Here is a 57,671-nt window from a genome sequence, read left to right as displayed (position 1 = left end):
AACAACAGACGACTGAACCGTTTGGACTTTGAGAAAACAATCCTTATCCCAGAAACCGGAGATGAACTGGACGAGTATCGAGAGGAATACAACAAAATGCTGCTTGATAAGGCAACGGGAGCAAATTCAACGGTGCAGGATAAGTATGTGACCATCTCCATCAATAAAAAGAATGTGGATGACGCAAGAACCTATTTTGCCCGTGTAGGTGCAGATTTGATTTCACACTTTTCACGACTTGGCAGTAAGTGTGTGGAACTTGAAACGGATGAGCGACTTCGCATTATTCACGACTTCTTCCGTGTGGGGGAAGAAACTTCATATCATTTTGATATTAAGGAAACCCGAAAGAAAGGACACGATTTTAAGGACTATATCTGCCCGGACTCTTTAGAATTTGAAAGTGATTATTTCAAAATCGGCAATCGTTATGGCAGAGTTATCTTTCTTCGTGAATATGCGTCCTATATCAAAGACAGTATGGTGGCGGAACTTACGGATATGAACCGAAATCTGATGATGTCCATTGATATTGTACCTGTTCCTACCGATGAAGCAGTCAGAGAAGCCGAAAACAGATTGCTCGGTGTAGAAACCAATATCACGAACTGGCAGAGAAAGCAGAATCAGAACAACAATTTTTCGGCTACCGTTCCATACGATATGGAACAGCAGAAAAAAGAAATGAAAGAGTTCCTTGACGACCTTACCACCCGTGACCAGAGAATGATGTTTGCAGTGCTTACGATGGTGCATACCGCAGATACCAAAGAACAGCTCGATAACGATACGGAAGCGTTGCTCACAACAGCGAGAAAACATCTTTGTCAGTTTGCCATTCTTAAATTTCAGCAGATGGACGGACTCAATACCGTTATGCCATACGGTACAAGGAAAATTGACACATTCAGAACCCTTACAACAGAGAGCCTTGCAGTGTTCATTCCGTTCAGGGTTCAGGATATTTACCACGAGAACGGTATTTACTACGGTCAGAATGTTATCAGCAAAAATATGATAATTGCCGACCGAAAACAGCTTCTTAACGGTAATTCCTTTATCCTCGGTGTATCCGGCGGCGGTAAGTCCTTTGCGGCAAAGGGAGAGATTGAAAATATTATCCTTTCTTCCGATGCCGATGTAATCATCATCGACCCGGAGAGAGAGTATTCCCACCTTGTAAATGCACTTGGTGGAGAGATTATCAATATATCCGCAACATCGAAAAACCATATCAATGCAATGGATATGAACAAGGACTATGGCGACGGAGCAAATCCTGTCATCTTGAAATCTGAGTTTATTATGTCCCTTTGCGAACAACTTATCGGCGGTACAAATCTTGGAGCAAAGCAGAAGTCCATCATTGACCGTTGTACTGCAAGCGTTTACCGCACCTATCAGCAGAACGATTACACCGGTCAGGTTCCGACCTTGCAGGATTTCAGAGATGAACTTCTCAAACAGGATGAGCCGGAAGCAAAGGAAATTGCTCTTGCTATTGAGTTGTTTACCCACGGTTCGCTGAATACTTTTGCAAAGCAGACAAATGTAGATACTCACAATCGACTTATCTGTTATGACATTCTCGACCTCGGCAAGCAGCTTATGCCTATCGGTATGCTTGTCGTCCTTGACAGTATTTTTAATCGAATCACACAGAACCGAGCAAAGGGTAAGCATACCTTTATCTTCATTGATGAAATTTACCTCTTGTTCCAGCACGAGTATTCTGCAAACTTCCTCTTTACACTCTGGAAGCGTGTAAGAAAGTACGGTGCATACGCAACAGGTATCACTCAGAATGTGGACGACCTTTTGCAGAGCCATACTGCAAGAACAATGCTTGCGAACAGCGAGTTTATCATTATGCTCAATCAGGCTTCTACCGACAGACTGGAACTTGCAAAACTTCTGAATATCTCCGACCTTCAGCTTTCGTATATCACAAATGTTGACGCAGGACACGGACTTATCAAGGTGGGCAGTTCTCTTGTACCGTTTGCAAACAAGTTCCCGAAGAATACGAAGTTGTACCGCTTGATGACGACGAAGCCCGGTGAAGGCGTGTAAGGAGGTGTTTTCTATGGCAAAAATTCAATTCAAAAACAAAGCACACAGAGATTTTGTCTTTGAAAATCTCGAAAAATGCAGGCACAATGACTGCTATCATCAGGCATTTTTCTATGTGATGGGCATTTCAGAAGAAACCAGAATGAATATAGGAAGAATGTTTGATTTTAAGAACGATTGCATTGTGCCGGAGGGGATATATGGTGGCTGGCAGACCAGTGGAACAGTCAAGGTCTGCCACCTTGCCTTTAATCTTTGGAACGGCTTCACGGAGGAGGGAAAAGAAAATCTTTTCACACCGGATGAATTGTTCTGTTGCGGATATGCTCCTTACTTTATGGAAGGTATCAAACTCAGATATCCCGAATATTGTAGAGATTTGACTCCACCTAAAAGAAAAGATATGGAAAGGTAAAGGTACAAAACGATGAATAAGAAAATGAGAATTACGGTTATATCGCTGTTAAGCGTTGTGTTTGCTGTGAGCGTTGGCTTCTTGGTCAAAGACTACTGCGACTCTAAAATGCAGGCAGAACTCTATGATAACTTGATTGAAACCGTTGAGGATACAGACGATACGGAGGATACGATGTTATATTCCGAAGATAAGAACTTTTTGCCAGACTATCAGGAACTGTATATGCAGAACAACGATATGGTAGGCTGGATAAAAGTTGAGGATACCAAAATCAACTATCCGGTTATGCAGTCAAAAGATAATCCGAATTTCTATCTAAGACACGGATTTGATAAAGGTTATACAATTTATGGTTGTCCGTATGTGCAGGAAAACTGCGATGTGGACGCTCCGTCAGATAACCTTGTTATCTACGGTCATCATATGAACGACAATTCGATGTTCGCCGGACTGATGAAATATGCGGATAAATCTTTTTGGAAAAAGCATAAAACCATTCAGTATGATACGCTGACCGAGAAAGGCAAATACGAAGTAGTGGCTGCTTTTAAGACAGAGGTATATACAGATAGACCAAACAGTTTCAGATACTATGATTTTGTTAATGCAGATACAGAAGATGATTTCAATGCGTATATTGCCAAGTGCAAGGAATTTGCTATCTATGATACAGGAGTAAATGCACAATATGGAGATAAATTGATTACGCTTTCTACCTGCGAGTATTCTCGTAACAACGGAAGAATGGTTGTCGTGGCAAAGAAAGTGGCTGAGTAAGGAGGAATAAGCCTTGTATGATTAGTTTGATAAATTTAGTGGTATTGTTCGCAGCGAAAGTTGCGGACAACGCACTTAGTACAACAAAAACAATATTGGTACAGAGAAGTCGGTGGATACTTGCAGGCATTGCGGTTATCATATCCGACTTTATTTATTTTTGGATAACGAAAAGAGTTGTTTCTGCGAATAACGAGATTGCAATGCTCGTTGTTGCCGTTGCAGGTGGTGTCGGTTGTTCTCTCGCCTGCTTTATCAATGAGAAAATGTCAAAAGACAGAACCTATGTGAATGTGATTATGTCCGATGACCTTGAAGAAATGAAGCGTTTACGAGATTTTCTCGCACAGCACCACATCACAAATGTTGCAAGCGACAGCTACACTCTTGACTGGAATGCAAAGACAATCTCTATTACCGCTTATCCCGAAACAAAAGCAGAAAGCCGATTGATTAACGAGTATATTGCCGACAGCTCGACAAAATTCAAGAGGGTGATTCAACCGACATAAAAATCTGAAATTATTCGCAATGCAACTAAATTTAACATTAAAATTATTAGTATGACAAGTTTGTATGGTGGAAACTTTAACTTCACGAAGGTATAATGTATATACAGGTGGGAGGTGAGTAAATGCTTGCTGATAATTTGGTAATGCTTCGTAATTTGAAAGGCTTGACGCAGGAACAGGTTGCCGAAGTAATCGGAATATCAAGACAATCCTATGCAAAGTGGGAACAGGGCGAAACTATTCCCGATATAGAAAAGTGCGACAAGTTGGCGAAATTTTATGGGATTTCCATAGATGCGTTAATTCATCAAAACAACACAGTCGGTCAAACAAGAATTGCCCCTGCACCAATCGGAAAACATCTTTGGGGTATGGTTACAATCGGAACTAAAGGTCAGATTGTGATTCCGAAAGCCGCAAGAGATACTTTTAATCTTAAAGAGGGAGACAGTTTAGTTGTTTTGGGAGATGATACAGAGGGTATCGCACTTATCAAATCGGTTGACTTTGAAAATAAAATACAAGAGGCTATGCGTTTAAGCCAGCAAAAAGCTGAAGAAAAAGAGTGAATGGAGGTGGAATTTATGAAGTGTCCGAATTGCGGAAAGGAAATGCGAGATGGGTATCTGTTTTGTAGTAAGGACGGTGCTTTCAGTTTTGCAAATGAAGTACCGGGTGTTTTTGAAAACGCAAAGAATGCAGATGGATTTGTTAAAATTACAGAACTGAAACCGAGTCACAGAACGAAAATCAAAGCTTCCATCTGTGAGGAATGCAGGAAGGTTGTTTTTGATTATTAAAAATTGAATAGAACACAAATTGGCAGTCTTGTAGAGATACAAGGCTGCTTTCTTTTTGTGGGGAAGGAGGTTTGATGTGGCTGATATTAAAACAAGAGATACGGTCAAAGGCACGATAAAGACCTTGGATAAAGCTGCCATTGCCGGTCAGAAAATGAAACAGGCATATATCGCCACAAAGGATAAAGCAGAACATTCGGTAAATGCAAATGAGAATACAGCAGAAGAATATGCTGCCGATAAGACGGAAGCCGGAATTGATGAAATCGCACATAAAGGAGCGTATGCTTTTGATAAAGCAGGGCGAAATAGCGTTCAAGAAACGAAGAAGAATATCAAATCTGCCAAAGACGGTATTCAACGCTTCAAACAGCAGAGAGCAGAAAAGGCGATGAATGCTCAGAAAACGCAAGGCAGACCTACAACGGTGGGTAGTTCTTCAGCACAGACTCAAACAACATCGGCAATCAGGACGCTTGAAAAGCCGGAGAAAATGGTTAAGCAGTCTGTTACTTCCACAGGTAAGAAGAATATTAAACTTGCAGGCAAGGAAGCGGCGAAAACGACACAGAGGTCTGTCAAGACTGCCGAGCATACTGCAAAGGCAAGCATTAAGACCAGTCAACAGACTGCAAAAGCCGCACAGAAAACCGCACAGGCGACGGTTAAGGCTTCACAGAAAGCGACACAGGCTGCAAAGGCGACCGCCAAAGCAACTGCAAATGCTGTGAAAGCCGCAGCTAAAGCAACGGTTGCCGCAGTAAAAGCAATCATAGCCAGTACAAAAGCATTGATTGCCGCTATCGCCGCAGGCGGTTGGATTGCGGTTGTGGTAATTCTGATTGTTGTACTGCTTGGAAGTGCTGTTGCAATGCTTGGTGGTGGAAGTGAAAGCAATACTTATACGCAGGTCAGTGCAGAGGTAGAAGCCTACGACCCATTGATACGACAGTATGCCAAGCAATACGGTATTCCTGAATATGTGAAACTGATTAAGGCAGTTATGATGCAGGAAAGTGGTGGTCGGGGACTTGACCCTATGCAGGCAGCAGAAGGCAGTTTTAACACAAGGTATCCGCATACGCCAAACGGAATCCAAGACCCGGAATATTCCATACAGTGCGGTATTCAGGAATTGAAAGCGGCACTTGATTCGGCAGAAGTTGAAAGTCCGATTGATATGGAGCGTATCAAACTTGCCTTGCAAGGCTACAACTTCGGTAACGGATATATCTCTTGGGCAAAATCAAAGTATGGAGGTTATTCTTATGCCAATGCAGTGGAGTTTTCCACTGAACAGGCACAAAGGCTTGGTTGGGATAGTTACGGAGATACTCAATATCCGGCTCACGTTCTGAGATATTATCCATACGGACGAGCATTTACTGCCGGAAGCAATCAGGCGATTGTGGAGGTTGCTCTGACTCAGCTTGGCAATGAGGGCGGACAACCTTATTGGAGTTGGTACGGTTTTGACAGTCGAGTGGAATGGTGTGCCTGCTTTGTATCTTGGTGTGCCGACCAGTGCGGTTATATCGACAGTGGACTCATTCCAAAATTCTCAGGCTGTGTTGACGGAGCAAATTGGTTCAAGTCGAACAACGGATGGTACGACCGAAACTATGAACCAAAAGCCGGAGATATTATCTTCTTTGACTGGGAGGGCGACGGAACAACCGACCACGTTGGTATTGTTGAGAAATGCGAAAACGGTACGGTTTACACCGTTGAAGGTAATTCAAGCGACGCTTGTAAGCAAAGACAATACACAGTCGGAAGTAGTAGCATTTACGGTTACGGTGTTCCGGCATATTAAAAAGATGGCTGCTCGTTTGAGTAGCCATCGGGTACATTTTTTTCAATATAATACAGAGGTGTTAAAAAATATCGACACATAACCGATTACAGAGTGCGAATAGTTACGTTCATCTTGAAAATATGAATTGTTTGTGGTATAATGAAATGAGTATAACTGTAACAATGAAAATCGGTAGAATAAAGGAGAGTTACAGATGAAAATCAGCTATAACAAACTTCAGAAACTTATGATTGATAATCAGATGAAAAGGCAGGATTTAATGCGTGCGGCAGAGATTTCTTCATCTGTTGCAACAAAGTTAAATAAGAATGAGACAGTCTCTCTCGATGTTTTGATGAGAATATGTAAGGTGTTCCATTGTGATATCGGGGATATTTGTCAAATTATAGAGGATTGATATGACAGTTCGGATAGGATGGGACGAGTATGAAGTAGCATTGTTGATAGATGCTTGTAACAGAATTCGTGACAATAAAATTGATAAAGCAGAGTGCGTACATAAATTATCAAATTTGCTTAGACAACGTGCAAAAGCAAATGGGATTAACATAGATGAAGTGTTTCGCAATGAAAACGGAATTGCGCTTCAGATGACAAAAATGGAGTATCTCTTGACAGATGGGAAAAAAGGCTTACCGGGAGCTAGTAAATTATATATTGAAATGGCAAAAATGAGCAAATTAAATTCAGATGAATTTGAGAAAATACTCATACTTGCAAAAGAACAAATAGGATACAAGGAGGCTATGAATAATATGAATACAAGGGAAAAATTTATTCAATGGCTTTCATCTAATCCAATAAGCAAATATAGTTCTAATACAATAGTTAATGCACTTGATGAAGGTTCGGAGTATTGCTGCTCTCGTAGCTTGAGCAAAGTGAGCTTTTGGAATATGAATAATAAAAATGAATTTATAACCGTTGCATCAAAGCTCCTTGGAATGAAAATATATAGGTTGATGCATAAAAAGACAGCAATTGTTCTTGATAAAGCAGTACCTTTATATAAGCAATTTTTGCAGCAAAGCGAAAAGAGGTCTGGCATAAAGCTTTCTGATGTAGAAATCTCAACAGAGGATTCAGGCGACAATGTTGAAGCTAAAGATAACCAAAGTTCGGACAGTAAATATTCCAAAATCTATCAGAAACTTTATTATATTTCCAAGGTATACGATGACCCCAATGGAATGACTTTAGAAAAAATAATGTCCATGTTAGGCAATGGTACGGATGAGAAATTGGTAATAAGTATTCTAAATAATGTATCTTGGGCAACAAAATTGGCGGATGATATTTATTCGTTTGGGAAAAATGCCAATTCAGTTTTACGGGAGCAGGTACAACTATATAAGATAGAAGAAAAGGACATAGTTACAGATGGTCAATTTTTCGACTTTTTGTATAATTATGAGAAAATGGCAGAAGCTTCGTGCCGAAGTTATGTTTCAGCAATAAGAACAGCCGAGGAATATGCAAAAAATCATAATTATGCCTCGCACATGATTTATGATTGTGGTTTTGAAGACGCATCAACGCTGATTCGAGAGCTCATGGGAGATAATGAGTTTCTGGAGTTTAATGTTAAGCAGCATAACCGATTTAGAGCAGCATTTAAGAAATACTTAAAAATGGGAGGTCAACTTCCTGCAAAAGAAAGAAAATCTTTATCAGTGAAAAAAGCATCACTTCCGGTTGCTAATGAGATTGAAAAAGTACAGCCGAAAGATTTTGATAAGTCAAAATTTGAAATCACTCTTTTAAGACGATACCGCAACGGAATGCAATTTGATTCTATTGATTTTGAGAATTTCAGAGAAATGTATGATGCACTTTTTGACGAAACTCTCACTTTTGATGATGAAGCCTTGGAAGAAAGATTGCGTTATTGTGGAGTGCTATATAAAGACAGACTTTTTCCTGCTGAGGGAATAATTGATAACAACACAAAGGAAACTTTGTTCGCATACATTGATAACTGCTTCTCCACTGGGAAGTCGGTGCTTTATTATAAGGCAATTTATCAGGATTTATCAGATGCTTTTGCAAGTTGCTTTACACTGGCAGACGAAAAAATGTTGAAAGCTTATATTGAGTATTCGGCTGAGAAAGATAAATATTATTATTTTTCAGATTATATGTCGGTTGATAGAAATGTAAAAATTGACCACACAGAGGAAATTGAAGAATATTTTCTTTCCGCCGGTAAACCAATGAGACTTGATGATGTTTTTAGCACATTATCACATATCCCACAAGAACGAGTTGACAGAATCATTAAAACGGATTCTCGATTTTTACGAAATTCTAAGGGCGAGTATTTTCATACAGATATTTTTGAAATCACTGATGATGAACTGGAGAATATTGCAGAGATTATTGAGGGTTTTATCAGTGAGGACGAATATGCAATTTGGACGAATGTCTGGAATATGATTCAAGATAAATTTCCATTATTTGTTGAAAATAATCTGTACCTTTCAGGTCTTGGAATTAGAAATGCAATCGAACAACGATTTAGCGGAAGGTTTCGTTTTGAAGGTGCTGTTATCAGCCTGCCAAAAGACAGTTTTTCTATGAGAGATGTATATCAGTTGTATGCTAAACATCATGCAGAGTTTACAGCAGACGAAATATATATACTTTCAAAAGAATTAGATACTGTAATTTATTTCGACGCTTTATCAGAAGTTTCAGTGCGAGTCAGTCACGATTTATTTGTCTCAAAAAAACGGATAAATTTTGATGTGGATTCAGTCGATAAAGTTATTGAGAGCTTTATGTCAAAGGATTACATCAGAATTCGTGAGATAGACTCTTTCCTTGCATTCCCATCTGTTGGATATGAATGGAATGAGTATATGTTAGAGAGCTTTTTGATTTCATATAGCAAAAAGTTTGTACTTTTGAATAATGGACAATCCCTGCACAATGTGGCAGGAGCTATTGTTAAAAAAGATGGAAAAATTAAAGAATTTGAGGATGCTTGTGCAGCAGTGCTTTCTGAAAGCCGAATTGAATTAAAGAAAAGCGAAGCACTGAATTATCTTGCAGATGTTAATATGATTACAAGGCGTAGTTATAAGGACTTAGATACTGCTATGCGGAAAGCAACACAAATTCGGAACAGGAAGGAATAAACAGGATGTATGCATACGAATGGGATAGTTCTACCGGTGGTTATATATTAACCCCAATGCCACTGGCATTTTCAAAGGAACCCAGACCCGTTTATTATAAAGAACTTGATATTTTAGGGTTTGATAAATATTGGGATTATGATAAAAATGACAGTTTCCCATATATGTGGGCAGAAGCCAATAATTATTATTATCGAGGAAGACTCGTTGCAAAAACCAAGGGAGGCTCTCTTTATACACCTCCGGAATTAGTTCTTATTGAAGACCCGGAGCCGGAAGGTTATCCTCTTCGATTTGTTGATATACCTGCTATGGTCGATAAGAATCGACAGTTAATGGAGCAGCTTGTACAGGAAACTATAAAGAAAATATATAATACTTTTATTGAGTATCAAGACAAGGTGGATGTTTTTTATGTAGCTTTTTCTGGTGGTAAGGACAGTGTCGTTGCCTTGGATTTGGTTCAAAGAGCACTTCCTCATAACTGCTTTAAGGTGTTATTTGGGGATACTGGAATGGAATTCCCCGATACATATGAGACTGTTGAAAAAATAAAACAAATTTGTGCTGAAGAAAAAATTGAGTTTTTGCAGGCAAAATCAAAATTAAAACCTGAGAATACATGGCAAATCTTTGGACCGCCAGCTGTAACAATACGTTGGTGTTGTAGTGTGCATAAAACTACGCCGCAGATAATGCAACTTAGAGAAGTTTTACAAAAACCTGATTTTACTGGTATGGCATTCACTGGTGTTCGTGGAGATGAAAGCTTATCTAGAAGTGAGTATGATGCAATCAGTTATGGAGGTAAGCATTCTGGGCAATATAGCTGTCATCCTATTCTGGAATGGAACACGGCAGAACTTTTTCTATACATATATGAAAATGGCTTGACCTTTAATAATGCATATAAAAAAGGTAATACAAGAGCTGGCTGCCTTGTTTGCCCTATGTCTCAAGGGAAACATGATTACATGAAGTATAAAAATTATCCCGATGATACAGACTTGTTTATCAATAAAATAATAACTACTAGTGGAAAAAACTTCTCAAAGGAAAATTATGATAGGTTTGTCGAACAAGGATACTGGCGTACCAGAAAAAGTGGCAGAGAATTAAATTTCGGTCATGATAAGCATGTGTTTGAAATAGTCAAGGGACAAAATGTTATAACTGTACAGAAAAAGAATGAATACTGGAAAGAATGGGCAAAGACTATTGGTCAGGTTACTAGTTTGGGGGATGGTGAATTTAGCATAGCATATGAGGGAAAATCTTATGCAATTCGTACTATAAGTACTCAAGAAGGTGGAGAGCAATTTACGTTTCCTAATATTGAAAATAGTAAATCAGATATAAAATTTTTGTCGCTTTTTAAGAGTGTGATTATAAAGAGCGTTTATTGTGTTAATTGTGGGTATTGTGCAGCCGAATGTAAAAGTGGTTGTATTGATATGGCAAATGGAGTGCATATTTCAAATCAGTGTAAGCATTGCTTTAGCTGCCACGATATATATTCTCATTGTTTGAGATATAACTCTATAAAAAATAGAATAGGAGCAAAGGTCATGACTGGACTTGATAGATATTATAGCTTTGGTATTAAAGAAAATTGGTTGAGAGTGTACTTTGACTATGAGGGAACGTCATCGTTTTGGAAATCAGATGGAGATGGCGAAGTGCCAAATAAGAAAAAGGATGCATTTTTAAATTTTGTTAAAGATGCGGGATTGGTAGACGAAGATAAATCCTTGAAAGGAAAAGAGTATAAGTATATAAAATATAAACCGAACAAGTTCGCAGAAAAAATGTTTTCTCTTGGAGTAGATGATGAGAGTATGTGGGCTTATCTAATGTGTAACCTAGTATATGCAGAGGATTCAGAAGAGTTTAGATGGTTTATAAAGAATATACCTTTCAGTGAGACATCAACACCAGAGTCTATAAAACTTAGATTAGACGAAGTCATGGAAAATGATAAATCTGGTTTAGGAAAGAGAAATATTTGTGATGCACTTAAATCGTTTTTGATTAAGACACCGTTTGGAAAGCAACTTGGTCTTGGTAGTGTTATAGATTATGAAGAGAAAGTATCCTCAAACGGAAGAGAAACTATTACATTGAATTATTTTGTTAGAGGTTCATGGAAAAATCCAGACGAAAAAGTGATACTATATGCACTTTATAAATTTGCTGAGGCATGCGGAAATTATAGACAGTTCACATTAACCAGATTACTTGATACATCTGTTGAAAGTGCTGGAATTAGTCCAACACAGATTTTTGGATTGAACCGAGAAACAATGGAGAAAATCCTGAATGGTCTTACATTTAATTATCCTGATTTGATTGAAGCAAGATTTACGCTTGGTTTGGATAATATTACACTCAAAAGTGATAAGACGGCGAATGAAATTTTAAACGAGCTGTTCTGAGGAGGAAAAGAGAATGAGTTACAGAGAGTATTTTGATATCGACCCGGAGTATTTTCCACAGGTAGATAAGAAAATAATAGAGGAACAGCCGGATTTGTGGAAAAAATTCTACCCACATCCTACGTTCATTAAGCTATTGAAGTCAATGGTAGATGTTCTATCACGCAAGCAGAAATTATCGGTATGGGTTGACGGTGCATATGGTACGGGTAAATCTCATGCTGTTCTGACATTAAAGAAACTCACTGAGGCTTCAGACGAGGAAACAAATGCATACTTTGAACGTTATAATCTTGATAATTTTCTTTGTCAAAAACTGATTGCACAGAAAAAAGAAGGTAAAATTCTTGTTTGTCATCGTTATGGCTCATCTGATATTCAAAGTGATACGGATTTGGTTGTTGCTATTCAGGAGGGTGTAGAGAAAGCATTGGCTGATGCGGGAATTGAAAATGTAGCCAGTACTTCTTTGAAGAATTCGCTTATTAGATATTTTGAAGATGAAGAAAATAAGCAGAGTTTTGACATTTATGCTAAGGGTAAATATCAGACAGTGTTGAACGGAGATACTGCGGATAGTATTCTTGAAAAATTAAGAAATTTCAAGGAAGAAGCTTTGAATACTTTGGTTAAAAAAGTGTTTAAAGTTCCGGTTGTAAAGGGAAGCTTTTCCATGACTACAGGGGAACTTTGCGATTGGATACGTGAAATTATCGAAAAGAATAACCTTAAGGAACTTGTATTCATTTGGGATGAATTTTCAGAGTATTTTGAGAATAACATGCATCATCTTACTGGTTTTCAGCAGGTTGCAGAGCTTGCTGCTACGGCACCGTTCTGTCTTTTGATTGTTACACATAAAGCTGAAGGCTATTTTTCTGATGGAGACCCAGATAAGCGAAAAATCCTCGACAGATTTGTTTCGCCAATTCACATTTCATTGCCTGAAAATATAGCTTTTGAATTGATGCATGAGGCATTGAAGGTAACAGATGATGTTGATAAAGCTGCGAAATGGGAGAAGCACAGGAAAAGTTTAGAAGACCGTACTATGCAGAGCCGTTCTGCTGTAAGTAAAAAAATTGGTTTAACGGACAAGGATTTAAGTAATGTTTTGCCGATTCATCCTTATGCAGCCCTTATATTGCAGCATATTTCAATTTACTACACATCTACAGCCCGTAGTATGTTCAATTTTATTAAAAATGATGAAGGCGAAGATGTTAAAGCATTTCAGTGGTTTATTGACAGATATGATTTTAGTTCTCAAAATCCATTTGTCACGATTGATATGTTATGGAATTTCTTTTATGAAACAGGTAGTCAGAAATTGGCTGATGGCATAAGAGAGGTTTTAAGCTGTTATACTCAGAAAATGGATAAGGAGCTTATGGAAGATGAAAAGCGTGTACTCAAGGTTATCTTGTTACTTCAGGCTATATCTGAAAGAATGAGTGGTAACCGTGATATTTTTCTTCCAAATAACAAAAATTTGACACTTGCGTTCGAGGGCACTGACCTTGAATTTACGGCACAAAATATTGCAAAGAAACTTTTGAACGACCATGTAGTAACTAGAACGCCTTTGACTGGCGATGTATTCTCGTATTGCTGCAAAAACATGGGACCGAGTGTAGACCCGGGTCCATTCATTGCTCAAGCTAAAGGTAAATCTACAAAAGATATGTCATTTATGGCAGGTAGTAATTTGCGTACTACTATTGAATTTACGGGCGCATTAAAGCTCCGTTATTCATTGGTATATGCTACACTTTCTGATTTTGATAGTGAAATTAAAAAGGCAAACAATCCAAGTGTAACTAATAACAAACTTTATGCCGTTGCAACTATTGGCAGAGATTCGTCTGAAAGCGGTGCATTAAAGAAAAAGATAGAGAATTTCTTTGTGAATAATCCTGAATCAAATGCAATTGTAATCGATAGTTCAACATGTGTTCTCGGTGAAGGCGAGTATAATGAGTTTGTTGAAAACTATGCCATGTCTCTTGCAATCGGAAACAGCGATTTAGACCAGAGAAAGACATACGAGGGATACGCTATCGAGGTGCTTTCAAATTGGGCGAAGAGAATTAAAGGCGGCGATTTCTATGTCTACTCTCGCTATGCAACAAATGGAGAACGAGTGACGAATATCCAGGATTTGTTTATCTATCTGCTTGATATAGATAAATTCCATTACCCACAATGTCTTGAGGGTGCTTATACATGTGTTCTGAATACAATGTATGATGCCAATTCATTGGGAAATGGTGCAACATGTGGTATTAACGAAGAAACAAAAGGGACATTCCGTTCCGGTAATGAAGCAACTAAACTTGAAAATGCTCTGAAGGGTGCATGGAAAGTTCCAGAATATTGGAATAACTCTCATTCTTATATTGCAGATTTGAAGAAAACGGTAGATGAGTTTATTAACGAAACTTTTAATAAAAGTGACCGTATTTCTATTGCTTCAATATATGAGATGCTGAAAGCAGAACCATACGGATTTATGCCTTGTAACCTGACGGCTTTTATTCTTGGATTTATTTTAAAGGAATACACGAAAGGCGTTTATTCTTACAGTGACAATTTAACAACCGTACCGTTAGATGCGGAAAAGCTTGCCAGTATGATTTCTGAAATTATTAAGCAGGACAATACGCCGGAAAAACGTTATAAAGATAAGTTTATCGTAACATTGACGGAAGAAGAACGTGCCTTTAACAAGGCTACATCAGTTGCTTTCGATATTCCAGAAATGTATTGTGTTTCTGTTACGGAAACAAGGTCACGAATCCGAGAGCAGATGAAAGGTTTTTCCTTCCCTATTTGGGTAATCAAGTATGTGCTTGACGATAAGACTTTTAAGACAGATAAAGATGTTGTTTCAAAACTTATTGACAACTATTGTGGCATTGCGAATAACAAGAACATGGAAGGCGAGAAGTCTGATAATGACATTGCTCTTACCATTGGAAAATTATGCTTAGATAATGATGGCGTTGTAGATGACTTGAAGAGTATACTCACAAAAGACAATTGCAAATCTGGTATGCTTGAGTATTTAAAATTATACGATGGAGGAAAACTTCCTGCTGTTGCTGAAAAAATCAATGACGGCGGTCAGTATATCAATCAGTTGCAATACAAATTCAGCTCAGATGCTGCCAATTGGGTATGGAATACAGATACAGTCAATGCAAAAATAGATGAGCTTATTTGTGAATATGAAATTATTGAAATAAGCAATGGTGTTTTATCTAAAAATGCAACCTATATGGAAGCGATTCGTGCATGGGTTGATAAGATTGGTCAGATTCGATTAGCTTATTCAATGATTAAAAATGAGCTTGGCGATAGCAAAGCTTTTTATGAGATGCTTTACAACTTGTATAAGCAAAGAAATCTTCTTGATTCACAAAAGAAGCCATTCCTTGATTTACTTCGTGAGAATATAGAAAACTTTAAATATTTTATGGGCTCACAGAGCAGCTTATTTATTAAAGCGTGTAGTTTCTATTTAGACGACCTTTCAGAAGAAGATGTTAAATCCATTCTTGATGATGATACATATGGATTTGGAGGTTCTTATTTACTTGAGCGAGATAAGTATACCGACAAGGTTCAAAAAGCAGTTGATTTATATAAGAATGCTCAGTTGTATACTCAACTCAAAAAGAAATGGAACGATTTGACCGGTACTGATTCACCATATATGTGGTCGAATAAGTATCATATGCCTATCCTTGCCATGGTTCCCGATGATGAAGTCTCAACAGCAAGAAAGGTATTTGGAGCTATAAATTCTAAAACTAAAGATGAGCGTACCATTACAACAGCACTAGACTATCTCGATAAAATGATCTATGTACAGAAATTGAATAATAAAGAAGATAGAGATAAAGCATTTAGAGATGTTTTCCTTGAAGAGTTCTCTGAATTGTTTGATGATGTTGATGAAGTTAGAACTTACCTTCAGAACCATATCTCAGATTCGCCGTATCATTGGCTTGGAAATAAAGCGGTTACAGCAAAGATTAAGACGATGGCTAATGCAAAATATAATGAGTCAGGGTATGGAAAAGCAAAAAAAGTAATAGACGAAATGCCAGCTGAACAGGTAAAAGAATATCTGAAGAAAATGATTGAAGATAATTTTGTTGTTGGGTTGGAAATCATAAAGAAACAAAAGTGATTCGGAGGATAAAACATATGAATCTGGATGACACAAAAAAGAGAGTTCAAAAATATCTGAACTCTAATAAAAGATATCCTTTGATTGTTGATGTTCAAACAAGGGAAGATTTAGCAAATATAGCAGAATATTTTAAGGTGGGTAGTAATAAGTTCCCGTCTATAGAGGAGTTTTGCAATCAAGATGAGGCAATAAAACTGGATGAGTTATACGCATCTGTATCAAGTAACAGTGGTAATACATTTATAACCGGATTGTCTGGATTCCTTATGCTATTTGGAGAAAATGTGGCAAAGCAGGCTTTAAAAACACTGATTACAACAAGCATTTCTGGTCATGTTGTAATTATTACCTATCAATGTGAGAAATATCTCAGATTTACAGATCCTAGAATATCTGAGAGCGGAAGATTGGTTATCGTTGATGGAAATCCTGACAATATTTGCAATATAAATTTCATTTCTCCGACACTCTCCGATATTTTTACGGATTCATATAGTGGGATACAGAACATTGGAACAGCCATAGATAGTTGCTTCAACAGAGATGCATATATTGCAACAGCAATAGATAAAAGCTCTTTTGCTGAATCAGTCTTTCATATTTCACAAGTAAATAATAGTTATGATATTCTCCGAAATAAAGATTCAAGAACAGGAATTGTTCCTCAAGCATGTGGATTGCCGGAACAATGGGATTACGTGCTCCATCAAATGGGAAAATCAGGAACGTGGACTACGGTTATTGTAGACAATTTTGGGTCAGAAAATAATCTTTTACATGTAATGAGCGAATATCCGAAATTTGACGTTGAAAAGAGATGGCTTTATTATGTTGCACTTTTGATTTGCGGTGTTAAGAATAATGATTACCTTAAACTTGCGTTAAATAAGACGTCAAAATCTAGTGAATTGATAAAGAATATTTTTCGGTCTGTACTTGATATTGATTGGAAGAGTGAAAACTATCAGAAATTGTATAGGCAAAGAAAATGTTTAATTAGTGAGCTGAAAAAGCCATTGCCTGAGACTATAGATTTTTGTAAAATTTTATCAACCAAAGGAGAAGATGAAATTTACTATCTGACAGATTTAACACAACCGGAAAAAGAAAAAATCATCAAATGGCTTAGCAATTATGGTGTGAAGTATTCAAAGGATGAATTGATTTCTATTTTGATGAATGTCTATCCCGATTTAGCGTATTATTTGTCAAGTTATAGATATAGAAATGAATTTTTGAATACCTATTTTGAGAATTACAAATATCAAAAGATAACAAATCGTATTCTGCCATCTTTTGATAAAGTTGTTGAAGAGCAGGCGATAAAAATGGATTTTGTTACAATCTTAAAACCACGTACAGCCTATGTAGATAAACTTGATACACAAAATGCACAAGTATTTTTTGTTGATGCAATGGGAGTTGAATACTTAAGCTTTATTCAACAGAAGTGTAGCGAATACGGACTTTCAGCAAATATATCTTGTGCAAGATGCGAGTTGCCCTCATTAACTGTATTTAACAAGGAATTTATAGATGTGTTAAAAGATAAAGGATGTCCAATATCAGATATAAAGGATTTAGATGATATTAAGCATCATGGCAAAGATAGCTTCGACTATGAGAAAGAAAAAACACCAATTTACCTCATAAAAGAGCTCGAAATAATAGATGATTTATTGACGAAAATTAAAGCAAGCATACTTGCTGGGTCATATAATAAAGCAATTATTATTTCTGACCATGGTGCCAGCCGACTTGCTGTTCTTCATGAAACTGAAAATATATGGAATATGGAGACAAAAGGCGAGCATTCAGGAAGATGTTGCAAGATAAGTGAAATTGACGATAAACCAGATTTTGCAATTGAAGAGTCTGGATACTGGATTCTGGCGAATTATGACAGATTTAGGGGAAGCCGACGTGCAAATGTAGAAGTACACGGTGGAGCTTCTATGGAGGAAGTTGCGGTTCCAATTATTGAAATTACACAAAAAGCATCTAATATAGAAGCCTTTATTGTCGATGAATCAAGAGTTTTAACATTAGGTGCAAAGGAATACGCAATCATTAAAATTTATGTTGGAATTAGAAGTGATAATATTTCCATTAAATTGGATGGTAATTATTACAATGCTGAAGAAACTGCTGAACCTTATATATACAGCGTAGAACTGAAAAATTACAGCAAAAAAGGCAAGTTTTCTATTGATATCCTTGATGGTGCTAGTGTTCTCGCATCTGGACAGCAGTTTGAAATTGAGAAAAAGGGAATGTCACAGAATAATATGTTCGATTTTTAGAGGTAAAAATAAATGACTGATAAACTTAGAGACTATTTTGATGAAATGGTTGTTTATAAAGATTTAAAAAATAATAATTTCTTTTCTTCTCTTGGACTTCCTGCATTTTTAAGAGATTATCTTTTGAAAATGTTCAGCGATGATTTTGGAAATTTTGATGTAGATGAAGTTTCTGCATTTGTTAAGAAGTTCATACCCAAAAAAGAGGATTGGATGAGTATAAAAAATAAAATCATCTATGAGAATGAAAGTGTTCAAATCCTGACAAAAATTTCCGTAGATATCAATATAAAGACCGGAGAAATATCATTTGCTATTCCTGATTTTGGAGTTACTGAAAAAGAAACTTTGATTGAACCGGCTATTTGGGATGTCTATAAAGAAGATTTGATAAATACAGGAGAAACTTGGGGGATTATAAAATTAGGATATCGTCCACCTGACGATACAGTAAAGCCAAAGATTCCGGGAAAAATAAAGTTGACTGGTTTCAAGAATTTCCGCCCTTATACGGTAGATGTTGAGTATTTTAAAGAAATGAGGTCAAACTTTGAAACGGATGAATGGATAGATATCTTATTAGGAGCTATCGACTATAATGCTGACGGATATGAAACGAAACTTCAAAAGCTGACGATGCTTACTAGATTATTGCCGTTTGTAGAGAAAAGAATAAACCTTATTGAACTAGCTCCTAAGGGAACTGGAAAAAGCTATGTTTTTGGTCATATCAGTAAAAACGGCTTGCTGACAGACGGTGGAAAAGTTACCCGTTCGAAAATGTTTTATGATGCTAACAGAAGAAAACCGGGTTATATTTGTGGTCCGGATTATGTAGCGATTGATGAAGTAAAGCTTGTAAATTTCGGCGATGAAAATGAAATGCGTTCCATACTTCAAGGATATCTTGAGTACGGTACATTTAATTCCAATGGCTATAATGGAGAATCGGATGCTGGTGTGGTATTCCTTGGCAATATAAAAGAAGAAAACATGGATGAGTATGGCTATATGTTAGGAGAATTACCTACGTTGTTTCAGGAAACGGCACTTCTTGACCGTATTCACGGATTCGTTAAAGGGTGGGATATACCTAGAATGAATGATGGTCTTAAACTGACCGGATGGGCACTTAACTCTGAATATTTCTGCTCTATTCTTCATGAACTCAGAAATGATATGAGTTATCGTGCCATTGTGGAAAAGATTGTAGAAGTTCCCGAGCATGCGGATACTCGGGATACAGAGGCAATTAAGAGATTGGCAACTGCATATTTAAAGCTGCTGTTTCCAAATGTTAGAAATGAGTTTGATGTTGACAAGATGGAATTTAGAGACTACTGTTTAACGCCAGCTATGAAAATGCGAAGAATTATCAAACTTCAGCAAGGCATGATTGACAGTGAATATAAAAATAAAGATGTTCCATGTTTAATGGTGAGAGAATAATGAGTAAAGAGTGCATTGCTTGTGGAAAAAAGCAATTGGATAAAGATACTGTAGGCATAAACAAAAAGCTTCTTGGAAAAGACATTGCCAATTTTTATTGTATGGACTGTTTGGCTGATTTTTTAGGATGTACTGTTGATGATTTGCTGGACAAAATAGAAGAATTTAAGGATGAAGGGTGTACACTTTTTAAGTGAGGAATAGCTATGAAGCATTTTATATACGCTGATAATGCAGCAACAACAAAATTGGATAAAGATGCATTTAATGCAATGCTCCCATGGCTTCAAGAAGAATATGGCAATGCGTCACAACCATATTCATTTGCACGTAAACCGAAAAAAGCCTTGATAGAAGCTAGAACTTTAATTGCAGAATGCATCGGTGCTCAACCAGATGAAATTTATTTTACATCGGGAGGCACGGAAAGTGATAACTGGGCAATCAAGGGGATTGCTGAGAAGGGGAAAAAACATCATACAATTGCAACGCAGATTGAGCATCATGCAATCCTGAATGCCTGTAGAAGATTAGAACACTTTGGATTTCAAGTGGATTATCTTCCAGTTGACAAACAAGGTGTTGTATCATGCGAAGATTTAGTGAAATTTATTAAAGGTAATACTGAGCTGATTTCTGTAATGATGGTTAATAATGAAATTGGAACGATTGAACCAATAAAAGAGTTAGCAACCATAGCTCATGATAACGGTATTTTATTTCATACAGATGCAGTTCAGGCAGTTGGGCATATTCCAATTGATGTCAGTGACTTATGTGTGGATATGCTTTCTGCCTCGGCACACAAATTTAACGGACCAAAGGGAATTGGCTTTTTGTACGTTAAGAGAGGTACAAAAATATCTTCATTTGTAGATGGTGGTGCTCAGGAATTCCATAAGCGTGCAGGAACTGAAAATATTGCTTCGATTGTAGGAATGTCTATTGCATTGAAAAAAAGTTGCGATGAAATGGAAAAAGTGAATGAAAAACTACTTGCTTTAGATGAAGCGTTTAACAATGTTCTTCTGAAGTCTAAGATAGATTTTATTAGAAATGGTTCTAATAATCATGTTCCGGGGAATATAAATTTGTCTATCTGCAGAACGAGTGGGGAAATGTTACTGCATCGTTTGGATTTGATGGGGATTTGTATATCAACTGGTTCGGCTTGTGATTCTGTAAATACAGAAGTTTCGCATGTTATTAAGGCAATCGGAGTACCATCTGAGTATTCAGAAGGCACTATTCGTATTTCGTTTGGTAGAGACAATACCGAAGAAGACGCAATTATGATTGCAAAGGCGCTAGTTAAAGTCATTAAAGGATAAGATGGCTTAGGTAGAAGCGTTTAGAGATATGTAGGAGCTTCCTGTATAATATAAAAAGTGGATGTTGAAAATTGTAAATACCTCAGAGTACAATAAGACTACTGACTGGCTAGGTTGGTAAAATCTTATTGAACAGAGAGGTATCTACAATGAAGTCTAACACACAAAACGCAAAAATTAAAGCCATTACAGAAAAAACTTTGGTACTTGGAATTGATATCGGAAGCGAAACACACTATGCCAGAGCTTTTGATTACAGAGGTATTGAGTATTCGAAGAAACCATTTAAATTTAGTAACACAGAGACAGGATTCGAAGCATTTAAGGAATGGATCCTGGATTTGAAAGAGAAGCATGAAAAGGATAATGTTGTTCCAGGTATGGAGCCAACAGGTCACTATTGGTTCAATCTAGGGAAATTTCTTCAGGATAATGAAATGAAACCTGTTCTTGTGAATCCTCATCATGTGAAAAAATCGAAAGAACTCGACGACAATAACCCAACAAAAAACGACCGTAAGGATCCAAAAGTCATTGCAGGACTAGTTAGAGAGGGACGCTATATGATCCCATACCTACCAGATGGTGTTTATGCTGACCTTAGAACAGCATCAAACATAAGATTTCAATTACAGGCGGAGCTTACAAGAATACAAAACAGGATTAGTCGTTGGTTCAACATATATTTTCCTGAATACAAGACAGTATACGGAAAGCCGGATGCCAAAAGCGGAATGTTGATTCTCAAGAAGGCACCACTCCCAGAGGATATCTTGACGTTGGGTATTGAAGGAGTGAACCAAATTTGGCGAGACGCAAAGATGAGAGCAGTGGGAAAAGCGAGGGCAAAGACCCTGATTGAAGCTGCAGAGCATAGCGTTGGAAGTAAAGAAGGAGCAATATCTGCAAGACTGGAAATCCGAATGCTTCTGGAGGACTACGAATCTAAAAGCATGCGTCTTCAGGAAGTAATGACTCTGATTGAAGAGTTAGTGGGAAAGATTCCTATGGCTGAGAAGCTGTTGGAAATTAAAGGTGTGGGAATCAAGACAGTGTCTGGATTCCTCGCAGAAGTGGGTGATATTAGTCGCTTCACTAATCCGAAAGAGCTACAGAAGCTAGCAGGATTAGCACTAGTTGAAAATAGTTCTGGAAAACATAAGGGTGATACAAGAATAAGCAGACGAGGACGAAAGAGACTCAGATATCTTCTCTTTGAGGCTGCAATGTCGCTCGTATCGAAGAACTCTGAGTTCAGGAAACTCCATGAATACTATACAACTAGAAGGCTGAACCCATTGAAAAAAATGCAGTCACTTATGGCGATTGCCGCCAAGCTGATACGTGTCTTTTATGCCATACTGACCAAGGGAGTGATTTATGATCCAATGAAGATGGTCAGTGACATCAAGAGACCGGCAGTATATTTGCAGGCTGCATAAGAAAGAAAAGTAACTATAGTGGAGACTGTCACAATGGCAGCCACTAAATAAAGCGGACTGTAACAGATAACGTCCACTAATCATAGTGCTGGAACAGGAAGCAAGTCAGTAATCAGAAAAACAAAGAATGAGCTAGTAGTCGGCAGGAATAGACACCATGGGGCATGACCCCGTAAAGGAGCATAGCTGACACCCTGGTTATGGGCAGGCAGGACGAAGGAAGTTAGGACCTCTGGAGACAGAGATGATCCTGGTGGATATAGGAGGTTAGCTGCCATAGAGGGATGGGTATACACAAGGCCAGTAAAGCGGAAATCAATGACGTTTTATTTAGTATACCTAAAAACCGCTATTTCGGTACACGATACCTTGAAACGCTCGTAGCTGAGGCTTATTCACTGAGATATGAAAGATTGAAAAATCTTGAAATTTCAATAAAAAACACTTGATTATATGAGGAGTAGTTCAGAAAAGAAACAATGGAAACAAAGCCAAGAATATTATACTTAAAGAAAATATTAGAGGAGCGAACGGACGAGGAACATCCGCTTTCTACAACACAGTTAATCAATATACTGGCTGATGAATATGGAATATCTGCACACAGGACGACTGTAGCAAAGGATATTGCCGCACTTCAGGAGTTTGGTATAGATATTGTGGTAATCCATTCCACACAGAGCAAATACTTCGTGGCAAGTCGAAGGTTTGAACTGCCGGAGCTGAAGCTGTTGATAGACGCAGTGGAATCCTCAAAGTTTATTACCACAAAGAAAAGTGACGCTCTGATTGAGAAAATACATACAATGACAAGTCCTGGTCAGGTGTCGAAGTTGAAGCGTAATAACTATGTGGTCAATCGTATTAAGCCGGATAATGAGCAGATATATTACATTATTGACGCTATAAACGACGCCATCAACGCAGGCAAGCAGATTTCTTTTCAGTATTATGATTATACGGGATTAAAAAAGAAAGTGCTGAAGAACAAGGGCGAGGTATATAAGCTTAGCCCATATAAACTTCTCTGGTGTGGGGACTATTATTATGTTCTCGGATATTCTGAGAAGAAAAACAAGGTTATCAATTTCAGGGTAGACCGTATTGCTTCCAAGCCGGAGATACTGGATAAGGATATTATTCCTATGCCTGATGATTTTGATATTGAGAATTACACAAAGGAAGTTTTTTTTATGTTCTCAGGCGAGAAAGTCCTTGTGGATTTACGGTGTGATAACAGTCTGATGAAAACAATGGTTGACCGTTTCGGCGAGGAAGTGACAACGCTTGCCTATGATATGACATCGTTCAGAATACAGACCGAAGTGTCTGCAAGTCCGACTTTCTTCGGTTGGGTGTTCGGGTTCGGTGGAAAAGTGCAGATACTCGGACCGGAAAGTGTGAAAGAACAGTATCAACAGATGATTGCAAAAGCTGATGAGGATATGCAACAAGGCGAATAGAGAAAAATCTAAGGAGTGACGGCTATGGAGAGTAAATTGCAAAATGTCGGACAGAATAGCATTATGGGTAATTTTGTTAAAACGGACGACATCTTAAAAGATATGTGTGGGATTATTGAATCCTCACAAAAATCTGCATATCAGGCAGTCAATACATTGCTTGTACAAAGAAACTGGCTTATTGGTTATCGTATTGCAGAAGAAGAACTCGGCGGAGAAGAACGCTCAGAATATGGCTTGAAAATAATAAAAAAGATTTCTAAAGAATTGACTCAGTTATATGGAAAAGGATATGACAGAAGTAATTTATATCATTGCCTGAAATTCTATAAAACATTTCCTCAGATTGTCGACACGGTGTGTAGACAATCTGGTAACCTTTTGTCTTGGTCACATTACCGAGCTTTATTACAGGTTGAAGATAAAGCGGCTCGTGACTGGTATGAGAAGGAAGCGTCAGAACAGACGTGGAGCGTTCGTACTTTGCAGAGAAACATTTCGTCACAGTATTATTACCGTATGTTGAAAACACAGAAGAAAGAATTAGTGGAAGATGAAATGAAAAAACTGACAGCATCATATCAGAATGATAAGCTGGAGTTTATTAAAAATCCGCTAGTTGCTGAGTTCTTAGGAATTTCTCAAAACACTGATTTTTCCGAGAGTGACCTTGAGAAAAGCATTCTCTCCAATTTGCAGAAGTTTTTGATGGAACTTGGAAAAGGTTATGCTTTTGTGGCAAGACAACAGCATATTCGTACTGAAAAACAGGACTACTTCATCGACCTCGTTTTTTATAACTATATACTGAAATGTTTTGTTCTCATTGATTTGAAAACAGAAAAGATAACACATCAGGATGTAGGACAGATGGATATGTATATTCGTATGTATGATGAGTTAAAACGAAGCGAGGGAGACAATCCGACAATAGGTATTGTTCTTTGCTCTGATACCGATGATGATATTGCCCGTTATTCTGTTATGCACGGAAATGAACAGCTATTTGCTTCAAAGTACAAATTGTATCTGCCTACAGAAGAAGAACTGAAAGCAGAGATTGAAACGCAAAAAGCGATGTTTTATCTGCAACAAAAAGAAAGCGAGGGACAGGAATTAGAGTAAAATGAGTCCGCTTTGCGAAAAGTAAAAGGTTAGCGAAAGAGGCTATATGCTCGGTTATCAAAATCTTGATGTAGCCGTGAACGAAAAAGCCGAGTAATAAGGACAGCAACTGCGAGTTGCTTGTTTGAGATAATGCGTGAGACTATAATAAAAGTGTAAGGGAGGTACTGCATAATGGATACAAAACAGGTTATACTTGAACTTCGCACCCAAAAGGGAATGTCGCAGGACGAGCTTGCAGAAAAAGTTTTTGTAAGTCGTCAGGCAGTTTCACGTTGGGAAAACGGAGATACGGTTCCGAATACGGAAACATTGAAATTGCTGTCCAAAGTATTTGATGTTTCCATAAATACACTTTTAGGCTCACCGAGAAAGCTTATCTGCCAATGCTGCGGAATGCCACTTGAAGATGATGATATTATCGGACACAATCACGACGGTTCTTTCAACGAGGACTATTGTAAGTGGTGTTATGCCGACGGAACATATACTTACAATGATATGGACGATTTGATTGAGGTCTGCGTTAAGAATATGGTAAGCGAGAATTTCACGGAGGAACAAGCCCGTTCTTATATGAAAGAACTGCTTCCTACTTTGGATTACTGGAAGAAATATGATGAGCTTAGTGATAATGGTCAGTTTGAAGAATTTAAGCAAAAGCTAATCAGCGAGATTAACGAATTGAATGTTGACGGAATGCCAAAGGCGGAAAAACTGAATGCCCTTGTGGGAAAGTATGTGAATCTTGAGTACCGGCTTCCGAACGGGCAAGTAGCTAAGTTTTTGAATGACGCAAAGACATATCTGGGCAATCAACTTGAATGTGAATACGGCGGCGACAGATGTTTCGGTGTTGTTGCAGATATGGATTTTATTCTTATTTGCACCTATGAAAAAGACGGCAACAATCCGGAACTTGTATTGTATAAGAAAAGATAAGAATAGAGAAAAATAGCAAGCCATTGGAGTTAATGATTTCAGTGCAAGCAACGAAATTTTGAGGTGTTAGCAATTTGCGACACCTCTTTCTTTTTGCAAAAAAATCTATTGATATTTTTTGTGGATTGAGTATAATTAAAGTATCGAAAGCAGTCTGCTTCCGATAGAGAAAAAAGAGAGGTGCAGGTATGAGAAGTAAGAGACCCGAATTGATGAAACAGATAAAAGATTATATTGAAGAATACTACCTGCAAAAAAGAGAGTCTCCATCTACAACAAAGATTGCAGAAGCAGTAGGTATTGCAAGAGGTACTGCATATAAATATTTGGTTGAGATGGCTGAGAAGAATATGATAGAGTACGACGGGCAGGAGATTCGCACCAATGTGACCCGTAAGTACAGTGGCGAACAGACACAGACACCGATTGTAGGTTCTATTCCTTGTGGCAGTCCTCAGTATGAGGAAGAAAATATTGAAGAATATGTATCACTTCCTACTGCTATTTTCGGCAAAGGAGATTTCTTCATATTAAGAGCAAGCGGTCAGTCTATGATTGAAGCAGGGATTGATGACGGCGACCTTGTGGTTGTCAAAAAGCAGGTAGAAGCCAAAGAGGGCGATATAGTAGTTGCCCTTGTGGATAATCAGAATACATTGAAACGTTACTTCCGAGATGATGAGAATAAGAAAATCATTCTCCACCCGGAAAATAAAAAGATGAAAGACATCATTGTAGATGAGTGCTGCATTCAGGGTGTGGCTCGTCACATCATCAAAGAACTATAACAGAGGACAGACGAATGAGAACACTTGAAGGAATTCGCTATCTAATCAATTTGGATAGTGCGGAAATACAACAGAACTTTGCCGGAGGAGTTGCACCGCCGGACAAGGTGGAGTCGGAGGTGGACACAACTTGAGTATTTATATGTCAAGAGCCGAGTTGGAAGAAATCAGCGAAGGCTTGATAACAGCTTATGCTAATAAGTTTAGCAATCGAGTGATTCAATCCATCGACATAGAACATTTCATTACAGAATTTCTTATGTTACGAATTGAATACGCTTCTTTCGCAGAAGATGATGCAGGTAGGATTGGTTTTCTGGCAGATGGAGCAACACCACTGCTGGTACATCAGGACGGAAAAATTATTCCCTTTGTTTTCCCGAAAGATACCATCGTACTTGATAAATTTCTTCTTGCTGAAAAGGAGCAGGGACGTCGCAGGTTTACAATGGCACACGAAGCGTCACATCATATCTTGAGTAAGATGTATGCAATGCCGAGTGAAGGACGCTTTCATACAGAGTATGACAGTGAGCGTAGTTATTCCAAAGAGGAACTGGCTCAGATGTTTGCGTCTGTTGAGTGGCAGGCAGATACAATGGGAGCTTCGCTTCTTATGCCGAGAAGAATTATTGAAAATGCCTTGGCGAAATATAATCAGTCAAATCCGATAAAAGTTTATGGCGATAATACCATTACTTCAAAGGAAAAAGCAGTTATTCGTAGAATGGCAGCTTATATCGGAGTATCTTATACAGCCTTGGTTATCAGATTGAGAGATATGGGACTATTTGAGTATCACAATATCCTTGAATACATTTCCAATGAATTAAATCTGGGAGGTGTTTCGTAATGAGGTTACAGACTCAGGTAGCACCTGAAATACAAAAGAGATTGCTTCTGTCAAGAGTAGAAGCAGAAAGCCTGAAAGAGCGTGATATTCTCTGCCCGATTTGTGGGTTCAGGATACAGAGAGTTTTTTCAGACGCAACCGGACATTTGAGTGTGAAGTGTCAGAAATGCAAGAATGTCCACATCTTAAATCTCGCTTACTTCCGCAGAATCCGTAGGAATGGATATGGCAGGAATTGCAGGCGATGAAGATTACAAGTAAATATCGAAACGATTTCTAATCGAGTAAGCGGAGATAAGCAATTTATTTGCTAAACTACCAAGCACCGTACGAAGCCGGATAAGTGAAGAATAGAAGTATTCTTTGCTGTCCAGATTCGACGGTGCTTTTTTTGTTGCTGTTTTATTCGATTATGCTTCGTGCAGTATTAGGTCTTTTCCCTTACTTGGGAAAGGACTTTTATGTTTTATACCGTATGGCAGTGCCAGATAGCTAAATACCCGTAATCTCCGAATTTTTGATTTCAAACCAAATTCAAAAATTCAGATTTTAAGGAGATTACGGAAATGACAAAGAACAACAAATTAAATAATCAGGAAGAACTTTTTATAAGAGACTGTAAACTTATGAACCTCAAATATGAATATGACGGATATACCGGCACAGAAAAATGGGCAGTTGTTACCGAACTTACCGAAGAAGAACTGTGGGATAAATATCCTGATGTTATCGGCAGATACATTCCTTTTGTTTTGCTTTCTGTCGCACAGGGAAAAGTGATTATTGATGATAACAGAGAAACCCATAGGTGTGAAATGCGAGATGCAAGACATTTAGATGCATTTTGTTATGAAGATGATTTATTTGAGCAATTCCATAATGAAGCATTCTTGGATTTTGTTGACCCATTTGAACTCAGAGAAGCAGAAGAAATTGCAGAGAAGAAAGAATTACAGCGTCTGCGTGAAATTGAGAAAGTTAGAATAGTGCTTTCAATGATGAAACCAGCTCAGGAACGAAGATTGTATAAGTTTGTCATTGAGGGTAAAAGTTGTCGTGAAATAGCAGCAGAAGAAGGAACTTATCACAGTTCTGTCAGCAAGTCTATTGAAGCGGCAAAGAAAAATTTTAAGAAAATTTATAAGAACCTCTGATTTTGGGTGTCCAAAATGAACCCTTTTGTGCAATGAGTGAAGGGGTTATTTCATTCCGGATACGAATGACACTTCAAAATATTTAGAAATGTGAGGTTTTACATATGAAAGAAAAAACAATTTGCCGTGGGGATTTATTCTACTACGACTTCGGAACACGAACAGGTTCGGTACAAAGCGGAACACGACCGGTGCTTGTAATTCAGGCAGATGATTATAACAGAAGCGCACCAACAATTATTGTGGCTGCTGTAACAGGCGTTATCAAGAAAAGATACCTGCCGTCACATATCCTGCTCGGTCAGGAGTTTGGACTCAAGAAGCCGTCAATGGTTCTACTGGAGCAACTTCAGACAGTAAATAAAGATGAACTCAGAGATTACATCGGAACGATTGAAGATGAGCAGCTTTTAAGGCGAATAAATATAACGCTTAAAAAGACTTTCGGACTTTGGATTTATAAGGAAGAAAAGAAAGAAAATATCCGTTGCCTTTGCCCAAAGTGCCTGAATGATTATATTCACAATCCAGATTATATCGTGCGTCGGCTTGACCCGTTTGCAAAGGTCAAAGACCACTGCGATAAATGCAATCAAACCGGTTGGGATTATGTGATTAGCGAAAGACAGTGCAATGCAAGAGAAAAGGGGTGTCAGAATGTCTAAGAAAAGATATGAAATTGTAAGTTATGACATCCCGCTTTGGTTAAAACCTGTTTTATCGGTAACGGAAACTTCAATTTACACAGGGATAAGTGCCAATAAGATATATGAGATGTCAGAATCGGAGGACTGCCCTTTTGTGATATGGATAGGAAGTCGCAGGGTAATCAAGAGAAAATCCTTTGAGGAATACCTCGAAAGGCAGTATTCAATATAGTAAAAAGTCAAATCTGCGATGAGTCCGATTGCATAATGGGCTTATCGCAGAAAAATGAATATACTGATGCTATCAATACAAGGAGGACGAAATGCAAAGCAAAAAAGAAATGCCATTAGAGCATAAGCCTATATTAACCATTAGAGAAGCGTCTTTTTATACAGGAATCAGTGAGAAAAAACTGATTGAAATAACAAATCTATATGCCTGTCCATTTGTGTTGTGGATGGGTAATCGCAGATTTATCAAGAGAAAAACATTCGATAAATTTATTCAGGCATCGGAATTTAAGGGAGGTGCAGATGATGAACAGATTGAGTGATGAGTGGTTTACCAGTAAAAGCGAAAAAGTTCCGTTGTGGCATAAGATAGCACTTTCTATTGATGAGATGTATGTATATACGGGTATTGGTAGAGAAACAATACGAGAACTTACAAAGCAACCGGAAGCAAAACAATTTACATTGAAAATTGGGAAAAGGACTCTGATTAAACGCAAACAATTTGAAGAATATATAGACCAGATGTGTTCTATTTGAGGGGAGGAATGTAGATGTACAAAATAGATGGTTCTGAACTTTATGAATATCAGAAACAGCTATTGCAACCACCGGAGGATATACCGATTTGGGAAAAGAAATGTCTTACGGTCGAGGAAGCGGCTGCTTATTCAGGTATTGGAGAGCGAAGATTAAAGGCACTATTGATGGATAAGGATTGCAGTTTCAGAATTGCAAGAAGCGACAGGCTTTTAATTATACGAGAGAAGTTAGAGGAGTTTATTGACTCAAGCACAGAATTGTAGGAGGTAACACAATGGCAAATACTAAAAGAAAAGATAAATCAAGAAAGGTTCTCCGCAAAGGGGAATCGCAACGTCCGGACGGTACTTATCAATTCCGATGGACAGATGAGAACCGTAAAAGACATTGTATTTATGCAAGAAACTTGGATGATTTAAGATATAAGGAAGATGAAATTGACAAGGACAAGAAAGACGGTATCAAGGCAGAAGCTCGCTATACATCACTTAACGATATGTATGAACTTTGGAGAGATTTGAAACGTGGAATAAAGAATAATACTTTTGAGAATTACAAATATATGTACGAGACATTCGTGCGTAATCAGATTGGGTCTCAATTCATAATGTCTATAAAAAAGACAGATATAAAAAGATATTACAACAGTCTTGTTGATGAAAGACATCTGAAACCCGCAACGATTGATAGCATACATACCGTTCTACATCAGGTCTTTGAAATGGCAGTAGATGATGATTATATCAGAAGCAATCCAACGGACAATGTTTTGCGTGAATTGAAAAAATCACATTGTTTTAAGACTGAAAAACGCAGGGCATTAACCAAACCGGAGCAGGAACTTTTTCTTAACTATCTGAAGAACACACCGGAAGCACAGTATTGGTATCCAATATTTGCGGTTATGGTCGGAACTGGATTGCGTGTGGGCGAATTGACCGGACTTAGGTGGTGTGACATAGATTTAGAGGAAGGGATTATAGATGTGAATCATACACTGGTTTATTATGACCACAGAACTGAAGGAAGCAAGAAAGGCTGCTATTTTAATGTGAATACAACCAAAACTCCGGCAGGTATGCGACAAGTTCCTATGCTTGAATTTGTGAAAGAAGCATTTTTAATGGAAAAAGAAAGGCAGGAACTTCTCGGACTGCATTGTGAAGCTGCGGTTGACGGATACACTGATTTTGTTTTTGTAAATCGTTTTGGTCAGCCGCAACATCAAGCAACCCTCAATAAAGCAATCCGTCGTATCATAAGAAATTGTAATGATAAGCAGTTTCTGGAAAGTGAAAATCCAGAGGTTTTACTTCCTCACTTTAGCTGTCATTCCCTTAGACATACATTTACTACAAGAATGTGCGAAGCCGGTGTAAATGTTAAAGTTATTCAGGACGCACTAGGACACAAAGACGTATCCACGACATTGAACATTTACACAGATGTAACAAAGGAATTAAGAAAGTCAGAGTTTGAGGGATTAGAATTACAATTTAATCAGTAAATAGTTATAGAAAATCAGAAAGAGAGCATATGCCGTAGAGATATGGTGTGTGCTTTCTTTACTTTATGACGAGAAAGTGGTAAAATGAAACACAGGGCTGATGGCAATGCTATAAAACCCAAAACTAAATAAGGATATACACCATTTACACCAATTTTTACACCAAACCTCATTTTTACCTTCACGAAACAAGTGGGAATGGTGTAAAGAGGTTGAATAAAAGCCCATTCATAGGCGATAAAATTTACAAAATGGAATTAAGTCGTGAGTGGACGATTTCGTCCCTACGATGAAGACGTTGGAATAAACATAGTAAGATAATTTGTAGAATTAATGGGCAATTCCAAGCGGGATTGCCCATTTTCAGAAAGAAAAAGATAAATCGGAATTTATAAAGGAGAATATTGATGAAACTATTTTTATGTTCGCACTTTTCAAGTGTAGGAAGTCTGATAAAGGAAGAAATTGAAAATAAGAAAGTCGCATTTATTCCAACAGCTTCACTGCGTGAAGGCTACACCGGTTATGTCGGCTCGGCTCGAAAATTATTCAAAAAGTTGGGAGCAATCGTAACTGAAATTGATATTTCAACGGAGGCTTATTCAACGATACAGTCTGTTTTTGAAGAAGCAGATGTGATATATTTTACCGGCGGAAATTCTTTCTTTCTTATGGACCAGCTCCGTAAAACGGGAACTGATGGACTGCTGAAAAAGGAATTGGCAAATGGAAAATTGATGATCGGTGAGTCGGCAGGCGCAATTATATGCGCTCCAAGCATCCAATATATCGAGCAAATGGATGAAAAGCCGGAGGACTACTCACAAGAAGATAATGCAGGGCTTGATTTGATTGATTTCTATGTTCTTCCGCATTATCTTACAGCACCATTTAAGAGAGTTACCGAGAAAATAATGACTGAGTTTTCGGATTTGAATCTATGCCCGATTAACAACCGTCAGGGAATTGTAATTGATGGTGAAGGTTCAAAGGTTATTTGCAAAGACTAATTTGAAAATTCCCATTTATCAAGCCCTTTGAGAGAGGAGAAATCTTTTCTCAAAAGCTTGTTCGATACTGAATGTTATGTTAAGATAGCAAGTATAGCGAGTGGGCAATTCCAATCGGGATTGCCCATTTTCTAAAATGAATGGAAATACAAATCGGAATTTAGAAGTGTGAAAGGAATGGAAATGGATAAATACCTTGAACTAAAAGAAAAATTTGAAGCAAATAGAGATGATGAAAATGCTGTAAAAATGGCGGCGTATATGAGGAATTTGTTTTCATTTTATGGTTTACCAACACCTAAAAGAAAAGCAATTTACAAGGATTTTCTGAAATTTGAGAAAGGCAAAAAAATTATTGACTGGGATTTGCTTGACAGATGTTATGCAGATGAACATAGGGAATTCCATTATTTTGTGATGGATTATCTTGTAGCGATGCAGAAATTCTTAACATATGATGATGTTCCACACATAAAAAAGTATATTAAAACAAATCAATGGTGGGACACAATAGACGGACTTGATAGAATTGTCGGGAATATAGCTTTTGCAGATGAACGAATAAATGACCTAATGTTGGAGTGGTCAACAGATGAAGACTTTTGGGTGCGCCGAATTGCTATTGACCACCAGCTTTGTAGGAAAGAGCGAACAAATACGGAATTGCTTGAAAAAATATTAGTGAATAACTTTGGCAGTTCAGAGTTCTTTATCAACAAAGCCATCGGTTGGAGTCTGAGAGATTATTCTAAGACAAATCAGGATTGGGTAAGAAATTTTGTTGAAACTCATAAAGACAAGATGGATAAATTGAGTATCAGAGAAGCAAGCAAATATTTATAAGTCAAATGGGAAACACAAAATTCCAGTTTGCCAACCTGCCCTTTGAGAGAGGAGAAATCCCTTTCTCAAAGGGTCTTTTTATATTGTGCAGTTTTGTATGAGGTTTCTTGTGTTTCATATTATCACATAAGAAACCACAAAGACATCACCGCTCTTACTTCTCCTCAAACATCCACTTGACCGCCTTTTCAGCATACTCACTCCAAAAAATCATATCGTGGTTGCCTTTGCTTTCCAAATACTCGTGAGAAACGTTTCTGCTTTCAAGAAATTTGTGAAGATCACGGTTGTTTTCAAGCAGGAAATCTTCCGTACCGCAGCACATAAATATATCTGGGATATTTTTGCCCTCTCGCTGAAGTTCGTCTATAAGAAATTCGGGATTGTTCCTGCTGTTCAGCACCTCAGACGTTTCGCCGAAACATTCTCTGTAATATTCATAATTCGCTGTGGCATTGCCTTGCCCCTCTGACATTCCTGCGACTTCGTGTACGATAAGAGCCGAAGATAATGCAGCAACCTTGCCAAAGGTTTCCGGATATGCAAATGCTGTATGAAGCGCACCAAATCCGCCCATTGAAAGACCCATAATGTATGTTTCACTGCCGTCTTTCGCAAGTCTGAAAACTCGTCTTACATAGTCCACAAGCTCCTCGCCGACGAATTTGCAGAACTGATGACCGGTCGAGCGTCCGTCCAGCCAAAAAGAATTTTCGCCCGAGGGGATAACTACCGCAAAATTATACTTGTCTGAAAGATATTCAGGCACCCAGTTTTCTGCGTCGCCTGTAAAACCGTGCAGCAAGAAAAGCGTTTTGGTGCTGTTTTCCGAGTATTTCGTATCTGTCTGCCCCCAGTCCTGCCTTATGTCACATGGCAGGTACATTTTAAACGTGGTATACCTCCGCAGGCAATTTGAATAAAATCTGATCGTTAAGTTTGACATAGTTTTTCCTCCTGTTTTTTATATAATTATACTACATAAAATAAGGTTTGTTCAAGGGGGCAGCGAAAAAATTTTTCAATTTTCCTCACAAAATCATTTATCCCTATAAAAATAAAAAATCACATCTGTCAAAGCCTCGTCCCAACGTACCTTGCCGCTTTTTCATAATATTTTTTTGTCGATCATAATTCTACGCTCCCCCACATTTACAAGGTGTCTATCTACCCCGTCTGCAACTATTTTATTCATTATATCAAACTCAATGCCGCCGCTACAGAGATACAAAAAATGATACTGAAAAAGTGTAATATGTTTGCAAATGCTGAGATATGACATACATGAAAGGAGATAATAATATGCCAACAGTTTTGCCAAAAGAAAATGAAGTCGAACAGTTTTTTTCAAGGATAATGGCATCGGAAGGAGCTTGCCAAAGGCTCAGCAACGTGCTTTACGATCACCTTAGTGACGATGATATGCAGACCGATCCTGACCCAGAACATCTTGTGCAGGTGCTTTTGACCGCATATACGAACTGTGATATAAGTGCGCTTCTGCTGGAGCTTTGTGGAATAAGTCTTTTCGATCTGCTGAGAGAGGCATACCTTATACCAAAGCGTTTTCACGGAAAAGCCGGAAAAAATCCTGAACTCCTTACGACCCCTGAAGGCGATGTCATTGAAGAAAAGAAAAAGCTTGTCACAAAGCATGAGTTCGAGAAATTTCGTGATGTGTACAAAAACCACAGCTGTGCACCACGTTCAAAGCTTTATCTTGCAGACGGATATGACCTTATGAGGGTCTATACCGACGGAATGAACATTAAGGAAAAGCGTGTTGACAAAAGACGTGGCGTGCTTATACTTTACGCCCTGCCTGACACTGTAAAGCTTGGACTTTCCGAGGCTCAGACCTATAATGTTATATGGAATACTTTCCACAAGATACAGCAAACTGCCCCGACAGCAATGGTCTATTACGGACAGGAAACAGGCGAAAGGGCTGGAAAATCATTTGATGAGATTGGCGTTTTACTGCCTGTTCATCAGTTTGAAAAGAAAATGCTCATGCACCTCAGCGAGATAGACGGCATTGTGCTTGCCTGCCGTGAGGAAATGATGAAAAAAGCAGGCTCAGACAGCCTTGATCTTTAAAAACGGAAGTGATACTGAATGTCACAAACTATAGTTAAGAAAAATCACATGGATATCCCATGGCACGATTTCACAGACGCCGAAAAGGACGAGCCAGTATCAAAGGCGAGCCTAAAAGAAAAAGCCTCTGTTATAGGCAGGGTGGGAATGATGTTTCTCTCCTGCGGAACGGGAGCGTGGCGTGTGAGAAGTTCCATGAATACCATGTCGGAATGTATGGGACTGACCTGCACAGCAGATATCGGGCTTATGTCCATAAACTACACCTGTTTTGACGGCGAGGCTTGCTTTTCGCAGTCTCTTTGCCTTACTAACACAGGAGTAAACAATTCAAAGCTAACACGTCTTGAAATTTTCATCAACGATTTTGTCAGCCGCTGCGATAGTTTGACTTACGGACAGGTCATTTAGGTGTTGTACTTAAAATCTTAGTCATAGTCTAAAGCTATACCGAACCCACATAAAAAAACTATATTGATATACACTTTCCTATTAAGACTATTCTCCATTACCTATTACTGGGGTCAGCGGCATTTGTCAGCAAAAGCGAAGTGCTGAGGTGTTTTAAGAACATAACAGGACAGTCGCCGTTTGAATATCTAAAAAATTATCGTCTGCGCAATGCGGCATATATGATAAAAAACACATCTGACTCGATAAATGCTATCTGTGGGCTTTGCGGCTTTGACGATCACAGCTATTTTTCAAAAGCCTTTAAAGAAGCCTACGGGTGCAGTCCCAGAGATTTTAGAAAGTAGAATATACGGGACAATATCTCACAGATTTATCCGTCTGTCGTGTAGACATTACATTTTCCTGTTTATAGGACTACTATAAAACTATTATCAAACAAAAGACGTTTCATTTTATCCAAATGGAACGTCTTTTGCACTTATGCTTTTTCTTGTATGAAAAAAGAGTCAATTATCCTCCTCCCAATAATCCTCTGCATCCTCGTAGTCATAGAAATCATCATAGTGATCTTCATAGAGATCCTCTGGGTCGTCATAATCATGAGCATCATACTCAGCAGATTTACTGGTTGAGGTTTTATTGGTATTCTTACGGGTAGCCCTGGTAGCTGAACTACTTGCTGTAGTGGTTTTCGGACGTGATGTTGTAGCAGTTGAGAATACTGGAGTATAGCTGTTCTTATTATTGTAATACTTAGGGTCATGTATCAAACAGTAGCAGCTGCCTTCTTCAGGAGTATTGTCACAGCCCGAGTGTGCGCATTTGGGGCGCAGGGCATCATAGATCATGGCTATCCCTATGATGATCAACACAGCGACAACGATTCCTTTGAGATTGAACGAGCTATGCTGAGAGCTGTTTTCTGTTGTCAGCTTGTAGCCTATATAATCGTCAAGCATTTCCTTGTTTCTGTTGTATTTTCCAGATTCCATAATCACACCTCCAAACTGTATTTCTAATATTATACCATATTTTCTAAGATTTGTGGTAACAATTTTTGGACAGTTGAATATTCTGTCCCTTTTATCATTTTTTAGTGGCAAAGTCGGATAGTGTGCAGAATATTTAACGGTTACTAATACTCAACTTCCCTTAATTTTATCCCCATTATACAGCTTGAAGCGAACTCTATGCCAATGGGTAAAAAAATTTTTCAAACCTCCCCAATTTTACCCCTAAGTATGCTATAATAGAATAGACAAGAAACCCGACCCAAAACCCAGCGAGGTGCTTTTATGACATATGCAATATCTGATATCCACGGCTGTTATGAGGAGTATATTAAGCTTCTCGAAAAAATAGGCTTCTCTGAGGACGATACCCTCTATATCCTAGGTGACATCTGCGACAGGGGCGAAAAACCTATGGAGGTTTATAACGACATCATGACTCGTGATAATGTTATCCCGTTGTTCGGCAACCACGAACACCTTGCCTATATCAATCTCCGCCACCTTATAAAAAATGATGTGAGCAAGCTTACAAAAGACGAACGGCTAGACCTGATTGATTGGCTCACCAGCGGAGGAAAACCCACTTTCAGCGAATTTATCTCCCTCTCCAAAGCCGACCGCATGGACTTTATGGAGTTTCTTAAAAGCTTCTCAATGTATGAGGATATCACCATAAACGGCAAACGTTTTGTCCTCACCCATGCAGGTCTTGGGGGCTTTAGCGAGGATAAGCCCCTTGATGAATATACCCTCCACCAGCTTATCTGGGAGCGTGCCGACTATTCAAAACGCTATTTCAGCGACCCGAATACTTTCCTTGTGACAGGTCACACCCCTACCGCCAATATCCCAAACCACGGCATACCCGAAGCCTACAAAGCCAACGGACACATAGCCATAGATTGCGGCTGTGCCTCAGGTGGACGTCTGTGTGCATACTGCTTTGAAACAGACAGTGAGTTTTATGTTGACAAAATAAACCAGCCCCTTGAAAATCACTTCAAAATGTGATATACTTATTCTGATAAATATCATAACCCACGAGGATAAAACATGGTATGTGCCATATTAAAGAGTGTTTATAAATAAGGATTTAGAGGAGCGAGATATGAATACAATCAAAGATATTCGTATATACAGAAGTCAAGCAGAAAACATTGCAGGAAATTCACTGCCTCATGAATTTGCGAACAAGGAACTAAGTATTATGCTCCACAGAATTGCAATGAAACTAAGGGAACATGATTTTACATTGGGTGATTTCAACCACTTATATGTCAATCTAACAACCTGTATGGTAGATGATAAAATTGCCCCCTCCAAACGAGGCAAAGACAGATATTTCCCTAGGTTTCGTTATTACGATGTTGAGATAAGTCAACCTTTTTTTGATACTTTGGAAACCTCAGACTGCATACAATCGGTTATTGAGATTGTCGAGCAGGTTTTGATAAAGTATTTCTGCACAGCAAAGCATGATTCAGAGTTTATCCGCTCCTGCGTATCAGAAGCTGTAGAACAAGGAGAAAATATGCTTGTAAAGTTTAAAGAGAAAAGAGCTTCAAAAAAACAAGCAATCATTTACTTACGATATTTAGATAACTGTCGATATTTCCCGCTTTTAAGAATATTTGATTTGGATGATACAATGATTTTAGAAAAAGATTTTCCCGAAACGAACAGCCTTGATGCTTATGGTGAAATTCAATTAAGCTCAAAAAAAATAACTATTAAGCCGAGAAAAAATCAATATGCAAGGAACTCTGAGCCTATCACGTTCATACTGTAATTTCTATTTAGTCATTCTTTTCTTAAATAATTATCCACCGATACAGCTCCTCTGTATCGGTATTTTTCTGCCCCAACGCCCATATCACCACCCTCTATTGACATTTCCCCCTCAATGTGCTATCATAAAAAAGGCAAGTTAGTCACAACTATCTTAATAACACCACAGGAGGAAGAAAAATGGATATGAATGAAAAACCAAAGCTTTCAGGCGTGCCTGAAACTATGCTTCAAACTGTTTATGCCCGTGCAAAGGAAACCAAAACAAGGGGTGCGATAAAAGATACAAAAGCCGTGGAGATAATAGATAAGATAAACTATGATTTTTCACTTGCCGATAAAGACTCAGCAATGCACAGTGGCGTTGTTGCAAGGACAATAGTCCTCGATAAGCTTGCGAACAAGTATCTTGCAAAAAGCAAAGGCGCAGTGGTGGTGAATATCGCCTGCGGACTTGATACACGCTGTTACAGAATGAACGGCTACACCCATTGGTATAACCTCGACCTGCCCGAAACTATCGCCGTGAGAGAAAAGCTTCTCCCTGAATCAGGCGAGATATCCCAGATAGCAATGTCCGCAATGGACGATTGGAGCGGAGAAATAACCGAGCACGATGCCTCTGCTATCGTCATTATCGAGGGTCTGACTATGTACCTCTCAGGAAAGGACGTAAAGGAGATTTTTGACGTCATAAGCAAATGCTTTGACCACGTCACAGTATTGGTCGAGACGATGAGCCCCACTATGGTAAAGCGTATGAAAGAAAAGTCGATCGAGGGCAGCAAAGCCAAATTCACATGGGGCGTCAAGGACGGCAAAGAGCTTGCAAAGCTTCTCCCGAACTTCCGCCACATTGAAGACCACAGCCTTGCCGAGGGAATGGCGGAGTTTATCCCAATATTCAAGCTTCTTAAAAAGATAAAGCCTGTGAGCAATATCTCAAACAAGATAGTAGTAATGGAAAAATAACTTTGACTTCCCACCCACGCCATGCTATAATCCCAAATTTAGAAGTTCCGCCACGCAAAAAGCCCATCAAACAGCGTATCACCGCCGCAATTCAGATATAATTTTTTATCTCCAACAATATAAAATTCTTTTTTTGCACGGGTAGCAGCAACATTCAGTCAATGTCTGTGTTGATGCGGAATTTGATAAATATTTTTCAGTCACTCCAAAATGTTCTATAAGCATATTCAGAATGTTTGAATCCATTGTGAGTACAGGCTTTATTTGAGAGCGATACTGCAAAAATAGTCAGCACCTTTAAGCTCCTCAACAAACTTTTGGTCGATTTGTTCCTTGGTAAGTGGAAGCTCATTTACGATATTCTGCACTGCACCATTATTGGAGCTTGCAACAACAATATTATTTTCCGTAATGATCTCTGGAAGAACTCCAATAGATATGTTGTCAGAATCCGCCATTTCTTTTGATGCCTTAATTGACTTGTCCCTTAGTTTGGCAATATCATAAGCCTGTTTTACAATTTTTTCTTATCCATTGCCATTCCCCTATCTTCCGTTCATCACCCAAGCAAACCCTTTAGCTGTCCGCAAAGCAGGCTCTTTAAAATGCCCGCCCTTGTTCCATTCAAGGGCACATTCGATACCCTGCCCCGTCAGCAAATCATAACTCTCACGGATACAGTCGCCCACCTTTGACATGACCGCATTTTTCGTCCTTTCTTCCTTGTCACCAAGGCTGAGATAAACAGCATCGCATTTTATCTTATTCTCTTTCATATACCCCACAAAATCAGGAAACCACACCGACGGAGAAGCCGCCGCAACGCCTGAAAATTTCTCCGTTTGAAACGCCGCCCACAAGGCAAAAAGCCCTGCCAGAGAATATCCGCCAATGTAATAATTCTTGCTCTTGTCCGAGCAAAGCGTTAATATCTCCGTCAGAGTGTCTTCCGCTCCATTGCCGAAGCCCTCATTGCCAAATACCGCAGGAGCGTTCCAAGGCGATAACTCATCGTTCCAATCATCGACCTTCACCGCAATAAGCTGAAAATCCACACTTGTGAGCTTTTTTATCTCTGCCACCTCGTTTTCTATCTCAGGCAGATCATGGTCGCCCACAGGCTGGATAAGAACAATATCAGCATTTTTGTCGCCATAATAATGGTATGTCATTTTGCCGTCACCTCTGTAATATATCTCACTTCAAGTACCCCTCTACAACGCCAACAAATTCCCCTATATCCGCAAAATAATTAGGATAAGCCTCACTTAGCCTTGCGAAAGAAGAAAACCTGACAAGCACATTGTCCGTCCTATCATTACTGCGGTATTTCGTTTATTGACAGTATATCACATTATCCGCAATATTTCAACAGTCCTCAAAGTCAAGCCCTTTTAATCTGTAGATGAGCCAAAATGAAAATGAGATACTATTGATTTTAGTTAAGATAAGTGCTATAATATTTCATAAATCTAACAGAGGAGAGGATAAAATGCCAATATTTTATATATCGGATATGCACATTGGACACCAAAACGTCCTGCGCCATGACAATAGACCTTTTACTGACATCAACCATATGCAGGCTGTCATGACGGCAAATTGGAACAGCACCGTTTCCGATAGCGACGAAGTTTATATCCTCGGTGACTTTGCATGGAAAAACGCTCAGGGGCTTGAAATGCTCTCTCAGCTTAATGGCAAAAAGTATCTTATCCTCGGCAACCACGATAAGCCCACAGAAGAAATGAAAGCCTGCTTTCAGTGGGTAAAAGACTATGCAGTGATACAAGACGACGAAACGCAGGTGGTGCTTTCTCATTATCCTATCGCCCATTGGTATAATCAATATCGTGGTGCTGTTCACCTCTATGGTCATGTCCATAACACCAAGGACTATCAGGCGTTTTTGCAGTATGCACAAATATGCAAAAACCTTGCCATACCATTTGAAAGCTATAACGTGGGCTGTATGCTCTATTATATGGACTACACCCCCAGAACACTTGATGAAATAAGGAGGAGCGCAAAATGATACTTATAACAGGCGATATCCACGGAAGTCACGATATCCATAAGCTCAGCAACAAAGGCAACCCCGACTTCAAGGATATTTTCAACAGCATGACAAAAGATGATTACGTTATAATTTGCGGAGATTTCGGACTTGTATGGAACAATGATAAGGAAGATATGTGGTGGAGAAGCTGGCTTAATGACAGACCTTTCACCACCCTCTTTGTTGACGGCAATCACGAGAATTTCGACCTTCTGAACGCTTACCCCGTAGAAAACTGGCATGGCGGAAAGATACACCGAATAGCCCCAAGCATTATCCACCTTATGCGAGGACAGCTTTTCGATATCGAGGGCAAAAGCTTTTTCACCATGGGCGGTGCAGAAAGCCATGACAGAGAGTTTCGCACCATAGGCATAAGCATATGGGAGCAGGAGCTTCCTAATAACAAAGAATACGCTGGGGCGCTTTCCACCCTTGAAAAGTGCGGATACAAAGCCGACTATGTTATAACTCACTGCGCCCCTACAGATATCGAATATGAGGTGGAGCATGGAAAATGCACGTCCGCTTATAATTTCTACTATTCAGAAAACAGGCTCACAGAATTTTTTCGTGACCTTGCAGAGAAAATGCAATATGAACGCTGGTTTTGCGGGCATTATCACTGCGACTATGTGAGCAAACTAAACCCGAAGTTTGAGATACTTTATGATAAAATAGTCACACTGCCTTAATAGTCTGACCTATGAGCTTATTGACCACGCACCCCTTTGACTTCCCACCCCCGCCATGCTATAATGATAAAAAAAAGAGGTGACCCCACATGACCAATAAAGCATACTACCACCTGCCGGGGCTTTTCGAGTTTTATGACCTTTACTCCGCTTTCCTGCCCATATTCCGTGACCATAGAGATTATTTCTATGACTGGTGTGAAATAGGCTCTGTCTATGGCGCACCTGCCGACTGTATATGGGGCGGCGGACGAGCAGGCTTCGGCGAACATTCTCCACGAGAAGTCCTCGACCTTATGAAAGAATATAACATCTCCTCACGGCTGACCTTCAGCAATTCCCTGCTAAGAGAAGAACACCTTTCAGACAAAAAATGCAATGACCTCTGCAAGCTTTTCTCCCAAGATGCAGACCCAAAAAACGGCGTGATAATATATTCCGACCTGCTGCTCTCGTATATCAAAAAGAATTATCCCCACCTCTATTTTGTGTCCTCTACCACAAAAGTCCTTACCGAGTTTTCTCAGCTTGTAAACGAGCTTGACCGTGACGATTTTTCCTATGTAGTCCCCGACTTTCGCCTGAACAAAGCCTTTGATAAGCTCTCTACACTCTCCTCTCAGCAGAAAAACAAAGTGGAATTTCTTTGCAACGAGTGCTGTTATATAGGCTGTGCAGACCGAAAAAACTGCTATGAAAACGTCAGCCGCAAGAATCTCGGTGAAAACTGTCCCGACCATGTTTGCAAAGCACCAAATGCCTCAGAGGGCTACCGCTTTTCAAAAGCCATGGAAAGCCCTGCCTTTATCGGCATAGAGGATATCCAAAACACCTATCTCCCCATGGGCTTTTCAAACTTCAAAATAGAGGGCAGAAGCCTTGGAAGTGCCTTGATACTTGAATTTCTGCTCTACTATATGACAAAACCCGAACATCAGCTAAAGGTCAGAGAGCAAATTTATCTTGACAGTATGCTGGATCTGTTCTGACTATTCTTTACATCGCATATCTCCTATATCCAAAGAAATATGTCGCAAAACTCATGTTACCCATGGCTTACTTGGAAACAAAAATCAAAATAAGTGTAAACAATGCCACTTTTTTGTTGAAACAGCCATTATAATATAGTATAATAACACAGTGCTTTGTCACAAAAAAGTTATAGGAGAATTTACATGAAAAAAATTATCGACACATTTCTGCGTTCTTTGCTCACAGGCGTGGCGATAGCCATAGGCGGAACAGTCTATCTTTCCTGCCCTAACAAATATCTGGGAGCGTTTCTTTTCGGCATTGGACTGTTTGTGATACTGTCTTTCGGCTTTGATCTCTTCACAGGAAAAGTCGGCTATGCAGTTGAAAACAAGCCCTCTTATCTCGGTGAGCTTGGCATAATATGGCTCGGCAATTTTGCAGGAGCCGTCCTCTCCGCCCTGCTTATTACCCAAACACGCATATCCACCATAAGCGACAAAGCCACAGAGCTTTGCAATATAAAGCTTGGGGATAATATCACAAGCGTTTTTATCCTATCATTTTTCTGCGGAATTCTTATGTTTGTTGCCGCAGACGGCTATAAAACTATCCAAAACCCTGTGGGACAGATACTTGCAATATTTCTCCCCGTTGTGGTCTTTATCCTCAGCGGCTTTGAACACTGCGTCGCTAATATGTATTTCTTTACCATAGCAGACCTGTGGAGCGTTAAAGCCTTTGGCTACCTTATTATAATGTCCCTCGGCAACTCCATTGGCGGAATACTTATCCCCCTTCTGCGAAAAGGCTTTGTATCAAGAGCATGACGCCTGTTTTTATAGGCTTATATAACATATAAAAAAAGATACCGCAGTTCAAAAAGAACTGCGGTAAAAAAATGACTTCTGCTCTCAGGAACACAGTAAAGGGGTATTATGAAAACATCGCAAAGTTTCAAAAACCAAAACAAAATCAAACAAAAGAGTAGTAAACACCATAAGATAACAAATAAAACACAATTTAAACAATTTAAAAGGAGTGTGCAGAAGTTATAAGGCGTGCCTTGTGCGGTATTGCCTTGATTTGTTCCTGATGTATGTATTATATCACACTAAAAACCATTTGTGGTAACTTTTTTTGGACAGTTGCGACTTTTTTCAAAAAAATCCGCACTCCGAAAATCCTAAAGCTTTCAGAGTGCAGATTTATCTTTTTCTGTAGAGGCGAACAGCGTTTGCCCCTTCCCACGTCTATCTGAATTGTCGCCTGTCTATCAAATAATATCCGCCCTGCGTTTACCTATCTGTGCAAACTCTTTGCGCCGTATGATAAAGTAAGCCACTGTTACCGCAGTGCCTGTTATCACCCAGGAAACAGGGTAAACTATCATGAGCATAAGATAGCTTCTGTGAGCCGCATAGATCGTGTTCACCCACACAAGCCTGAACACGCAGGTGCCAAGCACAGTTATGACCGCAGGCGTCATAGAGTGGCCCATTCCCCTAAGACAGCCGCCCGATATTTCGTAAACACCCGTAAGAAGCTCCAGCAGGCAAACTGACCACATTCTTATCATTGCGTAGTGTATAACGTTCTCGTCCGTTGAGAAGATCTGTATAAAAAGGTGTCTGCCAATAATGAATATCAGACTCAGCCCAAGACAGCTTGCAAGCCCAATAAAGGTGCAAAGCCTGTATATCTTTTTACAGCGTTCCTTATCCTGAGCCGCAAAATTCTGACTTGTAAATGTGGTCGCAGTCTGAGCGAAAGCGTTTATCACAAAATATGCCATGAACTCAAAATTTTGTTCCGCTGTGCTTCCAGCGATACCGTCTGAACCGAAGCTGTTTATCGCCGCCTGTATCACAACGTTTGACAGTGAGAAAACCATGCTCTGCAAACCAGCCGGCAAGCCTATCTTTATGATACCGAGGAGATATTTCCAGCGTATCCTGAGCTTTCTGAAATCAAGTCTTAGCATCTCCTCCTCGTGGGTAAGAAAGTAAAGTATCATACAGGCACTGAAAAAGTTTGATATAACAGTTGCCGTTGCAACGCCTGCCACGCCCATTTTGAACACGATCACGAATACAAGGTTCAGAATAACATTTATAACGCCTGCGGTGATAAGAGCGTAAAGAGGTCTGGTGCTGTCGCCCTTGCTCCTAAGCACTGCCGAACCGAAATCGTATATCTCGATAAAAGGCATTGCAAAGAAGAATATCCTGAGATACAGCGTTGCAAGCTTTAAAACATCATCAGGCACATTCATCATGCCAAGGAGTATCGGCGCAAGTATCTCGCCTACACCCAGTATGATAAATCCGCTTATGACCGCCAAAAGCACCACCGTATGTACAGCCTCGTTTGCCTTATCTTTTCTTCCCTGACCTATAAGCCTGGCCACCACAACGTTTGCACCGACAGAAAGCCCCAGAAAAAGGCTTACAATAAGGTTCACCAATGAAGAATTGCTTCCAACCGCCGCCATGGCTTTGTCGCTGTCAAATCTGCCCACCACCGCAAGGTCAGCGGAGTTAAAAAGCTGCTGCAAAATACTTGACAATGCAAGGGGCAGTGCAAAAATAACGATCTTGCCCACAAGCGGACCGTTTAACATATCTATTTTCTTATTTTTCATACCGGATCTTCTCTCGTCTTTCAACTAACTATTTCTCACACCTAATATTATATCACACCATAAAAGCTATTTCAATACTCGAATTTGCACATAAGCACACACAGCGATGTGTAAAAATCTAAACATTACGACCATTTGTACAATTTTTTGAACTCTTTACCTGTTGACAAAGGCATGAAATGGTGTTATAATAATAATCCACGGGAGGTGAGCAGTATGGCGATAGACAAAAAAGGCACAAAGCAGATTGCCGACAATCGAAAGGCACGTCACGATTATTTCGTGCTTGAGCAGATAGAGTGCGGTATCGAGCTTGTGGGAACAGAGGTCAAGTCTATAAGGAATGGCGGCGTCAATCTGAAAGACAGTTGGTGTTCTATCGAGGACGGAGAGATGTGGGTCAAGGGTATGCACATATCCCCTTATGAACACGGCAATATTTTCAACCGTGATCCACGCCGTGAGAGAAAGCTGCTGCTCCACAAACGTGAGATACTGCGGCTGTTCGGAAAGGTACAGCAGGAGGGTCTTACGCTTATCCCGATGTCGCTATATTTCAAAGGCAGCAGAGTCAAGCTTGCACTTGGGCTTTGCAAAGGTAAAAAGCTTTATGACAAGCGTGACGACATGGCAAAGAAAGCCGCACAGCGTGACATAGAGCGTGCCATGAAAGAGCGAAACTAACCTGGGGGTGTAAAGGTTTCGACGGGGGTTTTGAAGCACGATAAGCGAGTAGAGGAGCGCACACTCTTTAAACGGCGTACGTTTTAAAATTAGACGACAACGATAATTTTGAATTAGCTGCTGCTTAAGTCAGCGCTCGTCTTGCCTTAGAGTACCACGGCTTTGGTAAAGGCGTCGATCAGTGGTGAACGTTACAAAGCGACGGCTGTAGCCTTGTGATGTATCACAGCCTACCAAACACACAGGCGTGTCTGTTTGCCTTTGTGCAAGGGAACGGGAGTTTTCCGCAATAACAGAATACACTCGTAGAAGTTCGTGGGGATAGGCTTTCGGACAGGAGTTCGATTCTCCTCACCTCCACCAGCAGGGGCGTGCCCCTGCACCCAAATCCGCTATCATTTACGGTAGCGGATTTTTTTGTCGCCGCCAATGGGTACGATACGCTGGGAAAGATACGATATTCGCCGTGGCGGGCATTTCCCATCAAGGCTTTTTGTAAACACACAAAGTCACCACTGTGATAATTTGTGTGTCACTTTTACAAATTCAGGGGCGTGCCCCTGCACCCAATTCCGCTTTACTTTATGTAAGGCGGATTTTTTGTTGCCGCTCATCAATTTTATCTAAAACCCAACCATTGTTTCTCCGTGGCGGGCATTTCAAGCCACGGCATTTTATTGCCTTACAACTATACAGAAAAAAAACGTGTAATGCCAATATCGGCAATACACGTTTTCATATCAATGCCCACGTTTAGCATAAGTCTTTTTGAATGAGCGGTAGAAAATAATGCCCACAAGGGTAGTGATGACTTCGGTGGTGGGGAAAGTCGCCCAGAAATAGTCAAGCCCTATGCGCGAATACAGCCAGCCCAGCGGCACAAAAAGCACCAAGGTCCGCAGTATGGTGAGTGCTGAGCTTCTCAGTGAATAGCCTATCGCCTGAAAGAAAACCGGAAAGATAAGCGAGGTAGTCATAGGCAGAAAGCTCAGACCGATAAAGCGGAATCCCACTGTTCCGATAGCGATGACCTTAGGGTCGTGTGAGAACACACTGAGCATTTGCGAAGGGATAAGCTCAAAACAAAGCGTTCCGAACGCCATAAGCGCCATGCCCATAAATACGGAGTTTTTCAAGGCCTTACTGCAACGCTCTGAGTTCCCTGCGGCGTAATTGTAGCTTACGATAGGAACGATGCAAGTCTGCATTGCGCCCAGTGGGATAAAGAAAAACGCCTGCCATTTGTAATAAAGCCCCAAAGCGGTAACGGCTTGATCGGAGAAAGTTTTCAATATCATGTTTAGTCCGAAAATATAGAACGTATAGGCGGACTGCATAAGGATATTTGGAAAACCTAGATGATATATCTTTTTCAAATAAGAAGGGTATTTCCAAAGCTTCGGGGTGTGGCGGAAGCCCTTTGGCATTACAATAGCCGCTGCGGCGGTCTGTCCGATAACAGTGGCGATAGCCGCACCTGAAATGCCAAGCTTTGGAACAAAGCCCACGCCCCATATGAGAATAGGGTCAAGGATTATGTTCACTATTGCACCCACTATCTGCGCTATCATAGGCGTGCGCATATTACCCTCGGCTTGGAGAACTTTTGTCCATACGCTTTCGCAGAAAAGACCGATACTGAAAGTGCAGACTATCCTGCCATAAGAGGTGACGAGCTTTATGACCTCGGGTGAGGTGGTGGACATTCGGGCGTAGGCTGGCATGATGAAAAAGCAGACAGCGGCAAAAATTATCCACATTGAAATGCCCAGAGCGGTGGCTGTGCCTGCACATTCATCTGACTTGTGTTTTCTGCCAATGCCCATGTAGTGAGCCATGAGTGTGTTGATGCCAACGCCTGTTCCCACGCCGAAAGCTATCATAAGAAGCTGGATAGGGTAGATAATAGAAAGGGCTGTCAGACCTGCTTCCGAGTATCTGCCGATAAAAAAGCTGTCAACGATATTGTAAAGGGCTTGGATAAGCTGTGCGAGCATTACGGGGGGAGCGAGTTTGAGCAGTATTTTGAAAGTGCTGCCTTTGCCGTAATCTAAGGTCTGCGTTTGGGTTTTACTCATTTAATTACTTCCTGTCTTTGATGTCAGAGACTATTATACTACTTTTTGTGTGGGATTGCAAGGGGAAGTTTAAGTGAGGAGTTAGGAGTTAGGAGTGAGGAATGATACAGCCGTACAAAGTAGAGTTGCCAACACCGAGCGAAGCGATTTTGCGACAGCACAAACAAAAAAAGAATGCATTACCATTCCCGATAATGCACTCTTATATTTTACCCTATTTTTCCTCCAGCCCGCTGAGCGAAAGCCTGCTCTCCATTTTCTGAACAGTCTTGCTCTCCTGCTTTGCGATCTTTGCTTCAAACCAGAAGGTCGAGCCTTTGCCCTCCTCCGATTGAACACCGTATGCAAAGCCGTGGGCTTTGAGTATCTCCTGACAAATGGAAAGTCCAAGTCCTGTGCCTACCACGTCACGCTTTACCTTTGCGTCACGGTAGTATCTGTCAAATATCTTCGGCAGAAGCTCCTTAGAAATACCCTTTCCATTGTCTGTTACTTCAATACGAACCACATCAGCCTTGTTTATCTGCTTGATACGAATGACCTTGTTGTCACCCGTGTAGTTTATAGCATTGTTTATAAAGTTATAAATTACCTGATCCAGCTTTGCAATATCCGCTGTTATCACTCTGTCCTCGTCTGGGATATACTTGATATCATAACCGTTTTGCTCTATGAGTATCTGATATCGAGTCATGCAGTCATTGAGCTTGTCAACTATAGAGAAGTCCGTGAGTTTAAGCTCCGCATTGCCCGACTCCAGCTTTGAAAGCTCCAGCAGATTATTTACCAGACTTGAAAGCCTGTCAGCCTCGTCGATAATGACTTGGATATGCTCCTGCCTCTTCACAGGATTATCCCCCGACAAGTCCCTTATCATTTCCGCATAAGCCTTTACCATAGTGAGCGGTGTTCTCAGGTCGTGAGATATGTTCGCAATAAGGTCTTTCCTAAGCTCCGATACCTTTTGTATCTCGTCCTTGGCATTGTTAAGCACCGTGGAAAGCTCCTCTATCTCACAATAGCCATGACCATTGAACTCCACCGTATAATCCCCTTCACCGAATTTCTTCGCCGTGTTCGTAATGTCAACGATAGGCTTTGAAAGTCGCTTTGAGATATACATAGTTACAATAAAAGCAAGCTCAAAAAGTATGATAGTGATATAAATGAGCTGTTCTCTTATAATGCTTACAGTGGAATCTATCGGCTCTATTGAGCTTTCAATAAAAAGATACGCCTGCTTATCCGAATCATCAGTGTAGATAGACGTGCAGTAAAAAATCTCCTTGCTCTTGAAATTCTCATTCTGAGCAATTTTTGTGATGTAGTTATCGTCCGACTGCTTTAACTGAGATATCATCTTGAAAAGTCCGATGCCATAGCCCTTATTTATGATCTTGTTAAGATGCGAATATGCTCCCATGTTGTTTTCCATCACAAGAGGATTGCCCATTTCGTCCGTTATAACAATGCAAAGGCTGTTGTCAAAAGCCAGCGAGCGGTTCGTTACCTCCTGCTGGTCAGTGCCATATGCTTGGATTATCTGATTTGCAGCGTCTGTAATATCTCTTATCTTCGCCGACTGATAATATCTTTCCAAGAAAAAATACTGAAAAAGCCAGATAAGAATAAGAATAAAAGCCGTGAAGAAGATAAAATACATCCACACATATGACCGCAGACTTCTTTTAGCCTTTATCTCCGCTGTCTTATTGCTGACTTTTTCCTTGACTTCTGCAAGCTTACTGGATCTTTTCAAACTTATATCCCATTCCTCTCAGAGTAACAATAAGATTGCGGTATTTTCCAAGGCTGTTTCTCAGCATTTTTATGTGAGTGTCCACAGTTCTGTCGTCACCGTAAAAATCAAAGCCCCATACCTCTTCAAGAAGCTTCTCTCTTGAAAGCGCAATGTTCATGTTCTTCACCAGATAGAAAAGCAGGTCATACTCTTTCGGAGTCATGGAAACCTTCTTCCCGTCTATCTTCACCTCACGGGCTGTAAAGTTTATCTCTAATCCCTCGTATCTTATAACGTCCTCAGTGCGCTGAGAAGCTGACGCACGGTTAAGCACCGCCCTTATCCTTGCCATAAGCTCCTTTGGCGAGAACGGTTTTACAACATAATCGTCAACGCCTATCTCAAAGCCGAAAAGCTTGTCATACTCCTCGCCCCTTGCGGAAAGCATTATAACAGGTATCTGCTTTATTTTTCTTATCTCCTTGCAAGCTGAATAGCCGTCAAGCTTCGGCATCATAACGTCCATTATGATGATATCGAAATCCTGATTTTTCACCATTTCCACAGCCTGCATACCATCCTCCGCCTGAGCCACTTCATATCCCTCAAACTCGGCATACTCTTTGATTATCTCTCTTATTTTAATTTCGTCATCGACTACAAGAATTTTTGCCATAAGTATTCCTCCCTATTCAGACAGCACCGCACAAGAACCGCCTATTGGCTTTGCATACAATGCTTGTGTGTTGCTACCTTAATTCATATTCTTTGCTTATATAATAACCTATTATTGTGTAAAATTTGTGACGGTTTATAGAATATTCTAAGCCATACCACACCAATTCACAAGAAAACTACTGCCCGCCAACCAAAATGGTATGACGGGCAGAGCTTATATAGGAATTTGTTATGGAAATGTCAGAAAATCAGCAATGTCCCATCATAATGAGAGCCATAAGACAAAAACCTGTTACGATACAACTCATTGCGCCCATGATGTTGTCAATTTTTTCTGCTGTAAGCTTTTTCATAGTGATTACCTCCTTGGGATCTAAAATAAACTATTCTGTTCTCAGTGCGATAACAGGGTCTTTCTTTGCCGCCACTCTTGACGGGAACAGACCTGCGATAAGCGTCAGGCAAACGCTTATTGCAATGAGTATAACTGCCGCACTGACAGGTATTGAAGCTCTTATCGGCACATCTGTAAGATGTGCGATTATCATGTTTATCGGTATTGTGAGCAGATAGGAGATAATTATTCCCAATGCACCTGCCACAAATCCCACGATAACTGTTTCGGCATTGAACACTCTTGATATATCCCTCTTTGAAGCACCGATACTTCTCAGAATACCTATCTCCTTTGTTCTTTCCAAAACTGAAATGTAGGTTATAATGCCTATCATGATAGATGATACGACAAGTGAAATCGCAACAAATGCGATAAGAACATAGCTGATAGCGTTTATTATAGAGGTGATAGAACTCATCATAAGACCCACATAGTCAGTGTATTCTATCTTGTCCTCTTCGCCGACACTGTCGTTGTAATCGTCGATAATATCTATTATCTTTTCCTTTGAAGCAAAGTCCACAGGATAGATATTTATGCTGTCAGGGTCTTCAACAACTGAATAACCAAGAGTTTTCATGTTGTTGTCATAGTTTGAAGTAGAATATTTTCCGCTGTTTGCAAGCTGATCCGCATTTGTGTCGGACTGTTCTTTGAGCATTTGCTTCATAAGCTCCATTTGCTCGTCAGAAAGTGAAGCTATATACTTCTTCTGAGTTTCGGTAAGCGATGACATATCACCGCCCTGAATTGCTGACATATCCATTGAACCCATGGCATTCATGCCCATATCTGCAAGCTCGCCTGTATCGGAAGCACCGCTCTGCTCCATAAGAGCCTTATACTGCTCCTCGGTCATTCCCTCAGGTATCTCCATAGAGCTGTCGCCTGCAACCAAACCAGCCCTCTTATCTGTGTCGGAGCTGTCTGCTGTTTTGTCAGCCTTGCTTTCTGTATCGGCTGTGCTGTCGGAAACGGTTTCTGAACTGCTGTCTGTATCTGCCGCATTCTCGTCCGTTTTGAACTTAAGTCCTGAGAAAACATCTATGTCAGGATTTGCTATCTGCTCTTTTACTATCTCACTGTTATCTACTTCGTCGATAAGATATGTCATAAGGTCATGACGATAGCCTATGGCACCGCTTATGGAAGCAGAGGAAGCGTCCTCGTCAGGTCGCAGGATACCAACTACGCTTATTTCGGTGCCGTTTGCAACAGCCTTTTTCATGTAGCTCTCATCGCCTGTCATATCTTCCCACACACCGTCTTTTTTCTTATAGAAATCAGGTGTAGGAACGACCTTGAATTTCAGGTCAAGAAGCTCATCGTAGGTGTAAACGTGCTGTTCGCTGTCAACGGATATATCCTCTCCTGCCATGGCACGTCTTACTATGCCGTTAAGTGAGCTTGGGTCGAGAAGTCCGAGAGAATAAAGCACATAGTCGTTTATCTCGTTGTTTTTGTCAACTACAAGCACAACTTCGTTATACTTTTCAGGCAAACGTCCTGCGATAACGTCATACTGCTTGTCGATAAGCTCCTCATTATCTATCATTTCGCTCCATACGTCAGTACCCATGCCCATCATGCCACCCATTGAGCCACTCATGGACATTGCTTCCATCTGAGTTGAGGACATATATCCCATATCTTCAAGAAGCGTTGACGGATTGACCTGCATTACACCGCTGTCGCTCTCCGTAAAAACGTTAAGTGTAGTGGCGTATGTGTACTGAACGTCGCTTGTAAGGTCTTTCAGGTCGCTGTTATCGTCAAGATATTTCTTGAACTTCTCCAGATTGTTGACCTTTGTTTCTTCCATGAGAGTGTTTATCATCTCACCCATGGCATTCTGAGAATAGACCTTGTCTTTATCGTGGTTTGCTGAATCCTCATGGTTTTTCGCCATGGTGTTCATTATCTCGCCTATACTTGCGGTGGTCTTTGTTATCTGAAGCGGATAGCTTGAAAGTGTATCAGACTGCACCTGATCTATATAAAGCTGAACGCCGTTTGAGATAGAAAGAATAAGTGCGATACCGATTATACCAATAGAGCCTGCAAAAGAGGTAAGAAGCGTTCTTGCCTTTTTTGTCATAAGATTGTTTCGGCTCAAAGACAGTGCAGTAAGGAAGCTCATGGAAGTTTTAAGCTTTTTGCGCTCTTTCTTCGCCGCCTTTTTGTCAGCCTTAGTAGGCTCTTTTTCAGGCTTTTTGATAGGCTCCACAACATTCTTGTCAAGAGGGTCGGAATCGTCTATGACCTTTCCGTCAAGAAGTTTGATTATTCTTGAAGAATATTTCATTGCAAGCTCAGGATTGTGCGTTACCATTATAATAAGCTTGTCCTTTGAAATGCTCTTCAAAAGCTCCATTATCTGCACGCTTGTTTCAGTATCAAGCGCACCTGTAGGCTCGTCTGCAAGCAGAATGTCAGGCTCATTCACAAGTGCTCTTGCAATGGCAACTCTCTGCATCTGACCGCCTGACATCTGATTAGGCTTTTTGTGGAGCTGGTCGCCAAGACCCACCTGCTCGAGAGCCTTGACGGCTCTTTCACGTCTTTCTGACTTTGAAACACCTGAGAGGGTCAAAGCAAGCTCAACGTTTGAAAGCACTGTCTGGTGCGGTATAAGGTTATAGCTCTGGAACACGAAGCCTATGGAATGGTTTCTGTAGGAATCCCAGTCGCAATCCTTGAAATCCTTGGTAGATTTGCAGTTAATGTTAAGGTCACCGCTGGTATATCTGTCAAGACCGCCGATAATGTTCAAAAGAGTGGTTTTACCGCAGCCTGACGGGCCGAGGATAGAAACGAACTCATTCTCACGAAAATCAATGCTGACGCCTTTAAGGGCAGAAACGGTGGAATCACCAACGACATAATCTTTTTTTATGTCCTTTAAACTAAGCATATTTTTTCTCCTATTTTTGTTATTGTAAAGATATTATAATAGGGTTTTATAAACTCAGTTTAAACATAACACAGTTTTGGGTAAAAAATTTGTCGGAGAGGGGGGTTAAGTGAGGAGTGAGGAGTGAGGAATGAGCATAGCAGACCAAAGTTAATTACAAGCATAAAGTAAAAATTAAGCACCGAGCGAAGCGAGAGATAAAGCGCACGCTCAAGCCCGGCGCTAGAGGGCTTGTGGGGTCTAGGGGCAAAGCCCCTAGCGGAGTTTGAGGCAGAGCCTCATTCGGCGCAAGCCGACAAGGTGCAGATTGTAGTATCAAAAGCAGATAGAAATAGGATATCAGATGAAAGTGATATCGGAGTATAAAATCTGCACCGCCTTTCTAGCCCTAAGCGCAATGTAGATACGCAAAGAGCGGAGCGATTTTGCGGAGGTAGGACTTGCCCAAATAACTGTAGGGGCGAACAGCGTTCGCCCGTGTTCAGAATTTGTTATAATTTCAGAATTGTAGGGGCTTGGCGAAATTTCTGCTTTGCAGAAATCCGACGCCCCGACCCACTCGCACGTCTTTGTACATCTGCATGACTTTATGGTAAATTCAAACCTCGTCACTTCAAACGGGCTGTCGCATTTCTGTGAGCTTGCGAACAGAAATTTCGCCAAGCCCCTACAAGCGTGATAGGATAGTTTTTTGTTCTGTCCTACAATGGTTGTAATCGTGGACTTGTTTCTTCGACGGGCGAACGATGTTCGCCCCTACCATGCGTTGTGGGGTTATTAAGGTTTGTGGGATAAACAATAATGCGAAACGTCGAGGTGGGCGGGACGTCGGATTTCTGCAAAGCAGAAATTGCGCCGCTCCCCTACATGGTTTGTGAAAACATAAATGTTGTTGGGGATAACACACATTCTTGACGTATGTTGTACGGATAACGCAAGGTTTGTCGGGCGAACGCTGTTCGCCCCTACAGGTGCGTTGCCGTAAGATTGTGGGTTTAGCCGTTTCTATATTCAATTTTCAAGTTGCGTTCGGGGTGCGGCATTGGGTATTATGCCCTTGGTTGCGTATACACAAAATATCAAACGCACACCCACGCTTTGACACAAGTACTCTACAGCCTGTTCCAGAAACGCACCTCGGTTTCACTAAGTCGCAGGACTTGTACGTGCCCGCAAGTATCAAAACGCTTTCTACTTATACACGAAAAGCACCCCTTTTGTTGCATAAAAAATGCAACAATTGCAGAAATGTTGCCAAATTAAAATATAAATCATTTGTTTGCACAAGGCAATACCCCTGAAATTGTGCAGGATCAACATGAAATTTTGAACTAAATGTGTCTTGACATCGTTAATATCACGTTAATAAAACGGTGATATAATAAAAAAATGCAAAGTGAACGGAGGGGTAAAAATGTTTCACATACTTGTGGTGGAGGACGATACTAACACTCGCAAACTGACCTGTGATGTGCTTAGCGACAACGGCTACACACCTATCGAGGCTCGTGACGGTATAGAGGCTCTCGAAATAATGGACGAAAAACATGTTGACCTTATTATAATGGACGTTATGATGCCTCGTATGGACGGTTTGGAGCTTTGCGAAACTATCCGCAAGGCTGGGTTTCAGACGCCTATATTAATGGTGACGGCTAAGGAAACGGCTTTTGACAAAAAGCAGGGCTTTATAAAAGGTACGGACGATTACATGGTAAAGCCTGTGGACGAGGAGGAAATGCTTCTGCGTATTCAGGCACTTTTGCGACGTTCACAGATAGTGAGCGACCACAAGATAACTGTGGGCGACACCACTCTCGACTATGACGCACTGACTATCAAGACCCCTGAGGGCATAAGAGAGCTTCCACCGAAAGAGTTCATGCTTCTTTACAAGCTTCTTTCCTATCCCGACAAGATATTCACCCGCCGTCAGCTCATGGACGAGCTTTGGGATATGACCTCAGACACTGACGAGCGCACTGTGGACGTACACATAAACCGCATAAGAGAGCATTTGAAGAATAACCACGATTTTGAGATAATGACAGTGAGAGGGCTTGGCTACAAGGCGGTCAAGCTGAAAGGATAGACTCATGAAAAAACATCTTATCTCTGCTCTTCGCTCAGAGCGCAGGCGAAATTACACCATGAACGCCAGCATAGTTTCGGCGGTATTTATGATAATGATATGGGCAGGGCTTCTTACGGGATTTATAATGATAGGCATAAAAAGATGCCTGCATTTTCTATCCCCTTTGCAAATGCCTTTAGTTTTCCTTATTGTAGGACTTGTGGTATCTGTAATAATCGGCACTTGCATTTCTGCCGCTGTAGCAAGCAAGATAGTAGGTCCTGTGCGTGAGGTAAAAAAGGCAATGCACAGGGTAGAAAAGGGAGATTTCTCTCAAAGGTTAGAGGTAACGGGCTTTAACGGCGAGATAGACGAGCTTATAGAAAGCTACAACAAAATGGCGCAGGAGCTTGGAGGCATCGAGATGTTCAGGGAGAATTTTATCAACAGCTTCTCCCACGAGTTCAAAACGCCTATCGTTTCTATCCAGGGCTTTGCGAAACAGCTAAAAAAAGAAAATCTGTCAGAAGAAAAAAAGCAGGAATACATTGACATTATCATCAGCGAATCAAAGCGTTTGACCAATCTTTCATCGAACATTCTTATGCTTTCAAAGCTTGAAAATCAGCAGATCATCACTGA

Annotated in this window: 52 protein-coding genes and 1 other RNA gene (2 of these 53 running past the window's edge); 44 read left to right on the top strand and 9 right to left on the bottom strand. The window is 40.0% G+C overall.

The window, feature by feature from the left end; genetic code table 11:
• From KQH97_RS08365 to KQH97_RS08220, 30 genes are all read left to right on the top strand, one after another.
• Positions 1–2,073 carry the 3' portion of a VirB4-like conjugal transfer ATPase, CD1110 family gene (locus tag KQH97_RS08365; RefSeq protein ID WP_216553775.1) on the top strand. The gene continues 261 nt to the left of window position 1, outside the view, so the window shows 2,073 of its 2,334 coding nt (coding positions 262–2,334); its start codon lies off the left edge, out of view; its stop codon occupies positions 2,071–2,073.
• 13 nt (positions 2,074–2,086) lie between these two features.
• Positions 2,087–2,488 carry a DUF6075 family protein gene (locus KQH97_RS08360; protein WP_216553774.1) on the top strand — a complete coding sequence of 134 codons (402 nt, stop codon included), beginning with the start codon at positions 2,087–2,089 and terminating at the stop codon, positions 2,486–2,488.
• A 12-nt stretch (positions 2,489–2,500) separates the two neighbouring features.
• Positions 2,501–3,268, top strand: a complete 768-nt coding sequence (gene srtB, locus KQH97_RS08355) for a class B sortase (RefSeq protein ID WP_216553773.1) — start codon at positions 2,501–2,503, stop codon at positions 3,266–3,268.
• Between the two features lie 17 nt (positions 3,269–3,285).
• Positions 3,286–3,780, top strand: coding sequence for a hypothetical protein (locus tag KQH97_RS08350; protein ID WP_216553772.1), 495 nt, complete (start codon positions 3,286–3,288; stop codon positions 3,778–3,780).
• A gap of 122 nt (positions 3,781–3,902) precedes the next feature.
• Positions 3,903–4,349 carry a helix-turn-helix domain-containing protein gene (locus KQH97_RS08345; protein WP_216553771.1) on the top strand — a complete coding sequence of 149 codons (447 nt, stop codon included), beginning with the start codon at positions 3,903–3,905 and terminating at the stop codon, positions 4,347–4,349.
• Positions 4,350–4,364: 15 nt separating this feature from the next.
• Entirely contained in the window at positions 4,365–4,580 is a 216-nt protein-coding gene (locus KQH97_RS08340; protein ID WP_216553770.1) for a PF20097 family protein, read from the top strand.
• 76 nt (positions 4,581–4,656) lie between these two features.
• Positions 4,657–6,396, top strand: a complete 1,740-nt coding sequence (locus KQH97_RS08335; protein WP_216553769.1) for a lysozyme family protein — start codon at positions 4,657–4,659, stop codon at positions 6,394–6,396.
• A gap of 196 nt (positions 6,397–6,592) precedes the next feature.
• The gene (locus tag KQH97_RS08330; RefSeq protein ID WP_216553768.1) at positions 6,593–6,796 is read left to right on the top strand and encodes a helix-turn-helix transcriptional regulator; all 204 of its coding nucleotides are present in this window, start codon (positions 6,593–6,595) and stop codon (positions 6,794–6,796) included.
• 1 nt (position 6,797) lies between these two features.
• On the top strand, positions 6,798–9,539 hold the full coding sequence (locus KQH97_RS08325; RefSeq protein ID WP_216553767.1) for a hypothetical protein: 2,742 nt from the start codon (positions 6,798–6,800) through the stop codon (positions 9,537–9,539).
• A gap of 5 nt (positions 9,540–9,544) precedes the next feature.
• Positions 9,545–11,974: a phosphoadenosine phosphosulfate reductase family protein gene (locus KQH97_RS08320; protein WP_216553766.1), complete on the top strand. Its 2,430-nt coding sequence runs from the start codon at positions 9,545–9,547 to the stop codon at positions 11,972–11,974.
• A 13-nt stretch (positions 11,975–11,987) separates the two neighbouring features.
• On the top strand, positions 11,988–16,172 hold the full coding sequence (locus tag KQH97_RS08315; protein ID WP_216553765.1) for a hypothetical protein: 4,185 nt from the start codon (positions 11,988–11,990) through the stop codon (positions 16,170–16,172).
• Between the two features lie 17 nt (positions 16,173–16,189).
• Positions 16,190–18,478 (top strand): BREX-4 system phosphatase PglZ, encoded by a 2,289-nt coding sequence (gene pglZ, locus KQH97_RS08310; RefSeq protein WP_216553764.1) that lies wholly within the window; start codon positions 16,190–16,192, stop codon positions 18,476–18,478.
• Between the two features lie 12 nt (positions 18,479–18,490).
• Positions 18,491–19,927, top strand: coding sequence for a BREX system Lon protease-like protein BrxL (gene brxL / locus KQH97_RS08305; RefSeq protein WP_117603513.1), 1,437 nt, complete (start codon positions 18,491–18,493; stop codon positions 19,925–19,927).
• Complete coding sequence (locus KQH97_RS08300) at positions 19,927–20,124, top strand: hypothetical protein (protein WP_055062752.1); 198 nt, start codon at positions 19,927–19,929, stop codon at positions 20,122–20,124. Before brxL ends, KQH97_RS08300 begins: the two co-directional genes overlap by 1 nt.
• A 9-nt stretch (positions 20,125–20,133) precedes the next feature.
• Positions 20,134–21,258, top strand: a complete 1,125-nt coding sequence (locus tag KQH97_RS08295) for a cysteine desulfurase family protein (protein ID WP_216553763.1) — start codon at positions 20,134–20,136, stop codon at positions 21,256–21,258.
• 149 nt (positions 21,259–21,407) lie between these two features.
• Positions 21,408–22,700 (top strand): IS110 family transposase, encoded by a 1,293-nt coding sequence (locus KQH97_RS08290; protein ID WP_216553762.1) that lies wholly within the window; start codon positions 21,408–21,410, stop codon positions 22,698–22,700.
• Between the two features lie 479 nt (positions 22,701–23,179).
• Positions 23,180–24,163, top strand: a complete 984-nt coding sequence (locus KQH97_RS08285; protein ID WP_216553761.1) for a YafY family protein — start codon at positions 23,180–23,182, stop codon at positions 24,161–24,163.
• Positions 24,164–24,187: 24 nt separating this feature from the next.
• Positions 24,188–25,288, top strand: coding sequence for a YhcG family protein (locus KQH97_RS08280; RefSeq protein ID WP_216553760.1), 1,101 nt, complete (start codon positions 24,188–24,190; stop codon positions 25,286–25,288).
• A 174-nt stretch (positions 25,289–25,462) separates the two neighbouring features.
• Positions 25,463–26,230, top strand: a complete 768-nt coding sequence (locus tag KQH97_RS08275; RefSeq protein WP_216553759.1) for a zinc ribbon domain-containing protein — start codon at positions 25,463–25,465, stop codon at positions 26,228–26,230.
• A 188-nt stretch (positions 26,231–26,418) separates the two neighbouring features.
• A complete protein-coding gene (gene lexA, locus KQH97_RS08270; protein ID WP_216553758.1) occupies positions 26,419–27,018 on the top strand; it encodes a transcriptional repressor LexA in 600 nt (199 codons plus the stop codon).
• Positions 27,019–27,148: 130 nt separating this feature from the next.
• Entirely contained in the window at positions 27,149–27,871 is a 723-nt protein-coding gene (locus KQH97_RS08265) for an ImmA/IrrE family metallo-endopeptidase (protein ID WP_154454510.1), read from the top strand.
• A gap of 566 nt (positions 27,872–28,437) precedes the next feature.
• On the top strand, positions 28,438–29,025 hold the full coding sequence (locus KQH97_RS08260) for a sigma-70 family RNA polymerase sigma factor (RefSeq protein ID WP_154454511.1): 588 nt from the start codon (positions 28,438–28,440) through the stop codon (positions 29,023–29,025).
• Positions 29,026–29,129: 104 nt separating this feature from the next.
• Positions 29,130–29,690 carry a type II toxin-antitoxin system PemK/MazF family toxin gene (locus tag KQH97_RS08255; protein ID WP_216553757.1) on the top strand — a complete coding sequence of 187 codons (561 nt, stop codon included), beginning with the start codon at positions 29,130–29,132 and terminating at the stop codon, positions 29,688–29,690.
• A complete protein-coding gene (locus tag KQH97_RS08250; protein WP_002587855.1) occupies positions 29,683–29,904 on the top strand; it encodes an excisionase in 222 nt (73 codons plus the stop codon). The genes KQH97_RS08255 and KQH97_RS08250 overlap by 8 nt, the downstream gene beginning before the upstream one ends.
• A 91-nt stretch (positions 29,905–29,995) precedes the next feature.
• Positions 29,996–30,226: an excisionase gene (locus KQH97_RS08245; protein WP_154454513.1), complete on the top strand. Its 231-nt coding sequence runs from the start codon at positions 29,996–29,998 to the stop codon at positions 30,224–30,226.
• On the top strand, positions 30,207–30,443 hold the full coding sequence (locus tag KQH97_RS08240; RefSeq protein ID WP_240892621.1) for an excisionase: 237 nt from the start codon (positions 30,207–30,209) through the stop codon (positions 30,441–30,443). The genes KQH97_RS08245 and KQH97_RS08240 overlap by 20 nt, the downstream gene beginning before the upstream one ends.
• Before the next feature lie 14 nt (positions 30,444–30,457).
• The gene (locus tag KQH97_RS08235) at positions 30,458–30,709 is read left to right on the top strand and encodes an excisionase (protein WP_216553756.1); all 252 of its coding nucleotides are present in this window, start codon (positions 30,458–30,460) and stop codon (positions 30,707–30,709) included.
• Between the two features lie 11 nt (positions 30,710–30,720).
• A complete protein-coding gene (locus tag KQH97_RS08230) occupies positions 30,721–31,953 on the top strand; it encodes a tyrosine-type recombinase/integrase (protein ID WP_196376397.1) in 1,233 nt (410 codons plus the stop codon).
• Positions 31,954–32,360: 407 nt separating this feature from the next.
• Positions 32,361–32,963, top strand: coding sequence for a Type 1 glutamine amidotransferase-like domain-containing protein (locus KQH97_RS08225; protein ID WP_216553755.1), 603 nt, complete (start codon positions 32,361–32,363; stop codon positions 32,961–32,963).
• Between the two features lie 177 nt (positions 32,964–33,140).
• Positions 33,141–33,806 carry a DNA alkylation repair protein gene (locus KQH97_RS08220; RefSeq protein ID WP_242989000.1) on the top strand — a complete coding sequence of 222 codons (666 nt, stop codon included), beginning with the start codon at positions 33,141–33,143 and terminating at the stop codon, positions 33,804–33,806.
• Positions 33,807–33,960: 154 nt separating this feature from the next.
• Here the strand turns inward: KQH97_RS08220 and KQH97_RS08215 are convergent, their stop codons facing one another.
• Entirely contained in the window at positions 33,961–34,752 is a 792-nt protein-coding gene (locus tag KQH97_RS08215; protein ID WP_216553754.1) for an alpha/beta hydrolase family protein, read from the bottom strand.
• A 356-nt stretch (positions 34,753–35,108) separates the two neighbouring features.
• Between KQH97_RS08215 and KQH97_RS08210 the strand changes: the two genes are divergently transcribed.
• The 3 genes from KQH97_RS08210 to KQH97_RS08905 all read left to right on the top strand — a co-directional run bounded on the left by KQH97_RS08210 (position 35,109) and on the right by KQH97_RS08905 (position 36,664).
• Entirely contained in the window at positions 35,109–35,906 is a 798-nt protein-coding gene (locus KQH97_RS08210; RefSeq protein ID WP_216553753.1) for a DUF4866 domain-containing protein, read from the top strand.
• 18 nt (positions 35,907–35,924) lie between these two features.
• Positions 35,925–36,317, top strand: a complete 393-nt coding sequence (locus tag KQH97_RS08205) for a threonine/serine exporter family protein (RefSeq protein ID WP_216553752.1) — start codon at positions 35,925–35,927, stop codon at positions 36,315–36,317.
• 62 nt (positions 36,318–36,379) lie between these two features.
• Positions 36,380–36,664 carry a helix-turn-helix transcriptional regulator gene (locus KQH97_RS08905; protein ID WP_367614666.1) on the top strand — a complete coding sequence of 95 codons (285 nt, stop codon included), beginning with the start codon at positions 36,380–36,382 and terminating at the stop codon, positions 36,662–36,664.
• A 162-nt stretch (positions 36,665–36,826) separates the two neighbouring features.
• Here KQH97_RS08905 and KQH97_RS08195 read toward each other — a convergent pair whose 3' ends face one another.
• Positions 36,827–37,312 (bottom strand): hypothetical protein, encoded by a 486-nt coding sequence (locus KQH97_RS08195; RefSeq protein WP_216553751.1) that lies wholly within the window; start codon positions 37,310–37,312, stop codon positions 36,827–36,829.
• Between the two features lie 303 nt (positions 37,313–37,615).
• Between KQH97_RS08195 and KQH97_RS08190 the strand changes: the two genes are divergently transcribed.
• The 3 genes from KQH97_RS08190 (at position 37,616) to KQH97_RS08180 (ending at position 40,093) form a co-directional block, all read left to right on the top strand.
• Positions 37,616–38,344, top strand: coding sequence for a metallophosphoesterase (locus KQH97_RS08190; protein WP_216553750.1), 729 nt, complete (start codon positions 37,616–37,618; stop codon positions 38,342–38,344).
• A 97-nt stretch (positions 38,345–38,441) separates the two neighbouring features.
• Positions 38,442–39,122 (top strand): hypothetical protein, encoded by a 681-nt coding sequence (locus KQH97_RS08185; protein ID WP_216553749.1) that lies wholly within the window; start codon positions 38,442–38,444, stop codon positions 39,120–39,122.
• Positions 39,123–39,301: 179 nt separating this feature from the next.
• Positions 39,302–40,093, top strand: a complete 792-nt coding sequence (locus KQH97_RS08180; protein ID WP_367614665.1) for a class I SAM-dependent methyltransferase — start codon at positions 39,302–39,304, stop codon at positions 40,091–40,093.
• A gap of 260 nt (positions 40,094–40,353) precedes the next feature.
• Here KQH97_RS08180 and KQH97_RS08175 read toward each other — a convergent pair whose 3' ends face one another.
• Together KQH97_RS08175 and KQH97_RS08170 are read right to left on the bottom strand one after the other, a co-directional pair.
• Entirely contained in the window at positions 40,354–40,551 is a 198-nt protein-coding gene (locus KQH97_RS08175) for a hypothetical protein (RefSeq protein WP_118059474.1), read from the bottom strand.
• An 87-nt stretch (positions 40,552–40,638) separates the two neighbouring features.
• Entirely contained in the window at positions 40,639–41,265 is a 627-nt protein-coding gene (locus tag KQH97_RS08170) for an esterase (RefSeq protein ID WP_216553748.1), read from the bottom strand.
• A gap of 320 nt (positions 41,266–41,585) precedes the next feature.
• Here KQH97_RS08170 and KQH97_RS08165 point away from each other — a divergent pair, with 320 nt between their 5' ends.
• The 4 genes from KQH97_RS08165 (at position 41,586) to KQH97_RS08150 (ending at position 44,649) form a co-directional block, all read left to right on the top strand.
• Positions 41,586–42,128 carry a metallophosphoesterase gene (locus KQH97_RS08165; RefSeq protein WP_216553747.1) on the top strand — a complete coding sequence of 181 codons (543 nt, stop codon included), beginning with the start codon at positions 41,586–41,588 and terminating at the stop codon, positions 42,126–42,128.
• Positions 42,125–42,847 carry a metallophosphoesterase gene (locus KQH97_RS08160; protein ID WP_216553746.1) on the top strand — a complete coding sequence of 241 codons (723 nt, stop codon included), beginning with the start codon at positions 42,125–42,127 and terminating at the stop codon, positions 42,845–42,847. The genes KQH97_RS08165 and KQH97_RS08160 overlap by 4 nt, the downstream gene beginning before the upstream one ends.
• An 89-nt stretch (positions 42,848–42,936) precedes the next feature.
• Complete coding sequence (locus tag KQH97_RS08155; RefSeq protein ID WP_216553745.1) at positions 42,937–43,836, top strand: hypothetical protein; 900 nt, start codon at positions 42,937–42,939, stop codon at positions 43,834–43,836.
• Between the two features lie 186 nt (positions 43,837–44,022).
• Positions 44,023–44,649 (top strand): formate/nitrite transporter family protein, encoded by a 627-nt coding sequence (locus KQH97_RS08150; RefSeq protein WP_216553744.1) that lies wholly within the window; start codon positions 44,023–44,025, stop codon positions 44,647–44,649.
• 446 nt (positions 44,650–45,095) lie between these two features.
• On the opposite strand, the gene KQH97_RS08145 is transcribed toward KQH97_RS08150, so the two are convergent.
• Entirely contained in the window at positions 45,096–46,463 is a 1,368-nt protein-coding gene (locus KQH97_RS08145) for an MATE family efflux transporter (RefSeq protein ID WP_253286401.1), read from the bottom strand.
• Positions 46,464–46,679: 216 nt separating this feature from the next.
• On the opposite strand from KQH97_RS08145, the gene smpB reads away from it, so the two are divergent.
• Together smpB and ssrA are read left to right on the top strand one after the other, a co-directional pair.
• The gene (gene smpB, locus KQH97_RS08140) at positions 46,680–47,147 is read left to right on the top strand and encodes an SsrA-binding protein SmpB (RefSeq protein WP_022286588.1); all 468 of its coding nucleotides are present in this window, start codon (positions 46,680–46,682) and stop codon (positions 47,145–47,147) included.
• 3 nt (positions 47,148–47,150) lie between these two features.
• Positions 47,151–47,510: a transfer-messenger RNA gene (gene ssrA / locus KQH97_RS08135) on the top strand.
• Positions 47,511–47,887: 377 nt separating this feature from the next.
• Here ssrA and KQH97_RS08130 read toward each other — a convergent pair.
• From KQH97_RS08130 to KQH97_RS08115, 4 genes are all read right to left on the bottom strand, one after another.
• Positions 47,888–49,225, bottom strand: a complete 1,338-nt coding sequence (locus tag KQH97_RS08130) for an MATE family efflux transporter (protein WP_216553743.1) — start codon at positions 49,223–49,225, stop codon at positions 47,888–47,890.
• Positions 49,226–49,439: 214 nt separating this feature from the next.
• Positions 49,440–50,984: a cell wall metabolism sensor histidine kinase WalK gene (locus KQH97_RS08125; RefSeq protein WP_253286400.1), complete on the bottom strand. Its 1,545-nt coding sequence runs from the start codon at positions 50,982–50,984 to the stop codon at positions 49,440–49,442.
• On the bottom strand, positions 50,968–51,642 hold the full coding sequence (locus KQH97_RS08120) for a response regulator transcription factor (protein WP_117896993.1): 675 nt from the start codon (positions 51,640–51,642) through the stop codon (positions 50,968–50,970). Before KQH97_RS08120 ends, KQH97_RS08125 begins: the two co-directional genes overlap by 17 nt.
• Before the next feature lie 385 nt (positions 51,643–52,027).
• Positions 52,028–54,955, bottom strand: a complete 2,928-nt coding sequence (locus tag KQH97_RS08115) for an ABC transporter ATP-binding protein/permease (protein WP_216553742.1) — start codon at positions 54,953–54,955, stop codon at positions 52,028–52,030.
• A 1,414-nt stretch (positions 54,956–56,369) separates the two neighbouring features.
• On the opposite strand from KQH97_RS08115, the gene KQH97_RS08110 reads away from it, so the two are divergent.
• Together KQH97_RS08110 and KQH97_RS08105 are read left to right on the top strand one after the other, a co-directional pair.
• A complete protein-coding gene (locus tag KQH97_RS08110; protein WP_117859183.1) occupies positions 56,370–57,047 on the top strand; it encodes a response regulator transcription factor in 678 nt (225 codons plus the stop codon).
• 4 nt (positions 57,048–57,051) lie between these two features.
• Positions 57,052–57,671, top strand: the 5' portion of a protein-coding gene (locus KQH97_RS08105; RefSeq protein WP_216553741.1) for a HAMP domain-containing sensor histidine kinase. Its footprint extends 451 nt past the window's final position; only the first 620 of its 1,071 coding nucleotides appear in the window; the start codon lies at positions 57,052–57,054; its stop codon lies beyond the right edge, outside the window.

The sequence above is a fragment of the Ruminococcus sp. MSJ-25 genome, from assembly GCF_018917825.1.
GTDB lineage: Bacteria > Bacillota > Clostridia > Oscillospirales > Ruminococcaceae > Hominimerdicola > Hominimerdicola aceti.
This window is presented reverse-complemented; position numbering and strand designations above follow the sequence as displayed.

Coding starts and splice junctions, on each gene's coding strand:
- KQH97_RS08275 (WP_216553759.1), top strand. CDS start 25,463: ATGGATACAAAACAGGTTATACTTGAACTTCGCACCCAAAAGGGAATG.
- KQH97_RS08300 (WP_055062752.1), top strand. CDS start 19,927: ATGAGTAAAGAGTGCATTGCTTGTGGAAAAAAGCAATTGGATAAAGAT.
- KQH97_RS08130 (WP_216553743.1), bottom strand. CDS start 49,225: ATGAGTAAAACCCAAACGCAGACCTTAGATTACGGCAAAGGCAGCACT.
- KQH97_RS08245 (WP_154454513.1), top strand. CDS start 29,996: ATGCAAAGCAAAAAAGAAATGCCATTAGAGCATAAGCCTATATTAACC.
- KQH97_RS08195 (WP_216553751.1), bottom strand. CDS start 37,312: ATGGAATCTGGAAAATACAACAGAAACAAGGAAATGCTTGACGATTAT.
- KQH97_RS08295 (WP_216553763.1), top strand. CDS start 20,134: ATGAAGCATTTTATATACGCTGATAATGCAGCAACAACAAAATTGGAT.
- KQH97_RS08330 (WP_216553768.1), top strand. CDS start 6,593: ATGAAAATCAGCTATAACAAACTTCAGAAACTTATGATTGATAATCAG.
- KQH97_RS08340 (WP_216553770.1), top strand. CDS start 4,365: ATGAAGTGTCCGAATTGCGGAAAGGAAATGCGAGATGGGTATCTGTTT.
- KQH97_RS08180 (WP_367614665.1), top strand. CDS start 39,302: ATGGATATGAATGAAAAACCAAAGCTTTCAGGCGTGCCTGAAACTATG.
- srtB (WP_216553773.1), top strand. CDS start 2,501: ATGAATAAGAAAATGAGAATTACGGTTATATCGCTGTTAAGCGTTGTG.
- smpB (WP_022286588.1), top strand. CDS start 46,680: ATGGCGATAGACAAAAAAGGCACAAAGCAGATTGCCGACAATCGAAAG.
- KQH97_RS08290 (WP_216553762.1), top strand. CDS start 21,408: ATGAAGTCTAACACACAAAACGCAAAAATTAAAGCCATTACAGAAAAA.
- KQH97_RS08280 (WP_216553760.1), top strand. CDS start 24,188: ATGGAGAGTAAATTGCAAAATGTCGGACAGAATAGCATTATGGGTAAT.
- KQH97_RS08225 (WP_216553755.1), top strand. CDS start 32,361: ATGAAACTATTTTTATGTTCGCACTTTTCAAGTGTAGGAAGTCTGATA.
- KQH97_RS08360 (WP_216553774.1), top strand. CDS start 2,087: ATGGCAAAAATTCAATTCAAAAACAAAGCACACAGAGATTTTGTCTTT.
- KQH97_RS08170 (WP_216553748.1), bottom strand. CDS start 41,265: ATGACATACCATTATTATGGCGACAAAAATGCTGATATTGTTCTTATC.
- KQH97_RS08145 (WP_253286401.1), bottom strand. CDS start 46,463: ATGAAAAATAAGAAAATAGATATGTTAAACGGTCCGCTTGTGGGCAAG.
- KQH97_RS08240 (WP_240892621.1), top strand. CDS start 30,207: ATGATGAACAGATTGAGTGATGAGTGGTTTACCAGTAAAAGCGAAAAA.
- KQH97_RS08220 (WP_242989000.1), top strand. CDS start 33,141: ATGGAAATGGATAAATACCTTGAACTAAAAGAAAAATTTGAAGCAAAT.
- KQH97_RS08115 (WP_216553742.1), bottom strand. CDS start 54,955: ATGCTTAGTTTAAAGGACATAAAAAAAGATTATGTCGTTGGTGATTCC.
- KQH97_RS08185 (WP_216553749.1), top strand. CDS start 38,442: ATGAATACAATCAAAGATATTCGTATATACAGAAGTCAAGCAGAAAAC.
- KQH97_RS08250 (WP_002587855.1), top strand. CDS start 29,683: ATGTCTAAGAAAAGATATGAAATTGTAAGTTATGACATCCCGCTTTGG.
- KQH97_RS08345 (WP_216553771.1), top strand. CDS start 3,903: ATGCTTGCTGATAATTTGGTAATGCTTCGTAATTTGAAAGGCTTGACG.
- KQH97_RS08235 (WP_216553756.1), top strand. CDS start 30,458: ATGTACAAAATAGATGGTTCTGAACTTTATGAATATCAGAAACAGCTA.
- KQH97_RS08215 (WP_216553754.1), bottom strand. CDS start 34,752: ATGTCAAACTTAACGATCAGATTTTATTCAAATTGCCTGCGGAGGTAT.
- KQH97_RS08155 (WP_216553745.1), top strand. CDS start 42,937: ATGACCAATAAAGCATACTACCACCTGCCGGGGCTTTTCGAGTTTTAT.
- KQH97_RS08160 (WP_216553746.1), top strand. CDS start 42,125: ATGATACTTATAACAGGCGATATCCACGGAAGTCACGATATCCATAAG.
- KQH97_RS08315 (WP_216553765.1), top strand. CDS start 11,988: ATGAGTTACAGAGAGTATTTTGATATCGACCCGGAGTATTTTCCACAG.
- KQH97_RS08320 (WP_216553766.1), top strand. CDS start 9,545: ATGTATGCATACGAATGGGATAGTTCTACCGGTGGTTATATATTAACC.
- brxL (WP_117603513.1), top strand. CDS start 18,491: ATGACTGATAAACTTAGAGACTATTTTGATGAAATGGTTGTTTATAAA.
- KQH97_RS08285 (WP_216553761.1), top strand. CDS start 23,180: ATGGAAACAAAGCCAAGAATATTATACTTAAAGAAAATATTAGAGGAG.
- KQH97_RS08325 (WP_216553767.1), top strand. CDS start 6,798: ATGACAGTTCGGATAGGATGGGACGAGTATGAAGTAGCATTGTTGATA.
- KQH97_RS08150 (WP_216553744.1), top strand. CDS start 44,023: ATGAAAAAAATTATCGACACATTTCTGCGTTCTTTGCTCACAGGCGTG.
- KQH97_RS08110 (WP_117859183.1), top strand. CDS start 56,370: ATGTTTCACATACTTGTGGTGGAGGACGATACTAACACTCGCAAACTG.
- pglZ (WP_216553764.1), top strand. CDS start 16,190: ATGAATCTGGATGACACAAAAAAGAGAGTTCAAAAATATCTGAACTCT.
- KQH97_RS08260 (WP_154454511.1), top strand. CDS start 28,438: ATGACAAAGAACAACAAATTAAATAATCAGGAAGAACTTTTTATAAGA.
- KQH97_RS08210 (WP_216553753.1), top strand. CDS start 35,109: ATGCCAACAGTTTTGCCAAAAGAAAATGAAGTCGAACAGTTTTTTTCA.
- KQH97_RS08230 (WP_196376397.1), top strand. CDS start 30,721: ATGGCAAATACTAAAAGAAAAGATAAATCAAGAAAGGTTCTCCGCAAA.
- KQH97_RS08205 (WP_216553752.1), top strand. CDS start 35,925: ATGTCACAAACTATAGTTAAGAAAAATCACATGGATATCCCATGGCAC.
- KQH97_RS08255 (WP_216553757.1), top strand. CDS start 29,130: ATGAAAGAAAAAACAATTTGCCGTGGGGATTTATTCTACTACGACTTC.
- lexA (WP_216553758.1), top strand. CDS start 26,419: ATGAGAAGTAAGAGACCCGAATTGATGAAACAGATAAAAGATTATATT.
- KQH97_RS08165 (WP_216553747.1), top strand. CDS start 41,586: ATGCCAATATTTTATATATCGGATATGCACATTGGACACCAAAACGTC.
- KQH97_RS08120 (WP_117896993.1), bottom strand. CDS start 51,642: ATGGCAAAAATTCTTGTAGTCGATGACGAAATTAAAATAAGAGAGATA.
- KQH97_RS08175 (WP_118059474.1), bottom strand. CDS start 40,551: ATGGCGGATTCTGACAACATATCTATTGGAGTTCTTCCAGAGATCATT.
- KQH97_RS08190 (WP_216553750.1), top strand. CDS start 37,616: ATGACATATGCAATATCTGATATCCACGGCTGTTATGAGGAGTATATT.
- KQH97_RS08350 (WP_216553772.1), top strand. CDS start 3,286: ATGATTAGTTTGATAAATTTAGTGGTATTGTTCGCAGCGAAAGTTGCG.